The organism is Faecalicatena faecalis (assembly GCF_012524165.2).
GTDB classification, from domain to species: Bacteria; Bacillota; Clostridia; order Lachnospirales; family Lachnospiraceae; genus Faecalicatena_A; species Faecalicatena_A faecalis.
This window is the reverse complement of the sequence record NZ_JABACJ020000021.1, coordinates 57,672-102,493: the sequence shown is the minus strand read 5'-3', so window position 1 is coordinate 102,493 and position 44,822 is coordinate 57,672. Positions and strand designations below refer to the sequence as shown.

General features: G+C 45.2%; 38 protein-coding genes and 1 riboswitch. Of the genes, 5 read left to right on the top strand and 33 right to left on the bottom strand.

Translation table 11 applies throughout. From position 1 onward, the window contains the following. Positions 1–767 precede the first annotated feature (767 nt). The 10 genes from HGO97_RS18170 to HGO97_RS18125 all read right to left on the bottom strand — a co-directional run bounded on the left by HGO97_RS18170 (position 768) and on the right by HGO97_RS18125 (position 12,009). On the bottom strand, positions 768–1,709 hold the full coding sequence (locus tag HGO97_RS18170) for an ROK family glucokinase (RefSeq protein ID WP_216244347.1): 942 nt from the start codon (positions 1,707–1,709) through the stop codon (positions 768–770). A 13-nt stretch (positions 1,710–1,722) separates the two neighbouring features. Beyond that, positions 1,723–2,769: a Gfo/Idh/MocA family protein gene (locus tag HGO97_RS18165; RefSeq protein ID WP_216244346.1), complete on the bottom strand. Its 1,047-nt coding sequence runs from the start codon at positions 2,767–2,769 to the stop codon at positions 1,723–1,725. A 118-nt stretch (positions 2,770–2,887) separates the two neighbouring features. Next, a complete protein-coding gene (locus HGO97_RS18160) occupies positions 2,888–3,802 on the bottom strand; it encodes a sugar phosphate isomerase/epimerase family protein (protein WP_216244345.1) in 915 nt (304 codons plus the stop codon). Between the two features lie 244 nt (positions 3,803–4,046). After that, complete coding sequence (locus tag HGO97_RS18155; protein ID WP_216244344.1) at positions 4,047–6,461, bottom strand: GH39 family glycosyl hydrolase; 2,415 nt, start codon at positions 6,459–6,461, stop codon at positions 4,047–4,049. 17 nt (positions 6,462–6,478) lie between these two features. Then, the gene (locus HGO97_RS18150; protein WP_216244343.1) at positions 6,479–7,360 is read right to left on the bottom strand and encodes a phosphatidylserine decarboxylase; all 882 of its coding nucleotides are present in this window, start codon (positions 7,358–7,360) and stop codon (positions 6,479–6,481) included. Between the two features lie 108 nt (positions 7,361–7,468). Beyond that, positions 7,469–8,146: a CDP-alcohol phosphatidyltransferase family protein gene (locus tag HGO97_RS18145; RefSeq protein ID WP_216244350.1), complete on the bottom strand. Its 678-nt coding sequence runs from the start codon at positions 8,144–8,146 to the stop codon at positions 7,469–7,471. Positions 8,147–8,182: 36 nt separating this feature from the next. Further along, on the bottom strand, positions 8,183–9,268 hold the full coding sequence (locus HGO97_RS18140) for a lysylphosphatidylglycerol synthase transmembrane domain-containing protein (RefSeq protein WP_216244342.1): 1,086 nt from the start codon (positions 9,266–9,268) through the stop codon (positions 8,183–8,185). Then, positions 9,258–9,980, bottom strand: a complete 723-nt coding sequence (locus HGO97_RS18135; protein ID WP_216244341.1) for a phosphatase PAP2 family protein — start codon at positions 9,978–9,980, stop codon at positions 9,258–9,260. The genes HGO97_RS18140 and HGO97_RS18135 overlap by 11 nt, the downstream gene beginning before the upstream one ends. A gap of 319 nt (positions 9,981–10,299) precedes the next feature. Then, positions 10,300–11,079, bottom strand: coding sequence for a protein-ADP-ribose hydrolase (locus HGO97_RS18130; RefSeq protein WP_216244340.1), 780 nt, complete (start codon positions 11,077–11,079; stop codon positions 10,300–10,302). Between the two features lie 24 nt (positions 11,080–11,103). Next, the gene (locus HGO97_RS18125) at positions 11,104–12,009 is read right to left on the bottom strand and encodes an SIR2 family NAD-dependent protein deacylase (RefSeq protein WP_216244339.1); all 906 of its coding nucleotides are present in this window, start codon (positions 12,007–12,009) and stop codon (positions 11,104–11,106) included. Positions 12,010–12,096: 87 nt separating this feature from the next. Between HGO97_RS18125 and HGO97_RS18120 the strand changes: the two genes are divergently transcribed. Then, positions 12,097–12,252, top strand: a complete 156-nt coding sequence (locus HGO97_RS18120) for a hypothetical protein (RefSeq protein ID WP_216244338.1) — start codon at positions 12,097–12,099, stop codon at positions 12,250–12,252. 114 nt (positions 12,253–12,366) lie between these two features. Here HGO97_RS18120 and HGO97_RS18115 read toward each other — a convergent pair whose 3' ends face one another. Genes HGO97_RS18115 through HGO97_RS18105 form a run of 3 tightly spaced genes read right to left on the bottom strand, consistent with a single transcriptional unit; the run spans position 12,367 to position 15,215 of the window. Continuing rightward, on the bottom strand, positions 12,367–13,050 hold the full coding sequence (locus tag HGO97_RS18115; RefSeq protein WP_216244337.1) for a hypothetical protein: 684 nt from the start codon (positions 13,048–13,050) through the stop codon (positions 12,367–12,369). A gap of 1 nt (position 13,051) precedes the next feature. Next, positions 13,052–13,774 carry a DUF5058 family protein gene (locus HGO97_RS18110; protein ID WP_216244336.1) on the bottom strand — a complete coding sequence of 241 codons (723 nt, stop codon included), beginning with the start codon at positions 13,772–13,774 and terminating at the stop codon, positions 13,052–13,054. 10 nt (positions 13,775–13,784) lie between these two features. Then, positions 13,785–15,215: an amidohydrolase gene (locus HGO97_RS18105; RefSeq protein ID WP_216244335.1), complete on the bottom strand. Its 1,431-nt coding sequence runs from the start codon at positions 15,213–15,215 to the stop codon at positions 13,785–13,787. Between the two features lie 248 nt (positions 15,216–15,463). On the opposite strand from HGO97_RS18105, the gene HGO97_RS18100 reads away from it, so the two are divergent. Then, positions 15,464–16,372, top strand: a complete 909-nt coding sequence (locus HGO97_RS18100) for a LysR family transcriptional regulator (RefSeq protein ID WP_216244334.1) — start codon at positions 15,464–15,466, stop codon at positions 16,370–16,372. A gap of 9 nt (positions 16,373–16,381) precedes the next feature. Here HGO97_RS18100 and HGO97_RS18095 read toward each other — a convergent pair whose 3' ends face one another. The 6 genes from HGO97_RS18095 to HGO97_RS18070 form a co-directional block, all read right to left on the bottom strand. Beyond that, on the bottom strand, positions 16,382–18,079 hold the full coding sequence (locus HGO97_RS18095; protein ID WP_216244333.1) for an amino acid ABC transporter ATP-binding/permease protein: 1,698 nt from the start codon (positions 18,077–18,079) through the stop codon (positions 16,382–16,384). After that, positions 18,079–19,812, bottom strand: a complete 1,734-nt coding sequence (locus HGO97_RS18090; protein WP_216244332.1) for an ABC transporter ATP-binding protein/permease — start codon at positions 19,810–19,812, stop codon at positions 18,079–18,081. The genes HGO97_RS18095 and HGO97_RS18090 overlap by 1 nt, the downstream gene beginning before the upstream one ends. Then, entirely contained in the window at positions 19,802–20,002 is a 201-nt protein-coding gene (locus HGO97_RS18085; protein ID WP_216244331.1) for a hypothetical protein, read from the bottom strand. Before HGO97_RS18085 ends, HGO97_RS18090 begins: the two co-directional genes overlap by 11 nt. After that, the gene (locus tag HGO97_RS18080; RefSeq protein WP_216244330.1) at positions 19,999–20,157 is read right to left on the bottom strand and encodes a nitrous oxide-stimulated promoter family protein; all 159 of its coding nucleotides are present in this window, start codon (positions 20,155–20,157) and stop codon (positions 19,999–20,001) included. The genes HGO97_RS18085 and HGO97_RS18080 overlap by 4 nt, the downstream gene beginning before the upstream one ends. Next, on the bottom strand, positions 20,150–20,551 hold the full coding sequence (locus tag HGO97_RS18075) for a YbaN family protein (protein WP_216244329.1): 402 nt from the start codon (positions 20,549–20,551) through the stop codon (positions 20,150–20,152). Before HGO97_RS18075 ends, HGO97_RS18080 begins: the two co-directional genes overlap by 8 nt. A 171-nt stretch (positions 20,552–20,722) precedes the next feature. Then, a complete protein-coding gene (locus tag HGO97_RS18070; RefSeq protein WP_216244328.1) occupies positions 20,723–20,863 on the bottom strand; it encodes a FeoB-associated Cys-rich membrane protein in 141 nt (46 codons plus the stop codon). 371 nt (positions 20,864–21,234) lie between these two features. On the opposite strand from HGO97_RS18070, the gene HGO97_RS18065 reads away from it, so the two are divergent. Then, positions 21,235–21,819: a 50S ribosomal protein L25 gene (locus HGO97_RS18065; protein ID WP_216244327.1), complete on the top strand. Its 585-nt coding sequence runs from the start codon at positions 21,235–21,237 to the stop codon at positions 21,817–21,819. A 111-nt stretch (positions 21,820–21,930) separates the two neighbouring features. Here the strand turns inward: HGO97_RS18065 and HGO97_RS18060 are convergent, their stop codons facing one another. From HGO97_RS18060 to HGO97_RS18020, 9 genes are all read right to left on the bottom strand, one after another. Next, positions 21,931–22,551, bottom strand: coding sequence for a sugar O-acetyltransferase (locus HGO97_RS18060; RefSeq protein WP_216244326.1), 621 nt, complete (start codon positions 22,549–22,551; stop codon positions 21,931–21,933). Positions 22,552–22,642: 91 nt separating this feature from the next. Beyond that, positions 22,643–24,397, bottom strand: a complete 1,755-nt coding sequence (locus HGO97_RS18055; RefSeq protein WP_216244325.1) for a glycoside hydrolase family 13 protein — start codon at positions 24,395–24,397, stop codon at positions 22,643–22,645. A 163-nt stretch (positions 24,398–24,560) separates the two neighbouring features. Next, on the bottom strand, positions 24,561–26,027 hold the full coding sequence (malQ, locus tag HGO97_RS18050) for a 4-alpha-glucanotransferase (protein ID WP_216244324.1): 1,467 nt from the start codon (positions 26,025–26,027) through the stop codon (positions 24,561–24,563). Between the two features lie 77 nt (positions 26,028–26,104). Further along, positions 26,105–28,363 (bottom strand): glycogen/starch/alpha-glucan phosphorylase, encoded by a 2,259-nt coding sequence (locus HGO97_RS18045; protein ID WP_216244323.1) that lies wholly within the window; start codon positions 28,361–28,363, stop codon positions 26,105–26,107. A 73-nt stretch (positions 28,364–28,436) separates the two neighbouring features. Further along, positions 28,437–30,398 carry an amylo-alpha-1,6-glucosidase gene (locus tag HGO97_RS18040; RefSeq protein WP_216244322.1) on the bottom strand — a complete coding sequence of 654 codons (1,962 nt, stop codon included), beginning with the start codon at positions 30,396–30,398 and terminating at the stop codon, positions 28,437–28,439. Continuing rightward, positions 30,395–32,368, bottom strand: a complete 1,974-nt coding sequence (pulA, locus tag HGO97_RS18035) for a type I pullulanase (protein WP_216244321.1) — start codon at positions 32,366–32,368, stop codon at positions 30,395–30,397. Before pulA ends, HGO97_RS18040 begins: the two co-directional genes overlap by 4 nt. Positions 32,369–32,513: 145 nt before the next feature. Further along, positions 32,514–33,356, bottom strand: coding sequence for a sugar ABC transporter permease (locus HGO97_RS18030; RefSeq protein ID WP_216244349.1), 843 nt, complete (start codon positions 33,354–33,356; stop codon positions 32,514–32,516). Positions 33,357–33,373: 17 nt separating this feature from the next. Then, the gene (locus HGO97_RS18025) at positions 33,374–34,756 is read right to left on the bottom strand and encodes a carbohydrate ABC transporter permease (protein WP_216244320.1); all 1,383 of its coding nucleotides are present in this window, start codon (positions 34,754–34,756) and stop codon (positions 33,374–33,376) included. 1 nt (position 34,757) lies between these two features. Beyond that, positions 34,758–36,029 carry an extracellular solute-binding protein gene (locus tag HGO97_RS18020; RefSeq protein ID WP_216244319.1) on the bottom strand — a complete coding sequence of 424 codons (1,272 nt, stop codon included), beginning with the start codon at positions 36,027–36,029 and terminating at the stop codon, positions 34,758–34,760. 318 nt (positions 36,030–36,347) lie between these two features. Further along, positions 36,348–36,443, top strand: a riboswitch (purine riboswitch). Positions 36,444–36,746: 303 nt separating this feature from the next. Between HGO97_RS18020 and HGO97_RS18015 the strand changes: the two genes are divergently transcribed. Both HGO97_RS18015 and HGO97_RS24060 read left to right on the top strand, forming a co-directional pair. Then, entirely contained in the window at positions 36,747–38,120 is a 1,374-nt protein-coding gene (locus HGO97_RS18015; RefSeq protein ID WP_216244318.1) for an NCS2 family permease, read from the top strand. A gap of 76 nt (positions 38,121–38,196) precedes the next feature. After that, entirely contained in the window at positions 38,197–38,319 is a 123-nt protein-coding gene (locus HGO97_RS24060) for a hypothetical protein (RefSeq protein ID WP_281419974.1), read from the top strand. Positions 38,320–38,334: 15 nt separating this feature from the next. Here HGO97_RS24060 and HGO97_RS18010 read toward each other — a convergent pair whose 3' ends face one another. From HGO97_RS18010 to HGO97_RS17990, 5 genes are all read right to left on the bottom strand, one after another. Beyond that, positions 38,335–39,042: a DUF975 family protein gene (locus tag HGO97_RS18010; RefSeq protein ID WP_216244317.1), complete on the bottom strand. Its 708-nt coding sequence runs from the start codon at positions 39,040–39,042 to the stop codon at positions 38,335–38,337. Between the two features lie 167 nt (positions 39,043–39,209). Further along, positions 39,210–40,433 (bottom strand): NAD(P)-dependent oxidoreductase, encoded by a 1,224-nt coding sequence (locus HGO97_RS18005; RefSeq protein ID WP_216244316.1) that lies wholly within the window; start codon positions 40,431–40,433, stop codon positions 39,210–39,212. Between the two features lie 160 nt (positions 40,434–40,593). Further along, positions 40,594–41,997 carry an MFS transporter gene (locus tag HGO97_RS18000; RefSeq protein WP_216244315.1) on the bottom strand — a complete coding sequence of 468 codons (1,404 nt, stop codon included), beginning with the start codon at positions 41,995–41,997 and terminating at the stop codon, positions 40,594–40,596. A 96-nt stretch (positions 41,998–42,093) separates the two neighbouring features. Then, positions 42,094–43,803, bottom strand: a complete 1,710-nt coding sequence (locus HGO97_RS17995; protein WP_216244314.1) for a glycoside hydrolase family 3 protein — start codon at positions 43,801–43,803, stop codon at positions 42,094–42,096. A 13-nt stretch (positions 43,804–43,816) separates the two neighbouring features. After that, the gene (locus HGO97_RS17990; RefSeq protein ID WP_216244313.1) at positions 43,817–44,665 is read right to left on the bottom strand and encodes an HAD family hydrolase; all 849 of its coding nucleotides are present in this window, start codon (positions 44,663–44,665) and stop codon (positions 43,817–43,819) included. Positions 44,666–44,822 lie beyond the last annotated feature (157 nt).

Sequence of the window (44,822 nt, the reverse complement as noted above, 5' to 3'; positions counted from 1 at the left end):
CGCACCCCACCCCCGCGCCGGCTTGGCCCCGCTCCGGGCGGCCGGCGGGGCCCCGGGCGGCAATGGGGGGCGGGGCGGGGGGGGGGGGGGGGATCTGGTATTTCAAAACCCTTGCCATCCGTGAAGAATACGTAACAGGAAACGCGGGGAGACGGAAGGCAAGGGTTTTGAAATACCAGATCCCCACCCCCCAGCAGCCCCATCCCCCAGTTCCCTCGGCTGACTCATCAAAACGGGAGAGAAAGATCAGTAATAAGAGGCCGGAAATACGAGACCAGAAAAAAGAGAACAGAAAGCAAAAAAATATAGCTATAAAAAACAAGTTACACTTTTTATCACAATTCAGCTTTGCCATACAAATATATATGCTTTTATGGTCTAACTCCCATTCTTCCTAAGAAACTATCTTTCATTACTGACCTGATGAACCAGCTAAGTAAGATAGAATTCAGGGGCGCACAGGTCCTATCTATCGTTTCAAAAGTCCTTAAAGCGGACGATTAGATGTTCTTATGACTCAAGAGGCACCCAGAAGGGATAAAAATTGATTCTCCCAAATCAATTTTTATACCGGGCTAAGGTGAAAAAACATCAGTTTTTTCGCCGCATCCCGGGTGTGCCCTTCTGGGTGCCTCTTGAATCATTCGTACATCTTCGTCAAGCGTGTGGATTTTGAAACGATAGATAGGACCTGTACGCCCCTGGATTTTATCTTATTTAGCGTCTCCTTATCCGTGACGAGGCTAAAGTTCTTCACTTTGTTTTATCTAATCTAAGATTAATTTTACTCCTCCGTATATTCCCGCCTCATTGCCTAATGCTGCAAGGCAAAACCGGGTATCTCTTGCCGCATGGAAGGCATAGGACCGATAGTATTTTTGAACCGAATCCAGGAGGATTCCTCCAGCTTTTGCCATCCCTCCTCCGATTACGAATGCTTCCGGGTTCACAACACAGGCGATTGAAGCGAGTCCTTTTCCAAGCATACGCCCTGTTTCATCTGTCATTTTCAGAGCAATCTCATCTCCTGCCTTTGCGGCATCAAAAATGTCTTTTGCTGTAAGCTTCTCGATGCTTCTTAAGGTGCTGTGCATCTGGGGATGGGCCTCCATATATTTCCTGGTCATTCGCACGACCCCTGTTGCGGAAGCATATTGTTCCAGGCAGCCTTTTTTGCCGCATCCACAGCATTCTGTCTCCTCATCTGACATAGGCAGATGACCGATTTCCCCGGCAGCTCCGTTCTCTCCGGGCAATATGTGCCCGTCAAGAATCACGCCGCCCCCGACACCTGTTCCGAGTGTGATCATAACGATATTTTTGCAGCCTCTTCCGCCGCCCTGCCACATCTCTCCCAATGCAGCGACATTTGCATCATTCCCAGCCTTTACACGCATTCCGGTCAATTCACTAAGCTCGACTTCCACGTTGAAGATATCCCAGCCAAGATTCACGCATTTGAAGACCGTTCCGTCTGCACCTACAGGTCCTGGGACCCCCATGCCGATTCCTTCCACATCCAGGTGAGAAATCTTTTTTTCACTCAATTTTTCATAAACGGCTTCGGAAATGTCCCCAAGGATGAATTTCCCGCCATTTTCTGTTCTCGTAGGAATCTCCCACATATCCAGCAGTTTTCCGTCTGTTTTAAACAGCCCCATTTTCACGGTCGTTCCACCTATATCTACACCAAATGCATACTTCTTCATTCCTTCTGTCCCCCTACTCAAATAATACGGCTTCCCCTGTCTCAGCCGATTTCCATGCTGCCTCCATAACGGACAATACACGGCGCACCTCCGGTATCTTGATCTTGGACTCTGCCCGGCCATTTAACACATCATCTACATTGCGATAGAAATCTACCCAGTCTGTCTGCACTTCCGGCAGCGGTTCTGTCACGATTCCTCCTGGCGGCACTGGTGCAAACTGCCTGGTCGGACCTGCCTCTGTCTCCGTGATCTGCGGCGGCAGCTTCTCAAGCAGTTTTCCAGTGCGGTAAATATTGCCGTCACAGCCAAAGGTCTTCACGATCAATGTTCCCTTATCTCCTGCAGCCAGCCATCTGGGCTGATATTCCAGAATGTAGGTCGACAGTTCGATATGGGCAGTCACACCATTGTCCATCTTCAAGATGATCTTAAAGTAATCATCCACCTCTTCGTGAAGCACATTCTTAATATCCGCATAGACAGATTTGATTTTTGCATCCGGCATCATGAACAGAATCTGGTCGATCAGATGCACGCCCCAGTCATAGATCATCCCGCCGCCGAACTTCTTATAAATATGCCATTCATGCATATATCCATTGCCGGAATGCAGTTTAGACTCAATCGTAAAGATGTTTCCAAGCATGCCCTCCTCATACGCCTTTTTCACGATCAGCATATCCTTATCCCATCTTCTGTCCTGATGTGAGGTAAAGAACACGCCGGCCTTTCTGCAGGCTGCCTCCATCTCATCTAATTCTTGTACGTTCATGGCCGCTGGTTTCTCGGTGATGACATTCTTACCTGCCTCTGCAGCCTTAATGCACATTTCTTTATGCAAATAGTTAGGGACTGTCAGGATGACCGTATTCACCTCCGGGTCCGCCAAAAGTTCATCTGCTGTTTGATAGAGTTTATACCCCATCTCAATAGCTTCCTTCTGTTTTTCCTGTGCAATATCACACACTGCAGCGATCTCTACGCCTGCTCTCGGTGCATTTAGCGCATGCCATTTTCCCATACCCCCAAAACCAATCACACCTAATTTAATTTTCATCACGATCTCTCCTTCTTATCAAATTCTCCTTCATTTTTTAACGCCGCATGAAGGCCTACAATCTCACAAGATTCTAAAGCATCCTTTTTCCTGCACTTTCTGAATTCCTGCAATGTCTCTAAATCACAAAATTCCTCAAATATTTTGCACTTAACAGCACCGCTTTTTTTGCATCATCCAGACTCTTTTCGAACGCCTTATCCTCGACTTCAATACAGGTATATCCGTCGTAACCAATATCCGTCAGCGCAGACACATATTTTCCCCAGTCCACATCCCCAAGTCCCGGAAGCTTCGGTGACATATATTCAAGCGGTGCAGCCATGATTCCTACATCTGCAAGTCTGTCCTCATAGACCTTGATGTCTTTGTAATGTACATGGAAAATTTTATCCTTAAATTCATAAATCGGTTTGATATAATCGATCTGCTGCCATACAAAATGAGACGGATCATAATTAATTCCAAAATTCGGACTATCAATGATTTCGAAGACTTTTCTCCAGTTAGCAGGTGAAGTCATCAGGTTCTGTCCTCCCGGCCATTCATCCTCGGTAAATAACATCGGACAGTTCTCAATACCGATTTTCACACCTTTTTCTTCTGCATAGCGAACAATTGGCGGCCACACTTCTCTGACAAGTTCCAGATTCTCGGTCACTGTCTTCTTCGGATCACGTCCTACGAAGGTGGTGACCATATTCACATCCAGCATCACAGACGCATCAATCAGCTTATACAAATGGTCAATATATGCCTTGCGCTTTTCCACATCCGGCTCCAATGTATTCGGATAATAAGCAAGGGAAGAAATCTCAACATGCCTTTTCGCACAATAGTCCTTCAAATATGCAGCTTTTTCTTCATCTATGTTTGCGACATCAATGTGACTGACTCCCGCATATCTTCTCTGTGCCCCGCCCTGAGGCCAGCATGCTACCTCCAGACATTCCAGATTGTTTTCCGAAGCAAAATCAACCACCTCCTCAAATGTCATTCCATCACAAATTGCTGTTATAAATCCTAATTTCATCTTCTCTTACTCCTTTCACTTTTCAGGGACAGCCCCTTCTATTTATGCGGTACTTTCTTTTTTCATCCTCTATATTGTAACGAAATACAAGCCATACCGCTTTTCTCTTTTTGTCTGACTTTATGGTATAAAAATGACATTTTTTATGTTGGGATAATTTTGAAAAAAGAAAAGGTCAAAAAACAGGGTGTTATTTTTGACCTTTTCTTTCTTGAATGTATAAGATATGTTCATTTTGACAGGATTACACCAGCCGCCTCACTCTTACGAATGTAATTTCGTTTGGTTCCATCTTGATTGTTAACTCCATGATTCCGCCCTTAGCCTGCTGCTTCTGAATATTCAGCCTTGGCTCACAGACTCTTCGGAAATATTTAATATCATTGCGGGAGAGCTCGCTTTCATATCCCATCTCCGCCCAGATATTCAGGACACTTCCCGCATGTTCATTGATCCGGTATGTCTTTACCTGGTACAGACCATCCTCCAGATCTTCCAGCTTAAGATGCAGCTCTAGGGCCTCGCGGTCTTCAAAATACTTCCAGATCTGTTCCTTCTCGATCTCATCTTCCTTTGTAAAATAGTAATTATAATTCAATTTCTTCTGGTTGTGACAGATGATACCATATGTATCATTTTTGTCTGTTGTAATCAGATAATGATCGCCCTTTCCTATAAAATAGGGGTAAAGCCGACCGAGGAATTCAAATGCGAACCCAGAAGGCTTTAGAATGCCGTCCTTTGTGATGATTCCGGTGCCGCCGTAGAGCATGGTATGAGAATCATAATATTCCGAAGCTCTGTCACTTCCGATAAAATATCCGATTTCATCAGCCATCCCATAGATATCCAGCATATTCTTTACAATATATGCCCCTTTAAAGCAGGTGTCATTGATATAATTCCGATCCGATATCGTCAGGTTCCACTCTGTTACATACAGCCTCGTATCCTGCATTTTGGCCTTCCTTAAAATAGCTTTTGTCGAAAGGATACAATTTTTTAATGCATCGTCATCCGTATTACGCTTGGAATAATTGTCCTGAGCGATTTCCCCCTTCACATATGCATAATAAATGATAGAAAGAAAATCAGGCCTGCACTTCCTTTCTGCCCATTTTTCCAGGAATTCTTTATTGGATTCCTGCATATACCCCAGACGCAGGCCGCAGCCGCCCACCTCTGTCTCTGTAGAATATCTGTGTATTACCTCATAAGTTTTCTCGAAAAGCTCCAAATATCCTTCTTCTGCGGCTGGGTTACCTTTCTGGCTCTCTTCCATCCACAGCTCCATCCGCCATGTGCCGACCTCCCGACTTCCATACCGGTGGACCAGATGCCTCATCACCGCCTTGAGAACCTTTTCCCAATGCCCCAGATCTGTAAATCCTACCTCCAACTCTTCCGTGATCATCAGCAGATTCTGTACACTTCCATGAATCCTCTTTGGCTTCTGCCCAAGTTCGATATGGGGTCGTATGCCCTGTTGAAGCAGGAAATCCAAAATAGAATCCAGCTTCGAAAAATTATACTCTTCATCCTCCCTGCTGATATCGATGAGCAGTTCTTTTGAAAAAATATTCCAGAACCGTACATATTGGATATCCAGCGCCTCTTTTAATAGAATCACATGCTCGCGCACCTCTGATCTGAGCAGTTCCTCTGCCGATCCGATATTGATCATCCGATTCCAGATACAGGCCGTCTCTTCCTTTGCCCTGACAGAGACCACCTCCTCTGTCTTTTCCTGGATTTCCGGGATTTCACGTTCCAGCCCGTCATCCCGCAAAAATTGCTCCAGCCTCTGTTCAACAATGGTATCATGTTCCTGTCTTAACATATCTTTCTTTGGCTCTCTGGACTTTTTCCGCACCGCTGACGGTGTCTCTCCATAGGCCTTCTTGAATGCCTTATTAAAGACTGCTACACTGGCAAATCCATTATCATAGGCAATTCTCGTAATCGGCGTGCCTGTATAGAGCAGTTCATCCACTGCATGATAGAGCCGTATATTCGTGAGATATTCTGCAAAGCTCATCCCGTAATTTTTCTTAAAGAAACGAGACAGATATCCATTAGACAGATACAGCTTTTCCGAGAGGTCCTTTAGGCTGATGGGCTGGCTGTAATTGGCCCGAATATAATTATTGATCTGCAGGATTCGTTCCTCGAACCGGTCCGTATCATCCATATTCTCCCGGTCTGCCGCCTGCACAAGAAAATGTACCGAAAGAATATCCATGATCTGATAACAGAGCGCGATATGCCCGAAGTTGGCAACGCCTCCCTGCGTACTCAGATAGTGATTCAAAAGCTGCTTAATGACTCTTCGCAGTTCTTCATATCTCTCATGATCCTCTTTCGTGGAATCACACCAGAAGATAATATCTACACTCTGAAAAATATCACTGACCAAATGGTAATCAATGGACAGCTTTGCGAACAGGATATCCTTTGTTCCCCGGAGACTGTGCTTCTTATTTGCATTCACTATCAGGACATCCTCAGGCTCCATATGCGTCACCTTCTCGCCCACAGCCACATCCATACTGCCCTCCAGAACATAGAGCAGTTCAATGTCCTGATGAAAATGTTCTCTTTCTTCCTGTGTATTCTTTACCTGCACAAGCAGCTTCTCTTTTCGTGAGTACCCCTCCATGCCGTTCTCCTTCCCCCTTAATCCTGATGAGCCGTTCCGATCTTTTCTCCCATCTTCACGATGGTTTCATATCCCTTCTGTGTGTTCTGGTACAGTCTCTCATCGATCTGAACTGCGTCCTTTTGGAACAGCAATATAATCGTGGAACCGCCAAATTCGAACCGTCCCTTTTCCTGTCCCCGGTGCACCTTACATGCTCCATGATAATTCGTAATTCTTCCGACCATCAACGCGCCGACTTCCATCATCAGAACCGTTTTAAAATGCCTGCTCTTTAAAAGGGAATATTCCCTGGCATTCTCTTTATAAATAGGAACCACATCGTTAGCAATGGGGTTCACAGTATGGAAGATACCGGGAAGATAATGATTCTCTGATTTGTCTCCTTCATCAACATAGCAATACCTATGGTAGTCATCCACAGTCAATCGAAAGACACATGCTGTACCACCCTCATAATACTGTGCTAGCTTTTTGGAGCGAAGGAGAGATTCCACCGTATACCATGTATTTTTAATGCAAAAACTGCTCTTCTCCCCCTCCCTGCACGTAATCGGATAAATGCTCAGTTTTCCGTCACATGGACTGTTCAGCGTGCCTTCTCCGCCTTCCATGGGGCGGTATTCTGATTTCATCTGTCTGGTAAAAAAGTCGTTATAGGAACGAAACTTCTGCTTCTCGCAGCAGTCCAAGTCTATCTGATTTTTCTTCACAAAAGGCCGGATCAAACAGCGTGACCAGCCACGGTCCAACATCCATCCCCCTGCCTTTGAAACCACCGGGTGGACCAAGACCTTTAACATACACCTGCCCATACGGTGCGTATACATCCATTTTAACAGCTTGTCCTGCCCGGAATCTTCTATTGAAATCTTTCCTTTACTATCTATATATTTCATCTCTACACCTGCTTTCTTTCATTCTTTATAACACAAGAGTGTACCGCCGTATCTCATTTTACGGCAGCACACTCAAGTCTATCTCTCTTATTTTATTATGTTCGCAAATTATATTTTTCTGACCCAGGAAAGCCATGGCCATCCCGGATGATAGCTGACTCTGTAACGGGTAAAAATAATCATAATAATAACTGCTGCCGCTACGATCACGACCAGAACTGCAAGAGTAGCATTCTTCGGCTTTTTCAGACGGAAATCGACCACGAACAGGATTCCTACGATCAGGAGCGCCAGATGCAGACAGATACGGAATGCCCAGTCTGGCACGAAAAACTGAACCATGAATACCAGTGGAAGAACTACCGCCATAGACGTAATAGGAAGTCCTCTATAGAACTTCTCACCGTCCTCTGTGACCAGAGCACCCTTCGCCTCCATCACATTGAAATACGCAAGCCTTACTACAGAATTCACGCAGTATAGAGCGATGAACGCCAACCCCACCGGGCCTCTTACGCCCAGCAGATAACAGATCAAAGCCGGGAAAGCACCAAAACAGACCACATCACACAGGGAGTCGATCTGGATGCCAAACGCTTTCTCATCCTCCGTTCGATCCTTCTTTCTGCGCGCGATCTTTCCGTCGAACATATCGAACAGCCCTGACAGGGCCAGACAGAAAATGGCAGTCTTAAAACGCCCGTGGACTGCCTGCGTCATTCCAAAGACGGAGGTAGCCAGACTGATATAGGTCAATATTACTGTGTAATTATAAAATCCAATCATTTCTTTCTCTCTTTTCTCTTTAGATTTTCTCTTCACTTACGGTGAAACGCCAGTCTTCCCCACCTTTGTACCCGGAACAGTATAGGAGGTTCCTTTCTTCTGCTCCTTAAATCCGATTGTCAGATGAGTGAACAAAGTCATACCTGCACTCAGCAGAAGCTGTACATAGTAGGCGATTCCTCTGCTCAATACCATAGCAGGCAGAAGAAGCCCTGCTTTAAATATGCCCCTAAAGATGACCAGGAACAGATTCTCGCTGATTCCCATACCGCCCGGAAGAGGAAGCATGTCAACAGATACTGACACCACGGCCTGCAGCATTACTATATCATATATATGCGCACCATGAAGTCCAAATGCCCGGTAGACGAACCAAGTCACAAAAAACAGGGCAAATCTCTGGAAAAATGTAATCACCAGCACATTGATGATGACCTTCACATGGCTTCTTAAATAAGCTGCTGTCGCATTATACTGGTCCATAGAAGCTGCCAGCTTCTCCGTACGTTCCGGCTTATGTTTCATAATATGCAGCCGCTCCAGAATCTTTAAGCAGCGCATCATGATTTCTTTTGCCAGCGCCGGGTGGAACGCAAGAATCGACATCGCGATACAGCATCCCACATTCAGTGCCACTCCCAGATAAAAGATCGGAAGGATTCCTTCCAAATACTTATGTACAAAGCCTCTCTGGAAAAAGGCAACGAACAGCCCGATTACAACAAGAACCGACTTATATGTTATTGTAACAATCATCAGCACTAATGTCGAGACCGGAACCGGAATTTCATTTTTTCTCATATAATAAATCTGCATCGGCTGCCCACCGCTGGCAGATGGTGTGATTGCACTGAAAAAGAATCCCACGCATGAATATTGAAAACAGGTCCACTTCTTTGTATGTATCTTCAGCGTACCGAGCATATAGTGGATGATGATCGATTCTCCCCAGATGAAAACAATGACTCCTGCCACCGCAGGAAGTAGATATAAGGGATTCACTTTCATGATCGCACGAAGCACTGCATGCAGGTCTTCTCCTTTAAATACACTGTATAATGTCAATGCAAATACAATCACTAAGAATAATGTATTTATCAATTTTTTCTTTTTACTCGCCACAATTTACTCTCTTTCCCACAGAACGTTTTTTCCTGTGAAAACACTTCCGGTAAAGCCAGTCGAACAGCTTCTTCGGATATTGATAAAGCTGTGTATGGAATGCCAGCCAGTAAGTACCTTCTGCAATCAGGATTCCTCCCAATGCATCTACAATATAGTGCTGCTTCGTCAACTGCGTAGATACACAGACTAACAAAGCAAACAGGCAGGAGAAAATGCGGTATGCTTTCGGCACATTCTTCTGCTTTCTGATTCCGATATAGCAGAACCAGCTCACAAGACAATGAATCGAAGGAAACAGCCTGGTCGGCGGGTCAATGCTGTATACAAACAAAAGGACCGATTCCCAGACCCCAGATTCTGTAATCACCGGCCTGATATTTGTCGTTGGCATAATCAAGTAGAAGATTCCGCAAATCAGCCTGGATATCATATCCGCTGTTGCAAAACGAATGCAGTGCTCTTCGCCCTGTCTTGCAATTAATATGTAATTCACGATCCAGAAGATGTAACATCCCAAATATACAGATGCAAATGCGGGAACTACAGGCACTACTCTGTCTATCGGGAGCGTGAGATCGTAATGCTCCCATCCCTTTGTAATAGCATCGGTTCCCATGTAGACCATAAAATTCACCGCTACACAGGATAACAGCGGAAATACCGCATATCCCGGAATGACTGCCTGATTCGTCCTGAGTTTGTTTTTCATGATGTCCAACTCCTTTTATTTTGGTTTCGGGTGTCCTTCAATCTTCCCTGTATGACTTCCCAAAAGGCAGCCAGATAGATGAAATCGTTCCTCAATCACATCTTATTGCATATTATAGCAGACTTTTTTTCCGTTGTATTGTGAAAATCTATTTCTTAAGTAATTTATAATAATTCTTCCATATTTTTTCAGGTTTTATTTTGAAAAATTTTTCTCTTAAAAATAACGCCCACCAGTACGGTGAGCGCAATATTTTAGATAAATTTTTGAGATTTTTCTCTGCTTCTGTCTGGTTCTTTGTGCCGTCCTTTGAAGGACATTATGACAGTTTTCCCTTATAAATGTCGTAATCCTTCTGCTTGAATACATTAAAAATCACTTGATTGATCTGTGTATCAGACCTTAAATATTCTCTGACCGTCTGTATTGCAATTTCCGCAGCCTCTTCCTGTGGAAAGCAAAATACCCCTGTGGAAATACAGCAGAAGGCGATACTTTTCACCTCATGTTGTGCTGCAAGCTTAAGACAGGAGCGATAACAGTCTGCCAACTGCCGGCGGTGTGTCTCTGTCAGCGTTCCTTGAACGATTGGTCCCACAGTATGGAGTACATACTTGCACGGGAGATTAAAGGCCGGTGTGATCTTCGCCGTCCCCGTCGGCTCATCATGTCCCTGTTTTCTCATGAGCTCATCACAGGCAAGCCGAAGCTGGATACCGCTTACACTGTGGATGATGTTGTCGATGCAGGAGTGACAGGGTTGAAAGCAGCCCAAAAGAGCACTGTTCGCGGCATTGACGATAGCATCCACCTTTAAGGTCGTAATATCCCCTTTCCATAGGAATATCCTTATATCAGAAGGGGAAGGCTCCAACCCATCTGAATCTACGACTCCTTTTCGTCTGACCTCTTCACTTAAGTATTCATCTTGAATCCTTAGAAATTCTTCACTGATTGGTCTCGGCGGCCGGACATTCATCAAACTTCTTAAAAGAAGCTTCTGCTGTTCCAAATCTTTTGGTATCTTCATCTTTTCATATCGTGGTTCTTCTGTTAAAAGTACCTGGATCAGATATTCACGCTGTTCATCATGTGTCATTTTTATGCCTCCTTCTCAAATGGATCATTTCAATTCTTCTGTCCCTCCTGCCTGGAATGAAATCTCCTGCAGGACGTCTGCGATATCTCTGTTGATACACAGGGAACGAGTCCAGATTTCTTCCGGTGCCCATGCCTCCCCCTTATTGATACACACATACCGAAAATTTTCATACTTCCGTGTTAATTTCCAGAAAGGAATTTTTATGATTCCGGGTGTATTCATCCCGCATCCTAATTCTAACAAAAGTACACGTGCTTTCTGATGCTGCGTCAGATAGTCCTCATATCTCTGACAGGCTTTGTGCCATCCTTCGTCCTCTACAAATGTATGGTCTGCCCTCAGATTCATGCTCATCGGAGCATGACACCGCGGACAGTAGGGCACGAGCTCTGACGGAACACGCATTTCCTTCTGTTCCTTTACCATCCGGTATATCGTCTCTTCATTTTCATAAGTCTGTGCATGACACGGCTTGGAACACTGCCAGAGGCCAAAATCCCCCTGTGTATAAAAAAGCCTTTCTTTCTCCACCCCGGCCTTTTGAAAGCAATGGTCCACATTAGTGGTAATAACAAAATAATCCTTCTCTTTTATGAGATCAAAGAGCTGATTGTACACCGGCTTCGGTGCCTCCATAAAACGGTTGATATAGATATACCTGCTCCAGTAGACCCAGTGCTCCTCCAGTGTCTTAAATGGATAAAAGCCTCCCGAATACATGTCCTGAAAATGATACTTTTCAATAAAATCGCGAAAATACTCCTGGAAACGCGGACCCGTATAGACAAATCCGGCAGCCGTGGATAAACCTGCTCCTGCTCCAACAATGACCGCATCTGCATTCTTAAGCTCTGTTATGAACTGCTGGACTTCCTTTTTATCATGAGATATTCCTGATGAACTCCTTTCAAATCGATTTATCCTCATAGCTGACCTCCGTTTTTATTCTTATACACATTGTACTCTTTTTTTCACCGGACGTAAATTAGGCACCTTTAGGTAACCATAGGACAAATGTTAGTAAAAGAAGGTACTGAACAGGCGAAATTGAATGATGCCAGAAACCTCATTGATATCCTTGATGAGAATATTATCGCAGAGCGTATTGGTCTGCCGCTTGAGACTGTACAGAACTTAAAAAGAGAGTATCTGGCCTCGAAAAAGAAATAATTAGAAACAAGCTTGGATATAAAATAAATGAGCAGCCCATCGCTTTTCCTATAAGAAAAGCTGCCACACCAGCGATTCTTTCATCGCATGTGTGACAGCTTTTTTCTCTTTTAATCAAAGCATCTCTGCCTGCTTCTCTTTTCTTGACATTATCACTTTCATTCCACCAATCGAAAGTAGAATGACAACAACCATGACGATGCTCTGCAACTGTCCATACCTCGGTCCAAGTACCGCTGCAAACACGATTGCCAGGCCGAACGGAAGAATGGAGGCCTTAAAGTTCTTCATCAGTACAGGTAATACGAGCGGTCCTAAGAGGGCCGGAAACATATTATCAAAAGCAGGCGCTACGTGGGGATTCGAAAGCAGCGGGGCAACCATCGGAGCTAGGAACAGCATTCCTGTGAATACAATTAGAGTTGTCACAAAGGCCGATGTCGCAACTGCAATGATCGAGACTACTCTGCCCTTTTCACTCCCTTCTTCACAATCCATGACACGCATTGCATTCAAGGCAGCCGGCAGCTTCATATTTTGGACATTTCCTGTGGCAGATGCGAGGTAAACAGCTCCCGAACCGATTACCGGGGCCATTGACAACTTCTCACACAGTCCCGTGATTCCAAAGATCAATGCAATCGGTGCCGATACCGTCAGTATCTGCTTCCAATCCAGGCTGACTCCAAAGGCCAGAGTAATCCCCAGTGGAACCATAAGAAACAGAACTCCCAGAATCAAAGTCGTTGTGATGCCCAATTTATGAATCTTATTATTAAACTGATCATATGTCTGCATACTATATTCCTCCCATCAGGTTTGATACGATACATGCCCCTGTCATTCCCACGATCATGCTCATAGCAAATGAAAACTCCTTCAATGATTTCCATTTTTTTGCAGCCCTTTCCAACAAATACATCGAGCCTGCAGATAGAATCATAGTCGCAACTGCCACTACATTTTTATAATCTACAAGATAAGGTGCGGAAAAGGTCGCCATCATTCCCAGGAACATGACTGAAGTAATCATAGTACCCAGCTTTTTATTCCCAGCATTGAGTGACTCCAGCTTCTTATCATACCTTTTCAGAATTAGGACTGCAAGGCTGGATAACATGATTCCTAATGTAACCGCCCACATAATCATCACGTAGGTATCCGGCCCGAAATCGCCGCTAGAAATACTGTCGTACCCAGCAGCAGTCACTGCCATATTGGCTGACATCGTCTCATACGTTGCAGAACCAATGACACTGAGCCTCAGCCATGGGAAGAAACGTCCCAGTGCAGGCATCAGGATGACATAGCTGATCAGAATCGGGAGGGATGGGACAATCGAAAAAAGAGCACTGCTTTTCACGATTTTTTTCCTGTCTGATATAGAAATTCCTATCTCTTCTGAGCGTTTCCAGGCTGACTTAAGGAATAGTGCGGACTGTACCATCACAAAACAGATTACGATACCACATAAAACAACCATCCAGCCGCTATTTGATATAAAAGAATAACTTTCCCCCATCTCGTACCTCCTATTTACTCTGATTTTCTCTTAGAACTGCCGGCTTTAAACCATCTGGAATCAGGCTTACATATTCCTTCCCCTTCATGACGGTATCAAAATCTGCTTTCGCTTTTACAATCAGATCCGGGTCTTCTAAAAGATTGACTGCAGTCGCAGCTAGTACCTGGGATGCAAAAAACATCCCTTTATGTGCCAGCGGACTTTTCCCCTGTGCAACGGCCTGCCATGTATGAGGCGCGGTCCCCATTGCATAGCATGCTGCGCTAAAGCATGCCGTAGGAATACATTGGCTGACATCTCCGACATCATTGGAGCCCTGTTTTAAATTGACTGGTGGAATCATCAGCCTTACAACAGGCTCTGACAGAGCCGCATCCGCCTTTTCGCCCAGAAATTGTGCTGCCATAGCCTTTAACTGCTCTATTTCCCGTTTGTCTGCAAGATTCTTGTACTGCTGAGCATATTCCAGGTCTTCTTCTGTATACGGAATCTGAGAAAATACGTGCATGTTTTTATAGACAATTTCATTGAGCGTCTTATTCTGAATCAAATCTGCATATGCAGAATGCAGGCTGATCTCCACTTCCGTCTCTGTCATCAAAGCAGCGCCCTGTGCGACTTTGTTGACCCTGTTAAAAAGACTGAGTGTATCTGCATTTTGCGGGGCACGGATGGCATACACTACCTCGGCTTCGGACTGAACCACATTCGGGGCATCCCCGCCAGTATTGGTAACAGCATAATGGATTCTACATTCTGGCAGCATATGTTCCCTCAGATAATTACAGCCTACATTCATTAATTCCACTGCATCCAGTGCGCTTCGCCCCAGGTGCGGGGAGGTCGCGGCATGGGAGCTGATTCCTTTAAATCGGTACTTTACCCTGGCATTTGCCAGCGAAGACATCGAGCAGACATGGAACGCATAGGGATGCCAGGTCAGACAGATATCACATCCGTCAAATGCGTGCCCCTTCACCATGAATGCCTTTCCTGCCTCCCCCTCCTCTGCTGGACAACCGTAGTATATAATAGTTCCTCCCAGGCCGGTTTTCTCCATATATTTTTTAACTGCTGTAACTGCTTGTACAGATCCGGTTCCAAGGAGATGGTGTCCACACCCGTGTCCGTATCCACCGGGATTTAGCTCCTCCCGCTTTAACATGTCCGCCTTTTGAGACAGAAGCGGCAGGGCATCATATTCCCCCAAAAACGCAATCACCGGCCTGCCGCTTCCATAGCTGGCTTTAAAGGCAGTCGGTATATCTGCCACATATTCCGTGATTTCAAACCCTTCTTCTACAAGAGTCCGTTTCTGCAGTTCCATAGATTTCGTCTCATGGAATGCCGGCTCTGCAAATCCCCATATCTGGTCGCTGATGCCTTCAAAAAGTGCCCGTTTCTCTTCCATCAAACTGTCTAAAAGATTTTTGTCCACCTTATCCTCTCCTTCTCCATTCGTTTTTGCGGCTCCTAAAGTTTCATTGCAATCCTGATTGCCTTCCCCTATAATGAAAATAAATCAGAATCTTAAGTGCTGTCCTTGTTTACTTTTATTGTATCTGGGCAGTAACTGTTTTACCAATATGTATCTGATATGGGGGTATACGTCCTTGTTATCTATGCCGGCATTTCCTGGCCGGATCAGATTTATAACCGATTGTATTTATAAAAGGAGAACTCAGTATGAATATACAGCAGCTTGAATATGCCGCCGAGGCATCCAGGACCCTGTCTTTTTCCGCGGCAGCCGAAAATTTATTTGTCTCACAGCCCAATATCAGCCGTGCCATTTCCTCACTTGAGGCGGAGCTTGGTTATCAGATCTTCCTGCGCACGAACCAGGGACTGATCCTCACTGAGGAAGGAGAATATTTCATCCAGCATGCAGAGATCATTGCGGAACAGCTCCGGCAGATCAAAGGAAGCCGGCTGGACAAAAGCTGCCGCCGGCTGAATATCATTTCCTCTTTTAACCATACGGCAGTATCGGAGGCATTTATCAAATTGTGCAGGGAATACGAGAGCCATAAGAGACTCGATATCTCCATGGCCTCCGGGAATGTGAAGACAGTCATTAATGATGTCTATCTGAATAAATCCCACATCGGGATCACCGCATTTGATGATAAAGCGATGGCATTGTACAGGGAAGTGGTAAAGGCAAAAAATATTTCCATGATCCCGCTCAAGAAGCTGCACCTGAACATCAATCTCAGAAAAGAACACCCTGTCCTGAAGAACGGGATTGAAAATGTGACCCTGGATATGCTAAAAGACTACGCACACATTTCCTATGATTTCAACCGGGGTGACGAATATCCGAGCCTGCTTTATATGGACATGATCGATACCTATAAGCATATTTTCGTCCACGATAAAGAGACAAGACGGCGTCTTGTCTCCTCTACCAATGCCTTCAGCGTCGGCTGTATGCAGCATCCTTCCGCCAATGACCATTCCAACTGGGTGAGCATCCGGATTCCCGAAGTCTGCTGTAATGTTGTGTATCTCAAAAAGAGCACAGGAAAACTGCCCGATGAAGCATTGCGATATATCGAACTGCTGGAACAGGAGCTGTCCTCTCTGGAATAAGGCCTTCCCTTACATGGAAACAACCTGATCTGCGATTCCCATAGTCGATTTCCTGTGGGATACCAGAAGGATGGTCTTGTCCTTCTTCTCTCTTTCCAGACTTTTCAGGATGATCCCCTCATTCAGGCTGTCGATGTTGCTGGTCGGCTCGTCTAACAGAATCATCCTGCTTTTATGTAGAAATGCCCTTGCAATCCCGATGCGCTGTCTCTCGCCGCCGGAGATGCAGTCTCCCAGCTCAGTCAGCCTGGTATCGTAGCCATGAGGAAGTGACAAAATGAACTCATGGATAGATGCCTTCTTCGCCGCCTCGATCACTTCCTCCCGGGTCGCATTTTCATCCGCGATCCTGATATTATTCTCGATCGTATCATGAAAGAGGAACGTTTCCTGTGTCACATAGGAGATACCCTTTCGCAGTGATTCGGTTCGGATATCATTCACATCCTCACCGCCGTAGCGGATACTTCCCGCATCTACCTGATAGAAGCGCATCATCAATTTTAATAATGTAGACTTCCCGCAGCCGCTTTTCCCTAAAATTCCATGTACCTTACCCGGCTCAAATTCTGCATAAAAACCTTCCAAAACGTTTTCTTTTGCATCCTCATAACAGAAACGGACATTCTGAAAGACAGCCTCGCCCACTGGCAGCTCTGCTCCTTCCAGATTCTCCTTCACAGCCGGACTCTCCGCCAGAAGATTCAGTACCCGGTTTCCACTTGCAAGCGTATGGTTCAAGTTATTCGATAACGCGGATAGTGCCGCAGTCGGTCCGAAGGAACTCATCATTCCTATCACGGCCGCCACTCCCTGATAAAATTCCATCTGCCCTGTCTGTACCAAATAACCGCAGACCATCAGCATCAGGATTCCCGAAGCCAGAATGACTGTATCTGTCGTAATCCTTTGTACATTTTCATCCTTTTTCAGCTTTTCACTGGTCTTCTCCAGTTGCCCTGTCTTCCAGGCCATATCCTCCATCCTGTTCTCTTTCTGCTGATACTGTACAATTTCCTCAAGACCATAAAGATTATCCAGGACAGCGGTGTTCAAATCCCCGAAAGAATCCCTGTAATCCTGTCCGCGTTTTCTCCCCTTCCTGCTATTGCGCACCGGAATCACCAACCCTACGATACCATAGGAAGCCAAGGCGATCACACCAAGTAATGGATGCTGCATTCCCAAAAAGATGGTCATGACAATGGAGGTAATCACGGCAATCGCGATCGGCGATATGGTATGGGCATAAAAAACCTCCAAAAGTTCAATATCACTGGTGATAATGGAAATCAGATTTCCTTTTTCACTACCATCTAATTTCGCCGGAGCGAGTTTCCGAAGTGCCCCGAAAATCTGATGGCGGATTCTTGCCAGGAGCTTAAACGCAATATAATGGTTGCAGGACTGCTCTGCATAACGCAGAATTCCCCTCATCACCGCGAATATAACCAATATAGTAACTACAGTAAAAAATGAGAATCCCACATCGATTCCGGCCACATCCAGCATCCCATAGCCGCCAAAAATAGTCAGAAATGTTGCTGCCAGATTTCCCAGACATCCCATAAAAATTGCCACGAACATCCAGCCCAAAAGCGGCTTGATCATGTAGATCAGCCCCGCCATGACCTGAAGAGGACTTCTATGTTTCCCCAATTTCCTGTCCCTTTCCACTTTCGCTTCTGCCTTCTTATCTTGTTCCATTACGCTGCCCCCTCTCCTGCATATTTTTCTAATTCTTTCTGGCTCATGTAAAGCTTTGCATAGGCTCCATTTCCTGCCAGAAGTTCCCGATGTTTCCCACGTTCTATCACGGTTCCATCTTGTATCATCAGTATTTGATCCGCGTCCGTCACATTGGCGAGCCTGTGTGAAATCAGAATGACACTTTTGACCATCGCAAGTTCCCGAATCACATCCATGATCTGATTCTCACTCTCAGCATCGATATTCGAGGTCGCCTCATCAAAGAGATAAATATCACTGTCATGCAGCAGTGCACGGGCCAGCGCAAGTCTCTGTTTCTGCCCGCCTGACAGGTTCGATGCCTGTTCACTAAGCTGCATGTCAAGCCCGCCCTTTTCCATGATGGTATCGTAAAGATTGACTTTTCTAAGTGCCCAGAGCATTTCCTCCTTAGATGCATCTTCCTTTCCCATTCTTAGATTTTCTCTCACTGTTCCCTTAAATATATAACTGTCATGTCGGATTCTGGTGACTTTTCTATAAAGAGCCTCCTCATTCAACTCACGAACCGGAATTCCGCCGATTTTCACCTCTCCTTCATAATTCAGATAATACCTCATCAGCAGAGAAGCAATCGTACTCTTTCCACACCCGGAGGCACCTACCAATGCCGTAAAGCTGCCTTCCTCCACCTGGAAACTGACATTCTTTAGAACGGGCTTGCCATCATCATACCCAAAGGTTACATTTTCAAACTGCATAGAACTTCCTTCTATCTCCTCCACACTGCCCTTCTTGGGCACCGGAGCATCCAGAAGCCGAAAAATTTTATCCGCTGCTGCATTTCCATTCATCGCGATATGAAAAAAAGAGCCCAAAAGGCGCAGGGGCAAGAAAAATTCTGCTGAGATCATAAGGATGAAAAAACATTCCGCAAGGCTGATACTGCCCTTTGAAAACTCAAGCACACCTATAATGATCCCTGCTGCCGCTCCGCCATATGCGACCAGATCCATCACGCTGATGGAATTTAATTGCATGATCAGTACACGCATGGTAATCTTTCGGAACTTTTCTGCTTCCTCGTCCATCTTTTCTGCATATCTTTTGTCGGCCTGATATATTTTCAATGTGGTCAGTCCCTGAAGGTTCTCCAGAAAGGAATCTCCCAGCTCCGTATACGTGCCCCAATATTTCTGCAACATTTTCTTTGCAAACTTCTGAACCGCCACAATGGAAAGAGGAATCAGCGGGACACAAAGAAGAAGCACGGCTGCCGCCTTCATATTCATGCTTCCGACAATGAAAAACAATGTCACCGGGGCCAGAAGGCTATAGAAAAACTGCGGAATATATTTTCCAAAATAGATTTCAAGCTGGTCCACGCCCTCCGTGCTGATCTGCACGGCCTCCGATGTCGCAGTAGTTTCGCGGTAATGGCTTCCCATCTCCATCAATTTTCTGTAAATCTTGTCGCGGAGTCCTCGTTTCACTGCCGTAGATGCCAGAAAAGAGAACTTACTATTCAACGTATTCATTCCCCCTCTGACAAGTAAAACACCTGTCAATGTCAATAAGATGTTCTGGAAATCCGAGGCTGACAGGCTCCTTGTACTCATCTTACCAATCAAAGATGCCGCCGTCAGCATCAGAGCCACATTAGAAAGCAGAGTGACCCATTGCGTCAATACCATCCCCACCGTATATTTCCGGTTATCCTTAAATTCCTTTAGTAGTCGTTTATGAAACATTTGCTTTTTTCCTCCTGAATCTTCTTCCGTAACGAGATGCATGCCCAATCAGGAATATACAGAATAAAAGCCCGGATGCCTTGTGGATGATCTTGACCGCCAGTATCCCGCCCAATGGGTGGATGCCAACCCCCGAAAGAATCATAATCACAGTTGTGATGTAAAATATTATTTCCCCATATTTTTTCATGATGTCTGTCTCCTCTTCTCTTTGATTGTTCCACCCCTCACATGCCGCATTGCCATGACTGGATGGACGAATAGCATCCTCCGACCGGCATACCTCATGACCTGGCGAATCCTTTCCTGTTCCCGCTCCTTTTGCACATCACTCTTCTTACTCATCTGCAGCGAGCTCCTTCCCAGGCACAGGTGCAGTCTTGATCTTAAAGGAAAAATAGTAGATGTGGAACAACGCAACCACTAAGATGGCCGCCTTTGCATGCCAGATCGGCACCAACAAAAAGCTGATGATAAAAATCAGGCACAACGTTCCAAGAGTCTTTCTCTTTGCCGACTTTTCCATCTCCTTTTTATTCACCGCGGGCCCCACATACTTTTGGTAAAGTCTGTTGCTTAAAAACCAGGCGTGGAAACGTTCTGATCCCTTTGCAAAACACACCGCTGCCAGTACTAAAAACGGGGTTGTCGGAAGGAGAGGAAGGGCAATCCCCAAAGCTCCAAGTCCGACCAACAAAAATCCAGATCCGATAAATATACCATTGATTAATTTCTTCATATTCACCTCATTATGTAATATTCTGCCAAATCAAAAGCGCCTAGTGGGATTGAGGGGTCTTTGAAGATTTTTGCTTCAAATAAGCTCCTGTTCTCAATAAGCGCTTCTATTTTACATTTTATTCTATTTCAGGATACAGCTTTACGGTAATTCTTTCGTCCCTGCCCGTTCCTAATGGCCGCAGTGCCCGCCGCAATGCTTGCAATCACCTCCACAGTGTATGGATTTTCCATTCTTCTTATCGCGGACCATTCCTCTGACGATAAGTACTACTGCCCCCACAATAATCGCTCCTACAATAAATGTTCCCATGAAAACTGCCTCCTTTATATTGAATAATAACATTGGCGTGCTTTGTATTTGATAATTATTTTCAATTACATAGTTATTATATCTTCCTGTTCTGTAAAAGTCAAGGATTTTTGATAACTTTTCTCAATTAGCATTTTCTTAATACAGTTCATTCGTCGATTACTTTACGCAGATTGACAAATGACGCGGGGGAACTGGAACATTTCCTCTTAATAACACCTCTTTTTTCACAAAGAAAACCTTCAAAATAATTTATAATTGGTTAATCTGTTTCTGCTATATCTGCTATAATATAACTGTAACAGGAAAAACACTTAACAGAACCTCATTGCAGAAGGATGCTAAGCACTCAGATTTTAGGAGGAAATACAATGTATACTTTAAAAGCTGAAAAAAGGTGCATGAAGATTAAAGCTAAAAGACTCAGAAGAGAAGGATTTGTCACTGGAAACCTGTATGGAAAGGATTTTCCAGGCTCTGTCCCATTAAAGATCAAGCAATTTGATGCGGCTCAGCTCCTTAAAACCTACAACAAAGGAAGCCAGATTATGTTGGATATTGAAGACCATACATATGAGGTCCTTATAAAGGATATCGTATTCAATTCCATGAAAAGTCAAATTGATGAGATTGATTTTCAGGTTTTGGTAAGCAACGAAAAGGTTCACTCTGTAGCCGAAATTGTGATGATTAATCCAGATAAGGTAGTTTCTGGAGTTCCCCAGGAAACACTAAAGGAGATTTCTTACCGGGCACTTCCATCCGCTTTAATTGACAGAATCAACATTGATGTAGGAGATATGAAAGTCGGCGAAACCATCCGTGTTTGTGATCTGGATATTGCTAAAAATAAAGAAATCAGTCTGATCACACCTCTTGATGATGTTGTTGTAACAGTCACACCTGTCCACAATAGTGTACCGGTATCTGATACTGAAAATGAAGAAACAGCATAGGCAAAAGCAGCACAAAACGTTTCCCACGATTTTGTGCTGCTTTATCGTCTTTCATTTTTCTAAAGCTTTAATTATGATTTTTATCCGTGATTCAGCAGAAACTTCTTCCTCCTAGAGCCCCTTAATCTGCTCCCAGGCCTCGTCATCAAACTGCCTGTCCTTATAGTAATACTTCTTATCCTCTTCCGTGATCTTCCTCACGACCTTACATGGATTTCCCGCTGCCACGCACCAATCCGGAATATCTTTTGTGACCACACTCCCTGCGCCGATTACCGTATTGCTTCCGATATGTACACCGGGCAGGATCACGGTATTTCCGCCGATCCACACATTATCCCCGATCGTCACCTCGATTCCATACTCGTACATGGAATTTCTGGAAACAGGATGTACCGGGTGTCCCGCCGTATAAATAGCCACATTCGGCGCCAGCTGACAGTTATCCCCAATGGTTACCGGGGCAACGTCAATGATTGTACAGTTATAATTTGCAAAAAAATTCTTTCCCACTTTAATATGGGAACCATAGTCACAGTAAAATGGAGGATTGATAAATGCATCCTCGGATTCTCCCAACAGCTCTTTCACCGTCCTGACGATCCCGTCAAAATCCGAACGGTCCATAAAATTCAGCTTTTGCAAAATCTTCCTGCATACTTTCTGTTCCTCCATAACGGCATCATCTGATATATAAGCCATGCCGGAATCTCTTCGTGTAATATTATCCATCTGCCTTCTCCTTCCTAGTCAAATCGGATATATGCAATCCATTTCGTTACTGCCTCAATGGGGTTCAATTTAATTTATATTGTATGCTATGTTATTGTTTCCTTCGAATCAGTGTCCCGTTCTCTCCCAGAATCCCGCCTGAGAAATTTCGGCCAAACAGGACCTCTCCCCCAGCTTTCACTTCCATGTCCTCTGCCGAGCAGTTAAGCAGCACTTCGATTTCCCGCCCCTGTGCATCTAGCTTGATATATTCCACACATCGTTTCTGCGGATACTCGTCCGGGAAATGGAAATATAGGCTTCTGCATGCATCCTCCTTTTTTCTCATCTCGATCAGAGTGCGCACAGCCCCGATACGTGTCTGATTTTCTCTGGAATCAATCTCATCCCAGGGCATACACCTGCGGCAGTCCGGGTCAAATCCGCCCTCCATCGCGATTTCCGTGCCATAATAAATGCAGGGGCTTCCCGGCATGGTGAACAGGATTGCGAGCTGTTGATAAAAAATGTCCAGATTATGGAATCGGTTCATCAGGCGTTCTGTATCGTGTGAATCCAGAAGGTTGAACATCACGTTATTATTCTGCTGCATATACATCGTATAACAGCGGTTCACCATATATTCAAACTCCAGCTTATCAAGGCTCTCATCCAGGAAGAAATCGTGGATGCCGCTCATCAGCGGGTAATTCATAACAGAATCATACTCATCCCCGTTAAGCCACGGACCTGCATCGTGCCAGATTTCTCCCAGCAGGTAAATATCCGGCTTGATGCCCTTTAAATGTTCCCGAAGGCGTCTCAGGAAACGGTGAGACACTTCATTTCCCACATCAAAACGGATTCCATCAATATCATAATCGCGAATCCAGTCTTCACATACTTTGCAGAAATAGGAAACCACTTCTTCATTATTCGTATTGATTTTCGGCATTCCATCTGTAAACGCAAAGGAATAAAATCTGCCATCCCTAGTATCCGCCCTTTTGTTCAAAAGGGACCAGTCATTTATCATGAACCAGTCTGCATAAGGGGAGTTCTGCCCCTTTTTAAGCACGTCCTGCCACGGAGCGAATTGCCGTCCGCAGTGATTGAATACCGCATCTACCATCACTCTGATTCCCTGCCCATGTGCCTCTTTTACCAGTCTTGTAAAATCTTCTTTCTCTCCAAAATGAGGATCGATCTTTGTATAATCCTTTGTATCATATTTGTGGTTGGACTCTGCCTCCATGATCGGATTGAGATAGATTCCTGTAATCCCCAATTCTCTTAAATAAGGCAGCTTCTGACGGATTCCTTCCAGATTACCTCCATAGCGCTCCTCATTTTTCACACAGCCTGTCTGCCAGGGCTTTATATCCGGTGTATTTTTCTCCGGTGTTCCATTGCAGAAACGGTCCGGGAAAATCTGATACCAGATCGTATCATTCACCCACTCTGGCGTCCTGTTTATATCCGCCGGATTCATCCACGGCACGGTAAAACACTGGAGCATTCTGCCTTCCATGTTCAACTGCTCTTCAGTAAGAAATCCATCCTCTAAATAATACCACACTTCCCGGTCCGTATGCAGTTCAAAATAGTACTTGCACCGCTTATACTGCGGCCTCAACGTGGTCGTCCACCAAAGCTGATGACGAAGACGCTTCTTATAGCAGATCTCCTCCCGTTTTCCATGCCATACCTCACAGCCGCCTAAAATCCCGGCGTCATATGGGTCGCCATAATGGATAAAGACCTGTTTTACGTCGTACCCTGTCTTCAAGTTCACGACCAGGTCATTCTCATCCAGTGCATAGCTCATCTGCTCTGATGTCTTGTGATAAACTGCTGTAAATTCCATGCCTGCCTCCTGTTAGCTATCAATCTTTCCATTCTCAAAAAATATATCAGCAAGCCGCGAATCGCCATTTTCCAAGCGTATTCCGGCATTTTTTCCTATTTTCGGGTATATAAAAAGGGCATGGATCTACCCACAGATATACATGCCCTTTTCTTTTCACATCTTATCGATTCTCAATCAATCCCCGGTAACGCTTCAGCATCTTTTCCGCTTCTTCAAACCCAGGCATCCGCCACTCCCAGTTCGGAGATCCAACGGTTCCCGGTGTGTTCATATGCCCTTCTTTTCCCAGGCCCAGGATATCCGCCATCGGAAGGATTGCATATTCAGCCTTACAGTCCAGCGCGTAAGCAACCAGCCTGTCATGGACAGAACCCAGTTTATATCCTTCCCGTTTCAGGAACTGGCGGACTTTTCTTTTTGCCGCGGTGGTCAGCCCTTCATACCATTCCATCAGTGTATCATTGTCATGTGTGCCTGTATAGATGATCATATTTTCCACATCATGGAAGCTGTCATAGGCGTATTTTCCGCCTGTCTCTATGGAAAATACAAGGACCTTCATTCCTTTTAACTGATAGTGGTCTTTCAACTCCAGCACTTCCGGTCTCAGGTCGCCCAGGTCCTCTGCCACCAGGTTCAGCCCTTTGATCTTTGCTTTCAGGGTATCGATCACCTCGTATCCCGGCGCCTCGATCCATTCTCCCTCGACGGCTGTCGGACAGGATGCCGGAATCTTCCAGAAGGTGTCAAATGCACGGAAATGATCGATCCTGATGATGTCGAACAGACGGCTGCTGTAGCCGATCCGATCTACCCAGAACTGATAATCCTTTTCCTTCATATAGTCCCAGTCATAGATCGGGTTGCCCCATCTTTGGCCTGTCGCACTGAAATAATCCGGTGGGACTCCGGCGATGAAGATCGGTCTTCCATCCGTATCGAGAAGGAAGTTATCTTTTCCTGCCCACACATCCACGGAATCCACGCCCACATAGAACGGCACGTCTCCCATGATCTCGATTCCGCTTTCATTGGCTGCGGTTTTTACCTGCATCCACTGGCGGTAGAACAGGTATTGCAGGAACATTTGGTACTGTGCCTCCAGCTCGATTTCCGCAGATAATTCGGTACGCTTCTTTGGCCAGTCCTTATCCTCCTGTTTCCACTCGTTCCAGCAGACTCCACCGTTTGCCGCTTTCAGTGCACGGAACACGCCATACTCATAGACCCATTCCTGGGAGGCAAATTCCTGATACTCCTCTTCCTGGAGCCACTCTTTTTCACTGAAATTACGGAAAGCCTCGCGTAAATACGGCTCTTTAAATGCACGGACCGCATCATAGTCTACCGTCTTTTCCATTTCCCGAAATGACGGGGGCAGCTCCTCTAGCAGCCCTTCCTCGCAGAGTGCATCCAGGCTGATGTACAGCTCGTCACCTGCGCAGGAAGAATACGGCTGATACGGGGAGTTCCCGTATCCAACCGGATTCAAAGGCAGGATCTGCCAGATCTTCACGCCGTTTTCTTTTAACAATTCGATAAAGCGGTATGTCTCTTTTCCCAGTTCCCCCACTCCCGTTCTGGACGGAAGAGAAGATACCGGCATCAAAATCCCTGCTTTTTTCATGGTTCTATCTCCTTATCCACAGCATGTGGAGATTTGCGAAAAACTTTTCCACATGCTGTTCTTATATCCTGCCTTTTCTATAAATGCCAGATATCTCTGTTGTATTCTGCAATAGTTCTGTCAGATGAGAAGAATCCTGCTTTCGCGATATTCACAAGCATCTTCTTTGCCCATGCGGTCTCATCCTCATAATCCTCTAACATCTGCTCTTTTGTCTTAATGTAATCCTTCACATCCAGAAGTGTCATGAACCAGTCCTTACTGACAAGTTCTTTGTACAGACGTCCCAGGTTCACTGGATCGCCGATGCGGATCAGGTCCTTGCTGATGATAAAGTCAACCAGCTCCTCCACCATCGGGTCATTGTCGTAGATGTCTGCTGAGCAGTAACCGTTTGTCTCATACAGTTTGATGACATTTTCTGATTTCTCACCGAAAATGTAAATGTTCTCATCCCCGACTAACTGGTGGATTTCTACGTTAGCGCCGTCCTCAGTACCTAAGGTCACCGCACCGTTTAACATGAACTTCATGTTACCTGTTCCGGATGCTTCCTTGGATGCCAGGGAAATCTGCTCGGAAATATCGCAGGCCGGGATCAGTTTTTCTGCCTTTGTGACATTGTAGTTCTCTACCATCACCAGTTTTAAGTATGGGCTGACCTGTGGGTCATTGTCGATCAGCTGCTGCAGGCATAAAAGCAGGTGGATGATATCCTTTGCGATCGTGTAAGCTGGTGCTGCCTTTGCCCCGAAAATCATCGTAATCGGACGTTTTGGCAGGTTGCCCTTCTTGATTTCCTTGTATTTATAAATAGCATACAATGCATTCATCTGCTGTCTCTTGTACTCGTGCAGACGTTTGATCTGGATATCAAATACACCATTTTCATCGATATCCACATTCTGTGTCATTTTCAGATAATTCTTCAATTCTACCTTCGCGTTCTTCTTGATCTCTTTTAATTTACCAAGGACAGCCTCATCATCTTTGTATGCAAGAAGTTTTTCCAGCTCATCGGCATTTTCCATATATCCAGGGCCGATCAGTTCCTTTAAGTATTCTGCCAGGCTGTGGTTGCAGTGTACGAGCCATCTGCGGAAGGTAATTCCGTTGGTCTTGTTATTGAATTTTGCCGGATAAATATCATAGAACGGCTTCAATTCAGACTCCTTGAGGATCTCTGTGTGCAGAGCTGCAACACCATTTACCGCATATCCATAGTGGATATCGATGTGTGCCATGTGAACGCGGTCCTGCTTGTCAATGATGTAGACTCTCTCATCATGGAAGTCTCTTCTTACTCTTGCGTCCAGTTCACGGATGATCGGAAGCAGGTGCGGAACGACCTTCTCAAGATAGTAGATCGGCCATTTCTCCAGTGCTTCTGCCAGAATGGTATGGTTGGTGTATGCACAGGTTTTTCTTACCACATCAATGGCGGTATCGATATTGAATCCTCTTGCAGTCAGCAGGCGGATCAGTTCTGGGATGACCATAGTCGGGTGTGTATCATTGATCTGGATGCACACGTGCTCGTGCAGATGATACAGGTTGATTCCCTTTGCCTCTGCCTCTTTTAAGATCAGCTGAGCCGCATTGCTTACCATAAAGTACTGCTGGTAAATACGAAGGAGCTGTCCCTTCTCATCGCTGTCATCCGGGTATAAGAACAGGGTCAGGTTCTTTCTGATATCCTCTTTGTCAAACTGAATTCCGTCATGGATGATGGACTCATCTATCGTATCTATGTCGAACAGGTGAAGCTTGTTGCACCCGCTGTTATATCCCGGCACGTCGATATCATACATGGTAGAAGTCAGTGTGAAGTCCTTAAATGGAACTTCAAAACTTACGTCTGTCTTATTGAGCCAGGAATCTGCTGTGATCCATGGGTTCTTCTCTTCCTGCTGCTTGTTATCGTGGAATTTCTGTAAAAATAATCCGTCGTGGTAGTTCAGTCCAACTCCGTCCCCTTCCAGTCCCAGGGTTGCGATGGAGTCCAGGAAGCATGCTGCCAGACGTCCCAGTCCGCCGTTACCTAAGGATGGTTCCAGTTCTATCTCCTCGATCTCTGTCAGGCTGTGTCCATGTTTTTCAAGGACCTCTCTTGTCTCCTCAAACAGTCCCAGATTGATCAGGTTGTTGGATAACAACTTACCGATCAGGAATTCTGCTGATATGTAGTATAACTTCCTGTTTCCTTCGTTTCTCTTCATTCCCTGCATTTTTTCCTTTGTCACATAAAGCAGGGCTGTGTAAATCTCTTCCTTTGATGCATCCTGAATGCTCTTTCCAAACTTCTGCTGCAACATCATTTCCAATGCCTGTTCCATAAAAATCTCCTTTCATGTGCCGCACTGCTTCACCGCTTTTTTTAAGCGGCTGTGCAATCCGGCCGTCTGAATCCTATTTTTCTATTTTTTCGTATACGCGGAGGATTTCGCCTACACTCCATGCCTGTGCAAAACAGCCCTTTGACGCTGTGGGATTCTGTCCGTCGTAAATCTCCGGAAGCTGTCCGATGCAGCCTTCCCTTAATGCACTTTCCATGACCTCAAGTTCTTCTCTTACTGTCTGTTTTGCCTCTTCGCTGTCATTATGAACTTTCAGATAGGCCAGATAATATCCGCCCAGCGGGAATGTCCATACAGTCCCCTGATGGTATGCCATATCCCTATCTTCCATAGGTCCTTCATAAAACGGATGGAACTCTTTGTCGTCCTCATCCAGTGTACGAAGCCCATATGGAGTATACAACTTTTTAAACACAGTTTCTACTATTTGTTTCTCTTTTTCCCGGTTTAACATCGTAAAAGGCATGGAAACTGCCCAGATCTGGTTGCATCTGATTTGTTCATCTGCAGAGGTTCCTGAGAGAACATCCTTGAGGCACTGGTTTTTATCGGACCAGAATTTTTCTCTGAAAGAGTCCTTCACCTTCTCTGCAAGTGCCGAATATCCTGTAACCGTCTTCTCATCCCCCGTTATCAGCCGGGTGAACTGCTCCATGATCCGCAGTGCATTATACCAGTAGGCATTGATTTCCACAGGCTTCCCGTGCCGGGGCGTGGGCAGTATGTCGCTGATACGCACATCCATCCAGGTCACCTGGGCCAGGCCTTCTCCTGCCCGGATCAGGCCGTCTTCGTCCATACGGATGCCAAATTCGGTCCCGTTTTGATACCCGTTTATGATCCGCTCCATGACCGGGAACACTTCCTTTACAAATTCCAGATCTTTTGTGGCTTCATAATACAGGTATACGCAATTGATAAAGAGAAGTGCCGCATCCACCGTGTTGTACAGCGGCTCATTGCCCCCTTCCGGGAAAAGATTCGGCATCAGGCCGTTTCTTTCATTGACTGCAAATGTCCTTAAAATCTGTTTTGCCGTCTCAAACTGCCCGGTGGAAATACATAATCCCGGAAGTGCAATCATCGTGTCCCTTCCCCAGTCTTCAAAGAATGGATATCCTGCGAGGATCGTAAGTCCCCCTGTGGATTCCCGTTTCGAAATAAACTGGGAGGCACTTTTTGCAAGTGTTTTCCCCATTTCAGAGGTAAACCCGGAACGTTTTTCCCATTCTCTTCGGAAGGTCTTCACAGCATCGATCACCCCGGATGCCGTCTCTTTGGACGGTTCCATCTCGAACATGATTTCCAGTGTCTTCTGTTCTCCCGGTCCCACGAAAAGAGTAATTTCATGGACTGCCTTCGCGGTTCCGTTCTCCCGCCTTCCATCGCAGGCATCATATCGATAATAATATGTTTCCTTTATTTCAGAAATGTCTTCAATCTCTCCATTTGTCCTGACAAATAAGGTCAGACTGCCGCTTTTCAGTCTCGCTTTGTGATTCAGCTCTTCTCCCTCTTTCTCGATCACCTGTCCCGCATCCATATCACTGCCTTTGGGGACAAACTGGTAAAAAGGAGTAACACATAGCATGCAATGTTCTTTCCCTCGATTTTCTATCTCATACCTGAGTGCTGCTGTATTTGCCCCAGGCTTTAATCCGGCTTCCTTCCTGATGCTGACGCCTTCTATCTGATATTTCCAGACTGGAGTTTCTTCATAGGTGAAGGAGGACAGCCAGCGGTATCCCTCTTCCCGGTGTCCGTCTGCAAATTCCTGAGTGGAAATCACATGTCTTCTATCCTCAAATACGACCTGCTCCTTTAGCCTGTGTACCAGGTTATAACGGTGGTTTGGAGCCTGCACGCACGCCATTAAAAGAGCATGGTCGTTGCGGGCAGCCGCGCCTGTCATGGTCATGGAGGAAAAGCCGCCCAGACCGTTGGTCATGAGATAACAGTTCTCTTCACCGCGCTCTAATGTATTCCAGTCATGTTTTCCATAAATCCATTTCATCGTTCTGTTTCCACTTTCTTATTTGATTGATCTGCCCGGTTTCCAAGAATCAGGATACTGACCGGTTCCACCTTCACATTTTCAGTTACCTTGACCTGAGCTTTCCATAGCATACTGCTTTTTCCGTCAGCCAGAATCTCCCATTCTCCTCTGCCCAGAGCAATTTCTTCTGCTTTTTTACTGCTGTTATAGACAATCCGCAGAGTTTTCCACGGGGAACCGAAGGACGGGGAAGAATTATCCAGGTCAAACCCAACAATTCCTTCCTTTTTCCACTGTCTGCGCACCCGTTTCCATGCTTCCTTTGATTTGTCACACAGACCCGGAAGCTGCTTTCTTAAAGAAATCAACCCCTGATAGTACTCTACCAGTTCTTTCTCCTTCCAGGCCTTTGTCCAGTCCAGACGGTTAATTGCAATCGGAGAATTATAACTGTCTGCAATGCCGTCCTTGGTCCTTGCGAACTCTTCCCCGGAGAGGAAGAACAGGTTGCCCTGGCAGGTCATATAGATACCTGCTGCCAGGCGGTATGCTTTTTCAAGCAGCGCCTCATCAAAAATCGTCTCAGCCAGTTTATCCCGGAGTGTCTGATTATCATGGGAAGAGACATAGGTGATGATCTGGGACGGTGCTTTGATCTTCGGTGTCCTCTTATGGCACCATGCCTGCACGCAGCTGAGAACTGCATCCTCAAATCCCTCACCGCCATTCACGAACCCAGGTTCATCCAGCTCGAATACAGAACCTTTGATGGCATCTCTGGTGTCATCGGAAAACATTCCAATATTTTCATCCAGCTGATGCATATTCTTCTTTAGGGCCTGATATGCACCGGATTCCATTGCGGTCTTAGCTGCTGCCCAGGGTTCCCCGAAGACCATCTTCTCACCTTTTCCATACCGGACATCCAGTTCCCGGCGAATGCGGTTCATTAGCTCTACATCCAGCAGCCCCATCAGATCGAACCGAAATCCGTCTATATGGTATTCCTCTGTCCAATATAGGATAGATTCCAGAATGTATTTGCTGCACATCGCACGCTCACTGGCTACATCATTGCCGCAGGCAGAACCGTTGGAGGGAATCCCCCTGCCGTCTGCACGGTAAAAGTACCAGGGCGCAGTCCTCTGGAACCAGGAATCCCGGGAATAGGTATGGTTATAGACCACATCCATGATGACCCTAAATCCCGCCCTGTGAAGGGATAAAATCAGCTCCTTCAGTTCTCGGATACGGACCTCGCCATGCTCCGGGTCAGAAGAATAAGAGCCCTCCGGCACATTATAATTGATTGGATCGTATCCCCAGTTGAACTGGTCCGCCTTTCCCGCCTCGTCCACAGAGCCATAGTCATAGACTGGCATTAGCTGCACATGAGTAATTCCAAGTTCTTTCAGATAAGGAATCCCGGTAGGATGTATGCCATCCCCATTCAATGTCGTATCCGTATGTAAGAAGGCACGGTATCTTCCCCGGTCCTCTTTCGGGAAACCACCTGCCGGGTCCCAGGAGAACTCCTTGACATGCAGTTCGTAAATGATTCGTTCCCTGTCATATTCCGGCGCCCGGTCTTGCTCCCAGCCTTTGGGATTCGTCTGGCTCAAATCCACTGCCATGCTCCGTCTGCCATTCACCCCGCATGCCTTCGCATAAGGGTCCGCCGAAATCACTGTCTCTCCCTCTATGAGAAGTGTAAAATCATAGTAGGTCCTGTTAAGATTTTCGTCAGTCTGATACCTCCAGACTCCTTTTTCCATTCTCTCCATCGGATAGGTGGCAAATGCTTCTGACGTACTACCATCTTGATACAAGTTGATTGTGACAGACTCTGCACACGGGCTCCACAACAGGAAAGAAGTCCCTTCTTCCCCGCATATGGCCCCCAAGTCCGCATTCTCATCTATACAATTTTCCTGAAATTCTGGACTGGAATAATATTCCTTCCATTGTTTGATTGTTCTTTTTTTCATGCTGTATTTCCTCATGGTGTTTTATTTGATGAAACGAACGTTACCCAAATCCTCTGACAGCTAAACCCTCTCGTTTTTAAGATTTTTGACTGCCGATATCCGGGTAGAAAAAATGGATACACGTTATCCATGTATCCATTTTTAGCTAACCTTTGACTGCTCCGCCGGATACGCCTTCCACGTAATACTTCTGCATACTGATGAACAGTGCCGCAATCGGTATGGAGATCAGCACGCAACCTGCGGCAAATTGTGTATAGTAGTCATTGATAAATTCACGCTCCAGCATCTTGAACAGCCCCAGAGCGACCGTATAGTTGTTGTAATTATCGCCCATAATGACGCTGGCAAAAATAAAGTCCATCCACGGTGCCATAAAAGAAGTCAGGACCGTATATACGATAATCGGTTTAGATAAGGGCAGCGTAATCTTCCTGAAAATCTGGAACTTTGTCGCTCCATCCAGATATGCCGCCTCGTCCAATGATTTGGGCAGAGTATCAAAAAATCCCTTTGCAATGAAAAAGCCAAGACCTGCTCCTCCTGAGTATACCATAATCAGAGCCACAAGTGACTGTGTAATTCCAAGGCCCTTCAAAATATAGTACACCGCGATCATGGACATAAAGCTCGGAAACATTCCTAAAATCAAAGCCACATTCATCATCGGCTTTCTCATCTTAAAACGCATCCTGGACATGACATAGGAAACAGACAACACAAAAAATGTGGAAAGCAGACAACTGAATACTGCTACAAATAAGGTGTTTCCGAACCATTTTAAGAAATAGAACTGACTGTTATCCGTCAACAGATTCACATAGTTTGCAAGTGTCAGCCCCTTTGGGAAGAAGTAGGACGTATAGGAACCGCCCTCCTCTCTAAAGGATGTCATCACGACCCAGAAGATCGGAATCAGCCAGATCACCGACAACACCGTAAGCGTTACATAGGAAGCGACGTCCCTGATTTTTTTATTTCTTGACATAGATTTTGTTTTCTTCATTATTGGAACGCCTCCTCATTGTTGTATGCAGATGTTCTCCTGTATGTAATCAGGGAGAAGACTGCGGAAATAACAAATACCAGGATACCAATTGCCGATGCATAACAGTAGTCCTTGCTTGTTACAGTCAGCTTGTACAGCCAGGTAACGAGCAGGTCTGTCTTTCCTGCCTGATAGTAGTCCAGAGTGGATGGACCTCCCTGAGACAGCAGGTAAATGACATTGAAGTTATTAATATTTCCAATAAACTGTGTAATCAGATACGGCGTCGTTACAAAAAGAACATACGGCATCGTGATCTTTCGGAACATGACTCTTGCATTTGCCCCGTCCACACGCGCTGCCTCATATAAGTCTGCCGGAATATTCATCAGAATACCGGAGGTGATCAGCATGGTATATGGAATACCGATCCACAGGTTGACAACAATAATCGTCACTTTTGCCAGTGTCGCATTGGTCAGGAACGGGATGCTCTCCTGAATTACGCCCCAGCTCTTAAGCAGAACATTCACAGCGCCGTCCGGCTGCAGCATCGTCTTCATGATCAGAAGAGATACAAAGGACGGGATAGCAATGGATAATACGAAGATCGTCCTCCAAAATCCTTTGAATTTCACGCCTTTCCTGTTGATCAAAAGTGCCAGCAGGATTCCGCCTATGTAGTTCAGCACGGTCGCAAATACTGCCCATGTGATCGTCCAGCCCAGAATCGGCCAGAAGGTCTTGGAAATCGTACTGCCTGATCCTAAGATTGTTACGAAGTTGTCCAATCCGATCCATGTAAACAGATTTCCCGGCGGCTGATGTGCGTTGTCATAATTAGTAAATGCGACCAGGATCATGTATACCAGCGGAAGTACCGTGAATGCCATGACTCCAATCATCGGAAGTGTCAGCATGGTACGGTTGAATTTTGCATCCAGATAAACTTTTACATCATCTTTAAATCCCGGAATCTTCTTTCCTTCCTTTTCAAGCTTCTGCACTTCCAGGGCTGATTTTAAGTTTGCTCTCCAGGACAGTACGAAAAGCACGATCACGAAAAGGCATACCACTCCATATAACAGAAGGAGCATGGAGTTGTCTCCCTGGGCCAGAACATCAATTCCTAAGTTCTCATCATAGACCCACCCCTGGGTCTGTGTCCCCAGAGTTGCCATATGGCTCAATGCATTCACACCGTTTACCGCCATATAGAAGATAAATGCGGCTTCACAGAGCAGGAAGAGCAGACCTTTTACGATCTGCCTTCTGCGTAAGTTCGCGGTTCCCATAATGAGCATTGAGACTTTTGTCCAGATATCTCCCTCTTTGATGACTCTCTTAAGGAGATTCCCATCGGACTTTTTCACCATTTTTTTTGGTTTGCTTTTACTCATATTAATCACCCAGCTTAGAAAGAATACCTTCTACCATAGTGTCCATTGTTGCCTGCATATTGTCCTTTGTCACAGCCTTTGCAATGCAGTCCTGTCCGAATGCTTCCATTGGGCTCCAGAAGTTCGCGATCTGTGGAATAGACGGCTGAACTGTGGAAGTCTCGATCTGTTTGGAAAGTACCTCAACAGCAGGGCTTGTACTTAACAGCTCTGTATCTGCTGCCAGTTTTTTATTTGTCGGAGCTGAATTTCTGACCTCAAAACGTGTCTTCTGACTCTTTTCATTGGTCAGGTACTCTGCAAGCAGCATTGCTTCTGCCGGATACTTAGTCTGTGCGTTTACGCCATATAAGTTAAAGTTAACGATTGTGCTTGGAGATACTATTGTTCCGTCCTCCAGAGTAAATGAAGGCACTGTCGCAACACCAAAGTTGTCCCCTAAGGATTCCTGTAAAGCTGCCGCATTCCATGTTCCTGTCAGGCTGGCACCCAGTTTTCCTTCTTTGAAGCTTGCAAGTAAGAGTGCATCATCCTGGTTCTTTACCTTCGGATTTGTACACAGGTCTAACAGATAGTCGCCAACGAGCACACCCTTCTCATTGTTAAAATCACACTGCTTCGGATCTGTTCCGTCCTCACCGAATAAGGTGCATCCAGCTCCGAAGAAGAATGAGGATGTATACCATCCATTGTCAAGATCCATAGAAAAGTTCGCTACACCTGCACCCAGATCCTTTGCAAGCATGGTGTCCAGACTCTTCACCTCTTCCTCGGTATACTTGCTCTTATCATAGTACATGAAGAAGGAGTTGGATGTGTTTGGATATCCGTACATCTCTCCATCTACCGTTGCTGCATCAATTGAGTTTTCCACGTTGTTGGCAATAATCTCATCTTTATTTTTTGTAATTCTGTAAAGTGCACCCGCAGACTGGAGCTCTGCAATCTGGTCAGAAGCAAATTCAAAGATGTCTGCTGCAACGGTCGGGTCTTTAAGTACTTCATTCTTGGCATCTGCTGCACTGACAACTGCTGTCTCAATGTTCCAACCTTCTGCTTCCGGGTTTTCCTTCTTAAATTCCTCGATGATTCCCTGAAGCATGTCCTGGTCTTCCTGAGAGCCCCATACTTTCAGCTTTGCGTCTTTTGCATAACCTGCACTCTTCGCTGCCTCATCTGCTGATTTGGTCTCCTTCTTGTCAGAACCGCATCCTGCTAACATGGATACAGCCATTACACTTACTAAAAAAATGGATAAAACTTTCTTCTTCATTTTCTTCTCCTTTTCCTTCACTTAGTGGCTTTGTTTTCACTGTTTCGAATTATAGCATCGCAGGAAAATGAACATATACAAATAAATAAACCTTGAATATCAATTTTTATACAAAAGAAGATATCCTGGTTCCTCCTTTGCCTAAATTATAACGATTCTGCTATGCAAGATCCCACGCCAAAACCGTATCGATTTTTCCACATGGCTGAATAATCACAGCAAATTTACTAATTTTTTATTTTTTAATTGCTTTTTTTTGGTAAATAGTGTATAGTATTAATATCATTTAAAGATTTGATTCAGAAAGCCGTATAATTGAATATTTTCAGGATGTAAATTTATATATGCTCATAATTGGTTGAGCGTTTCTACCAGCTACCGTAATAGCTGCCTATAAATTTCCCGTGTGTTTCATGCAGGGAAAGTAGGTGTCTATGTTTCCGGTAGTTTTTTTATTACCCATTTTTCTTCCTATTTCCCCTTTGCATGAAATACAAATATCTATTGAACATTCACTGTTCAATAAGTCAGCCTAAATACAACAGCCGACCGTGTAATACGAAGAACCGATTCATCATGTCAGGAAAGTGAGGTGCCTGTTTTTATTAGTTTTGTATTGACAAACCAAAGCGGACTCGGGCTGTTTATAAAAAAGAATCATTAATTACTAGCTCGCAGGGGAAGACTTTCCCCCGGAGTGGAGGTAGGAGGGAAATCATGAACTTAGAAAAAATATTTCATCTAAAAGAAAACAACACAGACGTGAAGACAGAGATACTGGCAGGTATCACGACTTTTATGACCATGGCCTATATTCTGGCTGTTAACCCGAACATCCTTTCCGAATCAGGAATGGATCGAGGTGCCGTGTTTACCGCGACCGCACTGGCAGCATTTATTGCGACCTGTCTGATGGCGATCCTGTCTAATTATCCGTTTGTCCTGGCCCCTGGTATGGGACTGAATGCTTACTTTACCTATACGGTTGTTATGGGAATGGGATACACATGGGAGATGGCTTTAAGTGCCGTATTCGTAGAAGGTATTATCTTTATCCTGTTATCCTTGACCAATGTCCGGGAGGCGATCTTTAATGCCATCCCAATGAACTTAAAACATGCTGTTTCCGTAGGTATCGGACTTTTCATCGCTTTTATCGGCCTGCAGAACGCAAAGATCGTTGTGGATTCTTCCACATTGGTCAGTATGTTCTCCTTTAAAAGCTCCATCAAAAACGGAACTTTTAATACCGAAGGAATCACTGTACTGCTTGCCCTGATCGGCCTTCTGATCACTTCGATCCTTGTGATCAAGCAGGTAAAAGGAAACATCCTCTGGGGCATCTTAAGCACCTGGGTACTGGGCATCATCTGCCAATTAGTAGGTCTCTACAAACCGACGCCAGATGCAGGTTGGTTCAGCTTACTGCCTGATTTTTCTGCAGGCTTTTCTGTTCCGAGCCTGGCCCCGACCTTTATGCATATGGACTTCTCAAAGGTATTTACATTGGACTTTGTCATCATCATGTTCGCATTCCTGTTCGTGGATATGTTCGACACACTTGGAACCTTGATCGGTGTTGCTTCTAAGGCTGATATGCTGGATAAGAATGGTAAGCTGCCAAGGATCAAGGGCGCCCTGATGGCCGATGCTGTCGGAACCTCTGTAGGTGCAGTTCTGGGAACTTCTACAACAACTACTTTTGTTGAGAGTGCATCCGGTGTATCTGAAGGCGGACGCACAGGACTGACCAGTATTACTGCTGCGATCCTGTTTGGACTGTCACTGTTCCTGTCACCGATTTTCCTGGCGATTCCATCCTTTGCGACGGCTCCTGCACTGATCATCGTTGGATTCCTGATGCTGACTTCTATCGTAAAGATAGACTTCAACGATTACACAGAGACACTTCCAGCCTTCATCTGCATCATTGCAATGCCGTTCATGTACAGTATTTCCGAAGGTATCGCACTGGGAGTCATCTCCTATGTGATAATCAACCTTGTAACAGGAAAGGCAAAAGAAAAGAAGATCAGTGTCCTGATGTATGTACTGGCAGTTCTGTTCGTACTAAAATATGTATTGATTTAAAATTATGTATTGTTCTAATATATAGAATGAAAAACATGGGGGCAGCATCCCCCGCTGCCTTCTAAAAGAAAAATATATGTCACAGGATATACGAAGAAAGACGATGCCGACAGGATCTACTCCTATCGGCATCGTCTTTCTTCGTTATAAGACCAAGCGTCTGCATCCAGCTAGATGGATGTCAAAGGCCCGCTTTTAAATTTTTGAAAGCATATTATCTGATATACCCATTCTGATAAGCGATCGTCCGGTTCGCTGCATACAATTCTGCAAGTGTTGCCTGACGGTATGGCTCAGAATAAAAGATTCCCACAAGTCCCCATGTACAAGCTGACAAGAAGATCCATCCGATAAATGACAGGTCCAGAACAAAGGTATTCCACTTCTGTCCCATCATCATCTTTTTGCTGATCAAAAATGCCTCTTCTTTTGACATCGCCGGATTCTCTGCAAGGATATAAGGTACCATCCGGTATTCATAGTACTTGATGATTCCTGGTACAAGAAATAACAGCGCCCATAAGAATGTAAACAAATCTCTCATGAACATGACCAGGACCACGTTGCCGTAACTGCCCGACTTGAATCCATATGCCAGCGTCCCGGCTGTCGGTGTCTCCGTCTGGTTCAGGATAAAGAAACGGTGTCCTCCCACCAACAGAACATTCCCCACAAAAACATCAAGGACGATCATTGCTACACTGACGATTGCAATAATTGATGCAAACGCCGCATATAAAAGAGAAAATCTGGAAAAGTAACTATCTCCAAAGAAGGAATGATCTCCCCTTACGCTGTTGGCGCCTGAAGAGGAAAATATCGCTGTTATGACCGTCATGACCAAGGCTACTACCACGGCTGACCAGTAATTCCTGTGAACTGCCTGTTTTGCTCTCATTTTTAAATCTGCCCGCATCCACATAATAAATTCTACCTCCTGTGTAATTAGCCTTTTCTTTGAGGCTTTCTTTATTATACTCCCTGCGGGTGTTAAAATCTACAAATTTTTACGTTCTTCTTTCCCTAAACAAGGATCTATTGTTACAGTTCACTCGTCAATCTGTTTACGCCCCACTGCACCTACATGCGCTAAAGCAGACTCTGCATATATTGATCCATGGATTCCGCGACCAGCTTAGAATGTGCGACCGCCTCAACGACCGTCCTGGCCCCGGCGACCACGTCTCCGCTTGCGAAAATCTCTGGTCTTGTGGTATGTCCTTTCTCATCTGTCACGAGCAGGCCGCGGTGATCTGCATCCAATCCCTTCGTCGTATTGACCAGTTGGCTGCGCGGCCCCTGACTGATCGAAATAATCACACTGTCAGCAGGATATAACTTCTCTGTACCCGGAATCCTTTCTATTGTGTTGTCCTCTTTTTGCCGAACATCTGCAAAAATCACGCCCTCATCGGTGATTTCCACCGGAATTTTACAGTAGATAAATTCCACGCCCTCCAAGACAGCATAGTCAAACTCGTGCTTACTTGCTGCAGCCGAAGCCTCTCTTGAAAAGCATTGAAGGTTCCTGACACCTTTGCGAAGAGCTGTTCTTGCAACATCCATCGCCGCATTTCCGGCTCCGATCACGATGACATTCTCTCCCAAATGGAAGCTGTCCGGGTTATTCAGGTAGTTGATTCCATAATGTACATGACCCAGAGTCTCCCCCTTAATATGAAGCGCATTCGGACGCCATACTCCTGTTCCGATGAAAACGGCTCTGTAGCCATCTCTTAACAGGTCTTCGATGGTAATGGCTGCCCCAATTGTTGTATTCGGTCTTACCTTGATATCCTTCAGCCTGAGGTGGCGATACTCAAAATCATCCAATATACTCTTTGGCAGTCTGAACTCCGGGATGCCGTAGCGCAGCACCCCGCCTATCTTATCTTTACTTTCAAAGATGGTGACCTGATATCCTTTTCTGGCAAGGAGTACTGCGATCGTAAGGCCTGCAGGGCCGGAGCCAATGATGGCTGCACGCATTCCATTGGACGGGGCCGGCCCTTTGACCATTTTTGAACTATAGGTACTGGATATATAATTTTCTATTGTAGAGAAATGCACAGGCGCTCCTTTTCGTCCCAGTATACAGTGTCCCTCACATTGCTTTTCATGATTACAGATCAGACTGCATACGGTCGTCAAAGGATTGTTCTCGAATAATTTCCACCCAGCCTCATCCAGATCTCCGTCCAGCAAAAGCCGGATGACCTCCGGTATCGGGGTGTGGATGGGGCATCCCTTCTGACATTGTGGATTCTTACAATTCAGGCATCGGTTCGCCTCATCCAATACATGTGCTGCCATGACTGATTCCTCCTTCACTTTTTGAATCATTTTCCATATATTGTTCCATGAAATCTATTCTTGTTCCAATAATGGAAGCGTAATTCTACCATACTAGATTATTTGTGAAAGCGTTATAATAGTTTTTTCTAATTCCAGTACAATTTCATGCTGATTTCTTTTATTTTGCCCCGTCTCTCTTCGCACGCAGATATTCTACGTTCTCCTCTACCTTTTTCTTGGTAAGCGGATAAACGAAAATCAGCATCAGGGCTACACAAAGGAATAACACGCCAGGCACGACCGTCGCCAGCTTGTAAAGCCCTTTTAAGACCTCTTCTGTCTGTGTCTTCGCAGCAGACACATAACCAATCAGACCCAGTGCATATCCTCCCAGTCCACCTGCAAGTGCCTGTCCTACTTTTCTTGCAAAAGAATATACTGCATATACAGTACCATCTTCCCTCTTTCCAGTCCTCACTTCCACGTCATCGATGACATCAATGATGTTCGCCCAGATAATCAGGTTGAAATAATTCACCCCTAAAAATCCAATCGCAGCAACAATCACAAATACCCAGACATTTTTCACATTCAGCAGACCCAACACCAGGAAAACGATTCCTGTAAAAATGGTGGCTGCTGCTGCGGATTCTTTCTTCCCAAATCGTTTTACGACCACGCCTGTAATGGAAGCCATTAGAAGGGAGCAGATCATTGTAATCATATTATAGGTAGAAAGTGCTTTTACATTTCCAAAATAATCCGCATATAAATAGGTATTGACGCTGGAAAGCATCAGGGAGCTCAGCAGCAGGAAAATGGCTGCCCCCACGATTCCCAGCAGTGCTCTGTTGGAGAAAATTGCCCCAAATGTCTTTGCAAGGGAAATCTTTTCTGCATTCGGATCGGGCTTGATCTTAATACGTTCTGTTGTGCATTTATAGCAGATCACATAGCAGATAATCGCGCAGAGAGAAAAAATACCTGCAACTACCGGGAAAATCTTTCCATCATTTCTAATGATCTGAACACCATTTGCGTCTGTCATATAGATGATCATCGGACCGCCCACACCGATCACGAGCTGAGCCAGAGTTGCACCGATGCTTCGGAATGTGGAGAGCGCGGTACGCTCCTCCGGAACATCTGTGATTGCAGATGCCATGGAGCCATACGGAATATTGATTCCCGTATAACAGATGCTGCCCCAAAGAATATATGTCACATACATATAGATCATCTTTGCTGTCATAGATGCATCCGCCATTGCTGACTGATACATCAGAAAGCTGGCGATTGCCACCGGACCTGCCATAATCCGAATCCAGCGCTTGAACTTCCCGTCTTTCCCTGGCTTGCATGTATCCACGATACGTCCCATGGTCACATCTGTGAACGCATCCACGAACCTTGCTACCAAAAACAGTGTTCCGACCGCTGCCCCGCTGATTCCCAGTACCTTCATGTAAAAGACCATGAGGAATGTACTGGAAAACATGAATGTAAAATCATTTCCAAAATCACCGAACATGTAACCGATTTTATCCTTAATGCCAAATGGCTTTACTGCTTTTTCATTCATCCTCTTCACCTCTCTGAATATCTAATTAAAGCGGATATTTGGAATCCACTCTGTTGCTTCTTTATACTCCCATAGCAGTGAGCGCTGCTTATGAGGTTAAAATCTTGTCTCCCATCTTCCACAGAAGACGTTCTCATTGTATCTTCCTTTAAACTCACTGTTGCCCATCATTTTCTCCAATACTGCGGCAAAGCTCTCATGATGATCCATATATGCATTGATATAGCATCTTGCCATTGGTACGTCGATCAGGTTATTCGTATTGCTTAAGGATACCACGAATGTTGGAAGCTCTGACATATACCATGGCTGTTTTGTCGGTTCATCCCATTTAATACGCATTGTATTATACTGTGCAAATCCCTGCACATTGAGAACGAGAAGGACACAATCGTAGTTTTTCTTGAACTCCTCCATCTTTCCCTTTTTAGATGCGACCTCAGCATCTACTTCAAAGCCTGCTGCCTCTAACTGTGATACGATATCTGCTATGATCACCTTATCGTTGGACTCGAATTTTGTCCCTGCAATGACCGTTGCTTCAGACCCTATGTAAACTAATTTGATTCTTTGGTATCTATTTGGTGTCATCGGCAGATAATTCAAGCGGTCTTTTACAAGTGTCACATACTGGTCTGCAAGCTCACGGGATACTTCTAAGTGCTCCTTGCAGCCTACTACTTTCAGATTTTCTTTCGGAGCCATCAGTTTTTCTTCTTTCTGAAGAATGTGAAGGTTCAATGCAGCTTTTACTCCCAGGATTCGGTGGAGTGCATCATTGAGACGCTCCTCTGTAATCGTACCGTTTCTATATCCTTCCATCATATAGCCAAAATCTTCATCCCTGTCATTGAAGAAGAGATACATATCACATCCAGCCGCAATCGCCTGTGGTACCTGCTGGCATCTCGGAATTGTTGCCCCAAACATGCCGATCATATGGGATGCATCCGTGACGACCATACCATTGAATCCGAGCTGTCCCTTTAACAGGTCTGTAATCAGTTCCGGTGCCAATGTCGCCGGACGGATTTCCTCGTCCTTGATGCCAGGACGCAGTTTTCTGGAATATGCCGGAAGTGCAATATGCCCCGCCATGATCGTCATCACACCTTCATCGATCAATTCCTGATATACCTTACCAAATGTCTGGTCCCACTTCTCACAATCGAATTCATTTACGCCCATGATCAGGTGCTGATCATTTTCCTCTGTACCATCTCCCGGGAAATGTTTCATACAAGTCGCTATATTCTGTGTCTTCATTCCCTTGAAAAATGCCTTTGTATAACGGATGACATCATCGGGTTCATCGTTAAATGCACGAAGCTGTACGATTGTATTGCGCCAGTTGTAGGTCAGATCCACAACAGGTGCAAAATTCCAGTTACAGCCGACCGCGGCAGCCTCTCTCGCAGAGACCTCTGCCATACGGTATACTGCATCCTCAGAATCGATTGCTGCAAGTGCTGCTCCATTTGCAATCGGTGTACCGCCTTTTGTTCCTCCATTTCCTCCTGCTTCGCAGTTCGAGGCAATCAAAAGCGGGATCTTTGTTGTCTTCTGCAGACAATCTGCCATATCCCACAACTCTTCCTTCGATGCATTATGGTAACGGATGGCACCTGGGTGGTACGTATCCAGGATTTTTTTGAGGTTCTCAGGTTTTCTTTCCTCCTCGTTAGCCACCATATTGACAAAAAGCTGACCGATTTTCTCCTCGTCCGTCATTCCGGCAATCGTATCTTCGATCCACTGGATCTGTTCTTCATTCAAATAGTACGGTTTTTCTCTTAAATTTACCATCTTCGTTCCTCCTTTATCTTTCTTTTGATAGGTTTTCCACAAATTCTTTTTTCAGTTCTGCCTGATATTCCCCTGCAAATGTCCCATTCTTCATTTTATCCACAGCGGACTCCATCTGTTCCCAGCTTTCTGCCTCTCTGGAAACCAGAATCGGATAATAAAACACACCATTTTTCTCAGCCGCATCCAGATCCCCCGGCGCATCACCTGCCATCATGACATGGTCTCTGGAATATCCATAGGTCAAAAGTCTTTCGATACAGCTCTTCTTAGAACCAGCATTTTGTGCCAGGACCACATCTACGTGTTCCAGAAGGCCGAATCTGGTCCACTCTTCCTTTACTGCCTCATAATTCGCTGAGGAGACAATTGCGATATCACAGGTCTCGTGCAGCTTTTCAAGTACTTCTTTTACATGTTCAAACGGCCGGATCTCTTCTTTTGGAAGCTTTGTGATTGCCTCATTCACAGCTTTAGACCAATTAAGTGCCTTTTTCAGGCAGATGCTGTGAGTCCTTTCAATTTCCCTTTCAAGCGCCGCATTTGACAACTCATCCGACTCATTTGTCCATCGAATCAGTGTCTCTACATCCTCAATCGCCTTTTCTTTTTGATCCACTTCTCTAAGTGCGGCCGCCAGCCCCTTAAAACGGTTGATTCCCCTGGTCATAGAATATAGATTCACTACATTCCACCGTCTCAGGATTACGTCCTGGTCCGCTTCCAAATTCCACTCTGTTATCATGCACGGGCCAAAGCAGCGGATATGCTTGATATCCATACTGTCAATGGCGCACCCATCAGAGTCGATACAGACCAGATTGTTTTGTTTCTTACGAAAGTCTGAAAAAGGGTTATTCATCGTAACATGTCCTCTCTTTCTCTTGTTTGATACATTTAAAATACTCGATTTTACATTTTAAAAGAATAATAATATCCATTGTTTTTAGCACAATTTTATGTTATTTTATTTAACAGGAATAATTTGTATGATTTTAACTTAATATTGTATTACTTTA

Excerpts from the sequence above, each read along its gene's own strand:
- HGO97_RS18170 (WP_216244347.1), bottom strand. The coding sequence starts at position 1,709 with ATGAAGAAGTATGCATTTGGTGTAGATATAGGTGGAACGACCGTGAAA.
- HGO97_RS18165 (WP_216244346.1), bottom strand. The coding sequence starts at position 2,769 with ATGAAAATTAAATTAGGTGTGATTGGTTTTGGGGGTATGGGAAAATGG.
- HGO97_RS18160 (WP_216244345.1), bottom strand. The coding sequence starts at position 3,802 with ATGAAATTAGGATTTATAACAGCAATTTGTGATGGAATGACATTTGAG.
- HGO97_RS18155 (WP_216244344.1), bottom strand. The coding sequence starts at position 6,461 with ATGGAGGGGTACTCACGAAAAGAGAAGCTGCTTGTGCAGGTAAAGAAT.
- HGO97_RS18150 (WP_216244343.1), bottom strand. The coding sequence starts at position 7,360 with ATGAAATATATAGATAGTAAAGGAAAGATTTCAATAGAAGATTCCGGG.
- HGO97_RS18145 (WP_216244350.1), bottom strand. The coding sequence starts at position 8,146 with ATGATTGGATTTTATAATTACACAGTAATATTGACCTATATCAGTCTG.
- HGO97_RS18135 (WP_216244341.1), bottom strand. The coding sequence starts at position 9,980 with ATGAAAAACAAACTCAGGACGAATCAGGCAGTCATTCCGGGATATGCG.
- HGO97_RS18130 (WP_216244340.1), bottom strand. The coding sequence starts at position 11,079 with ATGACACATGATGAACAGCGTGAATATCTGATCCAGGTACTTTTAACA.
- HGO97_RS18125 (WP_216244339.1), bottom strand. The coding sequence starts at position 12,009 with ATGAGGATAAATCGATTTGAAAGGAGTTCATCAGGAATATCTCATGAT.
- HGO97_RS18120 (WP_216244338.1), top strand. The coding sequence starts at position 12,097 with ATGTTAGTAAAAGAAGGTACTGAACAGGCGAAATTGAATGATGCCAGA.
- HGO97_RS18115 (WP_216244337.1), bottom strand. The coding sequence starts at position 13,050 with ATGCAGACATATGATCAGTTTAATAATAAGATTCATAAATTGGGCATC.
- HGO97_RS18110 (WP_216244336.1), bottom strand. The coding sequence starts at position 13,774 with ATGGGGGAAAGTTATTCTTTTATATCAAATAGCGGCTGGATGGTTGTT.
- HGO97_RS18100 (WP_216244334.1), top strand. The coding sequence starts at position 15,464 with ATGAATATACAGCAGCTTGAATATGCCGCCGAGGCATCCAGGACCCTG.
- HGO97_RS18095 (WP_216244333.1), bottom strand. The coding sequence starts at position 18,079 with ATGGAACAAGATAAGAAGGCAGAAGCGAAAGTGGAAAGGGACAGGAAA.
- HGO97_RS18090 (WP_216244332.1), bottom strand. The coding sequence starts at position 19,812 with ATGTTTCATAAACGACTACTAAAGGAATTTAAGGATAACCGGAAATAT.
- HGO97_RS18085 (WP_216244331.1), bottom strand. The coding sequence starts at position 20,002 with ATGAAAAAATATGGGGAAATAATATTTTACATCACAACTGTGATTATG.
- HGO97_RS18080 (WP_216244330.1), bottom strand. The coding sequence starts at position 20,157 with ATGAGTAAGAAGAGTGATGTGCAAAAGGAGCGGGAACAGGAAAGGATT.
- HGO97_RS18075 (WP_216244329.1), bottom strand. The coding sequence starts at position 20,551 with ATGAAGAAATTAATCAATGGTATATTTATCGGATCTGGATTTTTGTTG.
- HGO97_RS18070 (WP_216244328.1), bottom strand. The coding sequence starts at position 20,863 with ATGGGAACATTTATTGTAGGAGCGATTATTGTGGGGGCAGTAGTACTT.
- HGO97_RS18065 (WP_216244327.1), top strand. The coding sequence starts at position 21,235 with ATGTATACTTTAAAAGCTGAAAAAAGGTGCATGAAGATTAAAGCTAAA.
- HGO97_RS18060 (WP_216244326.1), bottom strand. The coding sequence starts at position 22,551 with ATGGATAATATTACACGAAGAGATTCCGGCATGGCTTATATATCAGAT.
- HGO97_RS18055 (WP_216244325.1), bottom strand. The coding sequence starts at position 24,397 with ATGGAATTTACAGCAGTTTATCACAAGACATCAGAGCAGATGAGCTAT.
- malQ (WP_216244324.1), bottom strand. The coding sequence starts at position 26,027 with ATGAAAAAAGCAGGGATTTTGATGCCGGTATCTTCTCTTCCGTCCAGA.
- HGO97_RS18045 (WP_216244323.1), bottom strand. The coding sequence starts at position 28,363 with ATGGAACAGGCATTGGAAATGATGTTGCAGCAGAAGTTTGGAAAGAGC.
- HGO97_RS18040 (WP_216244322.1), bottom strand. The coding sequence starts at position 30,398 with ATGAAATGGATTTATGGAAAACATGACTGGAATACATTAGAGCGCGGT.
- pulA (WP_216244321.1), bottom strand. The coding sequence starts at position 32,368 with ATGAAAAAAAGAACAATCAAACAATGGAAGGAATATTATTCCAGTCCA.
- HGO97_RS18030 (WP_216244349.1), bottom strand. The coding sequence starts at position 33,356 with ATGTCAAGAAATAAAAAAATCAGGGACGTCGCTTCCTATGTAACGCTT.
- HGO97_RS18025 (WP_216244320.1), bottom strand. The coding sequence starts at position 34,756 with ATGAGTAAAAGCAAACCAAAAAAAATGGTGAAAAAGTCCGATGGGAAT.
- HGO97_RS18020 (WP_216244319.1), bottom strand. The coding sequence starts at position 36,029 with ATGAAGAAGAAAGTTTTATCCATTTTTTTAGTAAGTGTAATGGCTGTA.
- HGO97_RS18015 (WP_216244318.1), top strand. The coding sequence starts at position 36,747 with ATGAACTTAGAAAAAATATTTCATCTAAAAGAAAACAACACAGACGTG.
- HGO97_RS24060 (WP_281419974.1), top strand. The coding sequence starts at position 38,197 with ATGTCACAGGATATACGAAGAAAGACGATGCCGACAGGATCTACTCCT.
- HGO97_RS18010 (WP_216244317.1), bottom strand. The coding sequence starts at position 39,042 with ATGTGGATGCGGGCAGATTTAAAAATGAGAGCAAAACAGGCAGTTCAC.
- HGO97_RS18005 (WP_216244316.1), bottom strand. The coding sequence starts at position 40,433 with ATGGCAGCACATGTATTGGATGAGGCGAACCGATGCCTGAATTGTAAG.
- HGO97_RS18000 (WP_216244315.1), bottom strand. The coding sequence starts at position 41,997 with ATGAATGAAAAAGCAGTAAAGCCATTTGGCATTAAGGATAAAATCGGT.
- HGO97_RS17995 (WP_216244314.1), bottom strand. The coding sequence starts at position 43,803 with ATGGTAAATTTAAGAGAAAAACCGTACTATTTGAATGAAGAACAGATC.
- HGO97_RS17990 (WP_216244313.1), bottom strand. The coding sequence starts at position 44,665 with ATGAATAACCCTTTTTCAGACTTTCGTAAGAAACAAAACAATCTGGTC.